Source organism: Thermanaerovibrio velox DSM 12556 (assembly GCF_000237825.1).
Classification (GTDB): Bacteria; Synergistota; Synergistia; order Synergistales; family Synergistaceae; genus Thermanaerovibrio; species Thermanaerovibrio velox.
In genome coordinates, this window is the sequence record NZ_CM001377.1 from 459,503 (window position 1) to 515,421 (window position 55,919).

The 55,919-nt window shown below is 60.9% G+C and carries 61 protein-coding genes, 3 tRNA genes and 2 pseudogenes (2 of these 66 running past the window's edge); all 66 read left to right on the top strand.

All coding sequences use genetic code 11. The annotated features are described in order from the left end of the window. Window positions 1-1,608: the 3' portion of a type I DNA topoisomerase gene (gene topA, locus THEVEDRAFT_RS02085; protein ID WP_006583074.1), read on the top strand. It extends 519 nt beyond the left edge of the window; only the last 1,608 of its 2,127 coding nucleotides appear in the window; the start codon falls outside the window, past its left edge; its stop codon occupies window positions 1,606-1,608. Further along, on the top strand, window positions 1,598-2,926 hold the full coding sequence (trmFO, locus tag THEVEDRAFT_RS02090) for a methylenetetrahydrofolate--tRNA-(uracil(54)-C(5))-methyltransferase (FADH(2)-oxidizing) TrmFO (RefSeq protein ID WP_006583075.1): 1,329 nt from the start codon (window positions 1,598-1,600) through the stop codon (window positions 2,924-2,926). The genes topA and trmFO overlap by 11 nt, the downstream gene beginning before the upstream one ends. A gap of 54 nt (window positions 2,927-2,980) precedes the next feature. Continuing rightward, window positions 2,981-3,872: pseudogene (locus THEVEDRAFT_RS02095) on the top strand (tyrosine recombinase XerC). Next, window positions 3,865-4,395: an ATP-dependent protease subunit HslV gene (gene hslV / locus THEVEDRAFT_RS02100; protein WP_006583077.1), complete on the top strand. Its 531-nt coding sequence runs from the start codon at window positions 3,865-3,867 to the stop codon at window positions 4,393-4,395. The pseudogene THEVEDRAFT_RS02095 and the gene hslV overlap by 8 nt, the downstream one beginning before the upstream one ends. Beyond that, window positions 4,395-5,630, top strand: a pseudogene (gene hslU / locus THEVEDRAFT_RS02105) (ATP-dependent protease ATPase subunit HslU); the annotation flags it as partial. The gene hslV and the pseudogene hslU, both read left to right, overlap by 1 nt. 201 nt (window positions 5,631-5,831) lie before the next feature. Beyond that, on the top strand, window positions 5,832-6,662 hold the full coding sequence (gene codY, locus THEVEDRAFT_RS02110) for a GTP-sensing pleiotropic transcriptional regulator CodY (RefSeq protein ID WP_040825130.1): 831 nt from the start codon (window positions 5,832-5,834) through the stop codon (window positions 6,660-6,662). A gap of 145 nt (window positions 6,663-6,807) precedes the next feature. After that, window positions 6,808-7,212 carry a flagellar basal body rod protein FlgB gene (gene flgB / locus THEVEDRAFT_RS02115; protein WP_006583079.1) on the top strand — a complete coding sequence of 135 codons (405 nt, stop codon included), beginning with the start codon at window positions 6,808-6,810 and terminating at the stop codon, window positions 7,210-7,212. After that, window positions 7,212-7,631: a flagellar basal body rod protein FlgC gene (flgC, locus tag THEVEDRAFT_RS02120; RefSeq protein ID WP_006583080.1), complete on the top strand. Its 420-nt coding sequence runs from the start codon at window positions 7,212-7,214 to the stop codon at window positions 7,629-7,631. The genes flgB and flgC overlap by 1 nt, the downstream gene beginning before the upstream one ends. 166 nt (window positions 7,632-7,797) lie before the next feature. Next, window positions 7,798-8,106: a flagellar hook-basal body complex protein FliE gene (gene fliE / locus THEVEDRAFT_RS02125; protein ID WP_006583081.1), complete on the top strand. Its 309-nt coding sequence runs from the start codon at window positions 7,798-7,800 to the stop codon at window positions 8,104-8,106. A 6-nt stretch (window positions 8,107-8,112) separates the two neighbouring features. Next, a complete protein-coding gene (gene fliF, locus THEVEDRAFT_RS02130; protein ID WP_006583082.1) occupies window positions 8,113-9,687 on the top strand; it encodes a flagellar basal-body MS-ring/collar protein FliF in 1,575 nt (524 codons plus the stop codon). 15 nt (window positions 9,688-9,702) lie between these two features. Beyond that, a complete protein-coding gene (fliG, locus tag THEVEDRAFT_RS02135; RefSeq protein ID WP_006583083.1) occupies window positions 9,703-10,713 on the top strand; it encodes a flagellar motor switch protein FliG in 1,011 nt (336 codons plus the stop codon). Beyond that, a complete protein-coding gene (locus tag THEVEDRAFT_RS09125) occupies window positions 10,706-11,566 on the top strand; it encodes a FliH/SctL family protein (RefSeq protein ID WP_006583084.1) in 861 nt (286 codons plus the stop codon). The genes fliG and THEVEDRAFT_RS09125 overlap by 8 nt, the downstream gene beginning before the upstream one ends. Then, complete coding sequence (gene fliI / locus THEVEDRAFT_RS02145; protein WP_006583085.1) at window positions 11,553-12,872, top strand: flagellar protein export ATPase FliI; 1,320 nt, start codon at window positions 11,553-11,555, stop codon at window positions 12,870-12,872. Before THEVEDRAFT_RS09125 ends, fliI begins: the two co-directional genes overlap by 14 nt. A gap of 23 nt (window positions 12,873-12,895) precedes the next feature. Further along, entirely contained in the window at window positions 12,896-13,342 is a 447-nt protein-coding gene (locus THEVEDRAFT_RS02150) for a flagellar FliJ family protein (protein WP_006583086.1), read from the top strand. Continuing rightward, window positions 13,339-13,926, top strand: coding sequence for a lytic transglycosylase domain-containing protein (locus THEVEDRAFT_RS02155; RefSeq protein ID WP_006583087.1), 588 nt, complete (start codon window positions 13,339-13,341; stop codon window positions 13,924-13,926). Before THEVEDRAFT_RS02150 ends, THEVEDRAFT_RS02155 begins: the two co-directional genes overlap by 4 nt. Next, window positions 13,926-14,051 carry a hypothetical protein gene (locus THEVEDRAFT_RS10080; RefSeq protein ID WP_006583088.1) on the top strand — a complete coding sequence of 42 codons (126 nt, stop codon included), beginning with the start codon at window positions 13,926-13,928 and terminating at the stop codon, window positions 14,049-14,051. The genes THEVEDRAFT_RS02155 and THEVEDRAFT_RS10080 overlap by 1 nt, the downstream gene beginning before the upstream one ends. After that, window positions 14,048-14,614: a MotE family protein gene (locus THEVEDRAFT_RS02160; RefSeq protein ID WP_006583089.1), complete on the top strand. Its 567-nt coding sequence runs from the start codon at window positions 14,048-14,050 to the stop codon at window positions 14,612-14,614. Before THEVEDRAFT_RS10080 ends, THEVEDRAFT_RS02160 begins: the two co-directional genes overlap by 4 nt. 16 nt (window positions 14,615-14,630) lie before the next feature. Further along, entirely contained in the window at window positions 14,631-16,151 is a 1,521-nt protein-coding gene (locus THEVEDRAFT_RS02165; protein WP_006583090.1) for a flagellar hook-length control protein FliK, read from the top strand. Between the two features lie 12 nt (window positions 16,152-16,163). Beyond that, window positions 16,164-16,574, top strand: a complete 411-nt coding sequence (gene flgD, locus THEVEDRAFT_RS02170; RefSeq protein ID WP_006583091.1) for a flagellar hook assembly protein FlgD — start codon at window positions 16,164-16,166, stop codon at window positions 16,572-16,574. Between the two features lie 106 nt (window positions 16,575-16,680). Beyond that, complete coding sequence (locus THEVEDRAFT_RS02175; RefSeq protein ID WP_006583092.1) at window positions 16,681-18,591, top strand: flagellar hook protein FlgE; 1,911 nt, start codon at window positions 16,681-16,683, stop codon at window positions 18,589-18,591. A 12-nt stretch (window positions 18,592-18,603) separates the two neighbouring features. Then, entirely contained in the window at window positions 18,604-18,798 is a 195-nt protein-coding gene (locus THEVEDRAFT_RS02180; protein WP_006583093.1) for a flagellar FlbD family protein, read from the top strand. Between the two features lie 65 nt (window positions 18,799-18,863). Then, window positions 18,864-19,652 (top strand): motility protein A, encoded by a 789-nt coding sequence (locus THEVEDRAFT_RS02185; protein ID WP_006583094.1) that lies wholly within the window; start codon window positions 18,864-18,866, stop codon window positions 19,650-19,652. A 6-nt stretch (window positions 19,653-19,658) separates the two neighbouring features. After that, the gene (locus tag THEVEDRAFT_RS02190) at window positions 19,659-20,384 is read left to right on the top strand and encodes an OmpA/MotB family protein (protein ID WP_006583095.1); all 726 of its coding nucleotides are present in this window, start codon (window positions 19,659-19,661) and stop codon (window positions 20,382-20,384) included. A gap of 16 nt (window positions 20,385-20,400) precedes the next feature. Next, window positions 20,401-20,850: a flagellar basal body-associated FliL family protein gene (locus tag THEVEDRAFT_RS02195; protein WP_006583096.1), complete on the top strand. Its 450-nt coding sequence runs from the start codon at window positions 20,401-20,403 to the stop codon at window positions 20,848-20,850. Between the two features lie 23 nt (window positions 20,851-20,873). Continuing rightward, the gene (locus THEVEDRAFT_RS09780; protein WP_040825136.1) at window positions 20,874-21,368 is read left to right on the top strand and encodes a flagellar motor switch protein FliM; all 495 of its coding nucleotides are present in this window, start codon (window positions 20,874-20,876) and stop codon (window positions 21,366-21,368) included. Beyond that, entirely contained in the window at window positions 21,268-21,879 is a 612-nt protein-coding gene (locus THEVEDRAFT_RS10085; RefSeq protein ID WP_040825137.1) for a flagellar motor switch protein FliM, read from the top strand. The genes THEVEDRAFT_RS09780 and THEVEDRAFT_RS10085 overlap by 101 nt, the downstream gene beginning before the upstream one ends. A gap of 3 nt (window positions 21,880-21,882) precedes the next feature. Further along, window positions 21,883-23,001, top strand: coding sequence for a flagellar motor switch protein FliN (gene fliN, locus THEVEDRAFT_RS10090; RefSeq protein WP_006583098.1), 1,119 nt, complete (start codon window positions 21,883-21,885; stop codon window positions 22,999-23,001). Window positions 23,002-23,036: 35 nt separating this feature from the next. Continuing rightward, on the top strand, window positions 23,037-23,399 hold the full coding sequence (locus THEVEDRAFT_RS02215; protein ID WP_006583099.1) for a response regulator: 363 nt from the start codon (window positions 23,037-23,039) through the stop codon (window positions 23,397-23,399). A 97-nt stretch (window positions 23,400-23,496) separates the two neighbouring features. Then, a complete protein-coding gene (locus THEVEDRAFT_RS02220) occupies window positions 23,497-23,808 on the top strand; it encodes a hypothetical protein (protein ID WP_040825139.1) in 312 nt (103 codons plus the stop codon). Further along, entirely contained in the window at window positions 23,792-24,562 is a 771-nt protein-coding gene (gene fliP, locus THEVEDRAFT_RS02225; protein ID WP_006583101.1) for a flagellar type III secretion system pore protein FliP, read from the top strand. Before THEVEDRAFT_RS02220 ends, fliP begins: the two co-directional genes overlap by 17 nt. Window positions 24,563-24,572: 10 nt before the next feature. Then, the gene (fliQ, locus tag THEVEDRAFT_RS02230; RefSeq protein WP_006583102.1) at window positions 24,573-24,842 is read left to right on the top strand and encodes a flagellar biosynthesis protein FliQ; all 270 of its coding nucleotides are present in this window, start codon (window positions 24,573-24,575) and stop codon (window positions 24,840-24,842) included. Beyond that, the gene (fliR, locus tag THEVEDRAFT_RS02235) at window positions 24,839-25,618 is read left to right on the top strand and encodes a flagellar biosynthetic protein FliR (RefSeq protein ID WP_006583103.1); all 780 of its coding nucleotides are present in this window, start codon (window positions 24,839-24,841) and stop codon (window positions 25,616-25,618) included. The genes fliQ and fliR overlap by 4 nt, the downstream gene beginning before the upstream one ends. Next, complete coding sequence (flhB, locus tag THEVEDRAFT_RS02240; RefSeq protein WP_006583104.1) at window positions 25,609-26,745, top strand: flagellar biosynthesis protein FlhB; 1,137 nt, start codon at window positions 25,609-25,611, stop codon at window positions 26,743-26,745. Before fliR ends, flhB begins: the two co-directional genes overlap by 10 nt. An 82-nt stretch (window positions 26,746-26,827) precedes the next feature. Beyond that, a complete protein-coding gene (flhA, locus tag THEVEDRAFT_RS02245) occupies window positions 26,828-28,924 on the top strand; it encodes a flagellar biosynthesis protein FlhA (RefSeq protein WP_006583105.1) in 2,097 nt (698 codons plus the stop codon). A 1-nt stretch (window position 28,925) separates the two neighbouring features. Then, the gene (gene flhF / locus THEVEDRAFT_RS02250) at window positions 28,926-30,167 is read left to right on the top strand and encodes a flagellar biosynthesis GTPase FlhF (protein WP_006583106.1); all 1,242 of its coding nucleotides are present in this window, start codon (window positions 28,926-28,928) and stop codon (window positions 30,165-30,167) included. After that, a complete protein-coding gene (locus THEVEDRAFT_RS02255; protein WP_050802092.1) occupies window positions 30,154-31,065 on the top strand; it encodes a MinD/ParA family protein in 912 nt (303 codons plus the stop codon). Before flhF ends, THEVEDRAFT_RS02255 begins: the two co-directional genes overlap by 14 nt. Continuing rightward, complete coding sequence (locus THEVEDRAFT_RS02260; RefSeq protein ID WP_006583108.1) at window positions 31,062-31,745, top strand: flagellar brake protein; 684 nt, start codon at window positions 31,062-31,064, stop codon at window positions 31,743-31,745. The genes THEVEDRAFT_RS02255 and THEVEDRAFT_RS02260 overlap by 4 nt, the downstream gene beginning before the upstream one ends. Further along, complete coding sequence (locus THEVEDRAFT_RS02265) at window positions 31,742-32,827, top strand: protein-glutamate methylesterase/protein-glutamine glutaminase (RefSeq protein WP_006583109.1); 1,086 nt, start codon at window positions 31,742-31,744, stop codon at window positions 32,825-32,827. The genes THEVEDRAFT_RS02260 and THEVEDRAFT_RS02265 overlap by 4 nt, the downstream gene beginning before the upstream one ends. 43 nt (window positions 32,828-32,870) lie before the next feature. Further along, window positions 32,871-34,925, top strand: coding sequence for a chemotaxis protein CheA (locus tag THEVEDRAFT_RS02270; protein ID WP_006583110.1), 2,055 nt, complete (start codon window positions 32,871-32,873; stop codon window positions 34,923-34,925). A gap of 36 nt (window positions 34,926-34,961) precedes the next feature. Beyond that, window positions 34,962-35,591: a chemotaxis protein CheC gene (locus THEVEDRAFT_RS02275; RefSeq protein ID WP_006583111.1), complete on the top strand. Its 630-nt coding sequence runs from the start codon at window positions 34,962-34,964 to the stop codon at window positions 35,589-35,591. Window positions 35,592-35,594: 3 nt separating this feature from the next. After that, window positions 35,595-36,086, top strand: coding sequence for a chemotaxis protein CheD (locus THEVEDRAFT_RS02280; RefSeq protein WP_006583112.1), 492 nt, complete (start codon window positions 35,595-35,597; stop codon window positions 36,084-36,086). A gap of 15 nt (window positions 36,087-36,101) precedes the next feature. After that, entirely contained in the window at window positions 36,102-37,163 is a 1,062-nt protein-coding gene (locus THEVEDRAFT_RS02285) for a hypothetical protein (RefSeq protein ID WP_245522701.1), read from the top strand. 11 nt (window positions 37,164-37,174) lie between these two features. After that, window positions 37,175-37,912 (top strand): sigma-70 family RNA polymerase sigma factor, encoded by a 738-nt coding sequence (locus THEVEDRAFT_RS02290; RefSeq protein WP_006583114.1) that lies wholly within the window; start codon window positions 37,175-37,177, stop codon window positions 37,910-37,912. Between the two features lie 36 nt (window positions 37,913-37,948). Next, window positions 37,949-39,541 (top strand): flagellar assembly protein A, encoded by a 1,593-nt coding sequence (locus THEVEDRAFT_RS02295; RefSeq protein ID WP_006583115.1) that lies wholly within the window; start codon window positions 37,949-37,951, stop codon window positions 39,539-39,541. Window positions 39,542-39,557: 16 nt separating this feature from the next. Further along, complete coding sequence (locus tag THEVEDRAFT_RS02300) at window positions 39,558-39,866, top strand: hypothetical protein (protein ID WP_040825143.1); 309 nt, start codon at window positions 39,558-39,560, stop codon at window positions 39,864-39,866. A 122-nt stretch (window positions 39,867-39,988) separates the two neighbouring features. Then, window positions 39,989-40,534 (top strand): hypothetical protein, encoded by a 546-nt coding sequence (locus THEVEDRAFT_RS02305; protein ID WP_006583117.1) that lies wholly within the window; start codon window positions 39,989-39,991, stop codon window positions 40,532-40,534. Next, window positions 40,534-41,103, top strand: coding sequence for a hypothetical protein (locus tag THEVEDRAFT_RS02310; protein WP_006583118.1), 570 nt, complete (start codon window positions 40,534-40,536; stop codon window positions 41,101-41,103). Before THEVEDRAFT_RS02305 ends, THEVEDRAFT_RS02310 begins: the two co-directional genes overlap by 1 nt. Window positions 41,104-41,152: 49 nt before the next feature. Further along, a complete protein-coding gene (locus THEVEDRAFT_RS02315) occupies window positions 41,153-41,575 on the top strand; it encodes a S1 RNA-binding domain-containing protein (protein WP_006583119.1) in 423 nt (140 codons plus the stop codon). Beyond that, entirely contained in the window at window positions 41,572-42,168 is a 597-nt protein-coding gene (locus THEVEDRAFT_RS02320; protein WP_006583120.1) for a DUF501 domain-containing protein, read from the top strand. The genes THEVEDRAFT_RS02315 and THEVEDRAFT_RS02320 overlap by 4 nt, the downstream gene beginning before the upstream one ends. A gap of 5 nt (window positions 42,169-42,173) precedes the next feature. Continuing rightward, window positions 42,174-43,571, top strand: a complete 1,398-nt coding sequence (argH, locus tag THEVEDRAFT_RS02325; protein ID WP_040825630.1) for an argininosuccinate lyase — start codon at window positions 42,174-42,176, stop codon at window positions 43,569-43,571. A 33-nt stretch (window positions 43,572-43,604) separates the two neighbouring features. Next, window positions 43,605-43,680: transfer RNA gene (locus THEVEDRAFT_RS02330), tRNA-Lys, on the top strand. 69 nt (window positions 43,681-43,749) lie between these two features. After that, a tRNA-Glu gene (locus tag THEVEDRAFT_RS02335) sits at window positions 43,750-43,825 on the top strand. Between the two features lie 21 nt (window positions 43,826-43,846). Beyond that, window positions 43,847-43,922: transfer RNA gene (locus THEVEDRAFT_RS02340), tRNA-Thr, on the top strand. A gap of 80 nt (window positions 43,923-44,002) precedes the next feature. Further along, on the top strand, window positions 44,003-44,638 hold the full coding sequence (locus tag THEVEDRAFT_RS02345) for a histidine phosphatase family protein (protein WP_006583122.1): 636 nt from the start codon (window positions 44,003-44,005) through the stop codon (window positions 44,636-44,638). Between the two features lie 76 nt (window positions 44,639-44,714). Beyond that, window positions 44,715-45,290 carry a sigma-70 family RNA polymerase sigma factor gene (locus THEVEDRAFT_RS02350; RefSeq protein ID WP_006583123.1) on the top strand — a complete coding sequence of 192 codons (576 nt, stop codon included), beginning with the start codon at window positions 44,715-44,717 and terminating at the stop codon, window positions 45,288-45,290. Window positions 45,291-45,350: 60 nt separating this feature from the next. Beyond that, window positions 45,351-45,971: a hypothetical protein gene (locus THEVEDRAFT_RS02355; RefSeq protein ID WP_006583124.1), complete on the top strand. Its 621-nt coding sequence runs from the start codon at window positions 45,351-45,353 to the stop codon at window positions 45,969-45,971. A gap of 126 nt (window positions 45,972-46,097) precedes the next feature. Beyond that, window positions 46,098-47,834, top strand: coding sequence for a BamA/OMP85 family outer membrane protein (locus tag THEVEDRAFT_RS02360; RefSeq protein ID WP_006583125.1), 1,737 nt, complete (start codon window positions 46,098-46,100; stop codon window positions 47,832-47,834). Then, a complete protein-coding gene (locus tag THEVEDRAFT_RS02365; RefSeq protein ID WP_006583126.1) occupies window positions 47,818-49,083 on the top strand; it encodes a hypothetical protein in 1,266 nt (421 codons plus the stop codon). The genes THEVEDRAFT_RS02360 and THEVEDRAFT_RS02365 overlap by 17 nt, the downstream gene beginning before the upstream one ends. Window positions 49,084-49,132: 49 nt before the next feature. Further along, window positions 49,133-50,173, top strand: a complete 1,041-nt coding sequence (lpxD, locus tag THEVEDRAFT_RS02370; protein ID WP_040825146.1) for a UDP-3-O-(3-hydroxymyristoyl)glucosamine N-acyltransferase — start codon at window positions 49,133-49,135, stop codon at window positions 50,171-50,173. After that, window positions 50,173-51,027 (top strand): UDP-3-O-acyl-N-acetylglucosamine deacetylase, encoded by an 855-nt coding sequence (locus THEVEDRAFT_RS02375; RefSeq protein WP_006583128.1) that lies wholly within the window; start codon window positions 50,173-50,175, stop codon window positions 51,025-51,027. The genes lpxD and THEVEDRAFT_RS02375 overlap by 1 nt, the downstream gene beginning before the upstream one ends. A gap of 83 nt (window positions 51,028-51,110) precedes the next feature. Beyond that, complete coding sequence (gene fabZ, locus THEVEDRAFT_RS02380) at window positions 51,111-51,551, top strand: 3-hydroxyacyl-ACP dehydratase FabZ (protein WP_006583129.1); 441 nt, start codon at window positions 51,111-51,113, stop codon at window positions 51,549-51,551. 2 nt (window positions 51,552-51,553) lie between these two features. Further along, window positions 51,554-52,360, top strand: coding sequence for an acyl-ACP--UDP-N-acetylglucosamine O-acyltransferase (lpxA, locus tag THEVEDRAFT_RS02385; protein ID WP_006583130.1), 807 nt, complete (start codon window positions 51,554-51,556; stop codon window positions 52,358-52,360). 7 nt (window positions 52,361-52,367) lie between these two features. Next, entirely contained in the window at window positions 52,368-52,862 is a 495-nt protein-coding gene (locus THEVEDRAFT_RS02390) for a KdsC family phosphatase (protein WP_006583131.1), read from the top strand. Between the two features lie 22 nt (window positions 52,863-52,884). Further along, window positions 52,885-53,952 carry an LptF/LptG family permease gene (locus THEVEDRAFT_RS02395; RefSeq protein WP_245522702.1) on the top strand — a complete coding sequence of 356 codons (1,068 nt, stop codon included), beginning with the start codon at window positions 52,885-52,887 and terminating at the stop codon, window positions 53,950-53,952. Window positions 53,953-54,023: 71 nt separating this feature from the next. Beyond that, entirely contained in the window at window positions 54,024-54,833 is an 810-nt protein-coding gene (locus tag THEVEDRAFT_RS02400; RefSeq protein ID WP_006583133.1) for an LpxI family protein, read from the top strand. Beyond that, on the top strand, window positions 54,818-55,919 hold the 5' portion of the coding sequence (lpxB, locus tag THEVEDRAFT_RS02405) for a lipid-A-disaccharide synthase (protein ID WP_006583134.1). It continues 2 nt past the right edge of the window; only the first 1,102 of its 1,104 coding nucleotides appear in the window; it begins with the start codon at window positions 54,818-54,820; the stop codon is cut by the window's right edge — 1 of its three bases falls inside, at window position 55,919. Before THEVEDRAFT_RS02400 ends, lpxB begins: the two co-directional genes overlap by 16 nt.

Sequence of the window (55,919 nt, forward strand, 5' to 3'; positions counted from 1 at the left end):
TTCGCCCAGCAGGCCCGCAGGGTTTTGGACCGACTGGTGGGCTACAAGCTTAGCCCCCTTCTTTGGTCCAAGCTTCAGAGGGGCCTTAGCGCCGGCCGGGTTCAGTCGGTGGCCCTGCGGTTGGTGTGCGAGAGGCAGGATGAGATAGACGCCTTCGTGCCCGAGGAGTACTGGCAGGTGGAGGTGGAGGCCCTTTCGGACGACGGGAGGAGCTACACCTTGAAGCTGGAGCGAGAGGACGGCAGGCCCGTGAGGCTCAAGAACCGGGATGAGGCGGAGCGGGTCCGGGGCATCATATACCGAAACCCGCTGGTGGTCTCCTCGTTCAAAAGCCGTGAGGGATTAAGGCGTCCCATGCCCCCCTTTAAGACCAGCACCCTGCAGCAGGAGGCCTCAAGGAGGCTTGGTTACGGACCGAGGAGGACCATGAGGATAGCCCAGTCCCTGTTCGAGGGGGTAGAGATACCCGGCAGGGGGCCTGTGGGGCTTATAACCTACATGAGGACCGACAGCCTGAGGCTGTCGGACGAGGCGGTAGGGGCGTTCAGGGCCTACGTGGCGGGCCGTTTCGGGGATGGGTACCTCTCTAAGGAGCCTAACCAGTTCTCCCAGAAAGGTCGAAGCCAGGATGCCCACGAGGCCATACGTCCCACCGATGTGTTTCTGGAGCCCGAGGCCCTGAGGGAGCATCTGACGCCGGAGCAGTACAGGCTTTACGATCTGATATGGAGGCGTGCGGTGGCCAGTCAGATGGCGGATGCCAAGGTTAGGACGAACACCCTGGAGGTTCAGTGCGGCACCCTGGGGCTCAAGTGTTCCGGGGTGGAGGTGCTGTTCGAGGGCTGGGGGGGTCTCTGGCCCCTTGGGGTGAAGGATAGGTCCGTGCCCTCCGCCCGCTTGGGGGAGGAGCTGAAGGCTGGGGAAGTGAGGCTTGAACAGCGCTTCACCCAGCCGCCGGGCCGGTACACCGAGGCGGGGCTGATAAAGGAGCTGGAGGAGAAGGGCATAGGAAGGCCATCCACGTACGCCACCATAATCGAGACCCTGTCCGACCGGGGTTACGTGGATCGGGACGAGGAGAAGCGGCTTGCCCCTACGACCCTTGGGAGGTACGTTAACGCCTTCCTGGTGAGGCACTTCCCGGAGGTGGTGCAGGTGGACTTCACCGCCCGGATGGAAGACCAGCTTGACCGCATAGAGGCGGGAGAGCTCGAGTGGAGGCGTCCCATAGAGGAGTTTTACGGGCCCTTTGAGGTGAAGCTTGAGGAGGTGCAGAGGACCGCGGATAGGATGTCGGTTCCGCCGGAACAGACCGGTGAGTCCTGTCCCGAGTGTGGGAAGCCCCTGGTGATCAAGCGGGGCCGGTTCGGCGAGTTCGTGGGGTGCAGCGGGTATCCGGAGTGTCGGTTCACCAAGCGCAAGGAGACCTCCACGGGGGTTAAGTGTCCCAAGTGCGGGGAAGGGGTTTTGGTGATGAGGAAGGCCTCCAAGGGCAAGGGTAAGGGCCGGAGTTTCTACGGTTGTTCCCGGTATCCTGAATGCGACTATGCCTCCTGGAAGAAGCCCTCTAAGGGCGGGGATGTTACGGAGGTGTCCGATGAGGTTTGATGTTTCCGTGATCGGCGGCGGTCTTGCGGGCAGCGAGGCCGCCTTCAGGCTTGCGAGGATGGGTTTTAACGTGGCCCTCTACGAGATGAGGCCCGTGAAGCAGGGGCCTGCGCACAAGACCGGTCTTTTGGGTGAGCTGGTGTGCAGCAACTCCCTTGGGGCGGATCAGCCGAGTGCCCCCGCGGGGATACTGAAGGCGGAGATGAGGCGCCTTGGCAGCGTGATGATGGGCTGTGCGGACCGCAACCGGGTGCCCGCCGGGAGGGCCCTGGCGGTGGACCGGGAGGGTTTTGCCAGGGACGTCACGGAGGTCCTGTCCTCCCTTCCGAACCTCCGGGTTATAAGGGAGGAGGTATCGGAGATCCCCGATGGGCCCTGCATCATAGCCACCGGGCCTTTGACGTCCTCGGAGATGGCGGGTTCCCTGAAGGAGCTTGTGGGGGAGGAGTTCCTGTACTTCTATGACGCCGCTTCCCCCATAGTTACAATCGAGAGCGTGGACATGAGCCGCTGTTATCTGGGGAGCCGCTACGGGGAGGGGGAGGACTACATAAACTGTCCCCTCACGGAGGAGGAGTACCTGGCCTTTTGGGAGGCCCTGGTGTCCGCGGAGCAGGTTAAGCGCCACGAGTTCGAGGACAGCCGTTTCTTCGAGGGTTGCCTTCCCGTGGAGGAGATAGCCCGAAGGGGGAGGGACACCCTGCGGTTCGGCCCCATGAGGCCGGTGGGGCTCCCCGGCCCGGACGGCCGGGAGCCCTATGCGGTGGTCCAGCTCCGGCAGGACAACCGGGAGGGCACCTTGTACAACCTGGTGGGTTTCCAGACCAACCTCCTGTGGGGTGAGCAGGACAGGGTTTTCCGCATGATACCCGCTTTGAGGGATGCGGAGTTCGTCCGCAAGGGGGTCATGCACAGGAACCTGTACGTGTGTGCCCCGAGGGTTCTGGACGGGTACCTTAGGCCCAGGGGAGCCGGCAGAGAGGACGTTTTCCTCGCGGGACAGATAACCGGCGTGGAGGGGTACGTGGAGAGTGCCGCCATGGGGGTTTGCGCCGCCATCTTCATGGGCCGGGTCTTGAGGGGAGGGTCGCTTCCGGAGTTTCCGGAGGAGACCGCCGTGGGATCGCTGCTCAAGTACCTGAGGGAGGCCCGGCCGGAGGGCTTCCAGCCCATGAACGTGAACCTGGGAATCTTCCCTCCCCTTAGGGAGCGGATAAGGGACCGCCGGGAGAGGTGTTACCGGTACTTTGACAGGGCCGCGGCGGCCCTGGAGAGGTTCCTGGAGGATAACCCGGACCTTCTGCCAAGGTGGGCTTGAACTTTAAAAATTCGGAATATTGTGCTAGGCTGAACATGGGGTAAAATAGTCGGCATGGCCGGCGGAATTTACCCCTTGATAGATTCTTTTCTGGAATATTTAAGAAGTCTTAACCGCTCCGATCACACGGTGATAAATTACGGGGTTGATCTTGGGCAGTTCGCCGAGTATCTGGAGGGGGCTGGGGTCGAGGAGGCTTCTCAGGTGTCTCGGGATCACGTAAGGGGTTATCTGAGGAGCCTGTTGGGCTATGGGTTTGCCAAGACGTCGGCGTTGAGGAAGCTCTCGTCCATAAGGGGTTTCACCGGTTATCTGAAGGAGATGGGTATCATTGGGGAGGACCCCTGTGCGGGTGTGCGGGGGCCCAAGTCTCCCCAGGGACTGCCCCGGGCCATATCCTACGAGGACGTTAAGCGTCTCATAGAGGAGGGGCCGGAGGGCAGGGACTCCTTTAGGGACCGGCTGGTGCTTGAGGTGCTGTATGGGTCGGGTCTTCGGGTGTCCGAGCTCTGTGCCCTTGATTGGGACGACTTGGATCTGGAGGAACGTTGGATAAGGGTGACCGGCAAGGGCAGCAAGGGGCGCATGGTGCCCTTTGGTTTTCCGGTGCAGGGGCTGCTTTTCTCCTGGCGGGAGATGACCGGTGGGAGGGGGCCTCTTTTCCCCGGGAAGCGTGGGGCCTTGAGGATGACTTCCCGGACGGTCCACCGGATAGTCACGTCCTGCGCCAAGAGGGTAGGCCTTTGGGGGGTGGAGCCCTCACACGTTGAGGCACAGCTTCGCCACCCACATGCTGGAGGGGGGTGCGTCCCTCCGGGTGGTTCAGGAGCTGATGGGGCATGAGAGCCTGGTGACCACCCAGAGGTATTTGGACATAACCGCCGAGAGGATGAAGGAGAGCTATCAGCTCTCCCACCCCAGGGCTGGAGGGGATGGAGTTGTTTAAGGGTACTACCGTGGTGTGTGTGAGGAGGGATTCCAGGGTTGCCATGGCGGGGGACGGTCAGGTAACATTGGGGTCTCAGATTGTGAAAACAAGAGCTAGGAAGGTCCGTCCTTTGAAGTGGAACGTGTTGGCGGGGTTTGCGGGTTCCACCGCGGATGCCATGACCCTTTTCGAGAGGTTTGAGAGGAGTTTGGACGCCAACAAGGGGGATCTTCTCAAGGCCTCGGTGGAGCTGGTTAAGGAGTGGCGAACCGACCGGGCTTTAAGGCGCCTTGAGGCCATGATGTTGGTGGCGGACCTCGATAGGACGCTTCTCCTGTCCGGTTCGGGGGACGTTTTGGAGATGGAGGAGCAGTGTGCTTCCATCGGGTCCGGCTCTGGCTACGCCTTGGCGGCGGCGAGGGCCTTTTTGGAGGGTACCGACTGGGATGCCGGGTCTATAGCCAAGAGGTCTTTGGAGATAGCGTCGGAGATATGCATATACACCAATTCCCACGTCACGTTGGAGGAAATAGCGAGATGATGGACCTTACTCCCCGGAAGATAGTTCAGTACCTTGACAGGTACATAGTGGGGCAGGATAAGGCCAAGCGGGCGGTGGCGGTGGCGCTGAGGAACCGTATGAGGCGCCGCAGGCTTCCTGAGGAGCTGGCCCGGGAGGTTTATCCCAAGAACATCTTGATGGTGGGGCCCACCGGGGTGGGCAAGACCGAGATAGCCCGGAGGCTTGCCAAGCTGGTGGGAGCTCCGTTCGTGAAGGTGGAGGCCACCAAGTTCACCGAGGTTGGTTATGTGGGCCGGGACGTGGAGTCCATGATAAGGGACCTGGTGGAGGTGGCCCATCAGATGGTGAAGGCGAGGCGGCTTGAGGACGTGAAGCCCGAGGCGGATCGTCTGGCGGAGGAGAGGCTTTTGGACGCCCTCCTTCCGTCCCCTCGACCCAGGGGGCCTGAGAGGGGATTTCTTAGGCTTCTGGGTCTTTCGGAGGAGCAGTCTTCGGAGGAGGACGGGGGGCAGGAGGCGGAGGAGAGAAGGTCCGCCACCAGGGAGAAGCTCCGGGAGCTGCTTCGGTCGGGTAAGCTGGACGACCGGGTGGTGGAGGTGGAGATCTCGGAGTCGCCTTCCCTGGGCATGGCGGTCATGGGGCCCATGGGGATGGAGGGGCTGGACCTTGGGGAGATGTTGGGAGGTCTTTTCCCCAAGAGGACCAAGAGGAAATCCATGACGGTTGCCAAGGCCAGGGAAGCCTTGGCCATTGAGGAGGCGGAGAAGCTCCTCGACCGGGAGGCTTTAAGCCGGGAGGCGGTGAGCCTTGCCCAGGAGGAGGGCATAGTGTTCATAGATGAGATAGACAAGATAGCCTCCGTGGGGGGGTCCCACGGGCCTGACGTGAGCCGGGAGGGGGTTCAGAGGGACCTGCTGCCCCTGATAGAGGGTTCCGTGGTGAACACGAAACACGGGGCGGTGAGCACCGAGCACGTGCTGTTCATAGCCGCCGGTGCGTTCCACAAGGCCAAGCCATCGGACCTGGCGCCGGAGCTTCAGGGTCGGCTTCCCATAAGGGTGGAGCTGGAGCCCCTTGGGGAGGAGGAGCTTTACAGGATACTCAAGGAGCCGGCGGGGAGCCTCACGGACCAGTATCGGGCCCTGCTGGAGGTGGATCAGGTGAGCTTGGTTTTCGATGACTCGGGGCTTCGAGAGGTGGCCCGTTTGGCCTTCGAGATGAACCGTCAGATGGAGGACATAGGGGCCCGGCGGCTTCACACGTTGATGGAGCTGCTTCTGGAGGAGGTAAGCTTCGATGCCCCCCGACGGCGTGAGCGGCCAGGTGCTGGTGGATGGGGACTATGTGAGACGGCGTTTGGGCGGTCTTTTGGAGGAGAGAGATCCGAGAAGGTATCTTCTCTAGGTTCTAAGATAAAAGATAAATTTCAAGGAGAAAGATCAGGAGGAATGAGTATGAACACCCCTAGCGACTTGGTGGAATCAAGGCCTAAGATATTGGATCCGTCGGCCATGCAGGATCTTTTGGAGAAGACCCGTCTTGTGGCCCGGGCCCTTCAGAACCGGAAGGACCGGGGTGCTCCGGACTATGCGAAGCTCTCAAGGCTTCTTTGCGACCTCTCGGCGGCCAACGTGTACATAGTGAGCCGGGATGGCCGGATACTGGGTTACGCTTGGATAAGCTCCTACGACTGTCCGATAATGGTGGATATATTGTCCTCCAACACCCTTCCCTCAAGCTACATGGACAGGCTCAACCAGTATCATGAGTCGGTGCTGAACCACACGGACAACGGCATGTGCGCCTATACGGACCAGCCTTGCACTTACTCTAACAAGCACGTGCTGTACGTGCCCATAAACGGCGGCGGGGATAGGCTTGGCACTCTGATCCTGGCCCGGTTTGGCTGTCCTTTCGACACCAGGGATCTTGTGTTGGCGGAGTACTTGGCCACCGTGGTGGGGCTTGAGATACTTCACGACCGTTCCCGGTCCATAGAGGAGCGGGGCAGGGAGAGGCTGGTGGTTCAGATGGCCATGAGGGCCCTGTCCTACTCGGAGGTGGAGTCCGTGAGGCACATAATCCAGGACCTCGGGGGTTCCGAGGGGGTCGTGGTGGCCAGCAAGGTGGCGGACCGGGTAGGGGTCACCAGGAGCGTGATCGTGAACGCCTTGAGAAAGCTCAGCAGCGCGGGGATAATAGAGAGCCGGAGCCTGGGCATGAAGGGCACTTATATAAAGGTGATAAGCTCCCTGTTCCTGGAGGAGCTTGGCATAGAGGAGTAGCCCGCCGGGGGGATGCCCCCCGGGGCCTTTTTTTGTAGCTAATAAACGGTAAAATAAACGTTGCAACTTTAAGTGGATCCTTCGTCCTTGCGGGGTTGAAGGTTATAATGTGGGCGTATCTCATGTCTTGGGGGGTGTTGCGGGTATGAGAGGGGACTTGACCTGGGACGTCATCCAGACGGATCTTAACGGGCTTTCTCGAAGGATGGGGGCGGTGGCTCAGAACCTGGCCAACGCCAACACCCCTCGATATGCCCGTAGGGAGGTAACCTTTGAGGACCAGCTCAAGGCGGTGATAGACCAGCCTTCAAGGCTCCCCATGACGGTGAGCCATGAGAGGCACATGGCCAACGTCCCCCTTGGGGTGGACCAGGTTCGGCCGGTGGAGTCCAGGGTTCAGGACGAGATATACCGATATGACGGCAACAACGTGGACCCGGAGGTGGAGATGGCCAAGCTGGCGGAGACCAGGATGCTCTATCAGGCCATGACCAGGGTTTTAAGCCGCAAGATAGCCATGTACAGGACTGCCATAGGGGGTAGCCGCTGATGAGGGTTTTCAGGAGCGTTGACGTGGCGGGTAGCGCCCTCACCGCCCATCGGGTGTGGATGGATGCCATATCCTCTAACTTGGCCAACGCCAACACCACCAGGACCCCCGAGGGGGGCCCTTACGTGAGGCGCGTCCCGGTCTTTCAGGAGAGGCTCATGGAGGCGTTGAAGGACGGCTCTACTGCCTCGGGGGTGAAGGTGGTGTCCCTGGAGAAGGATCCGCTGCCGCCCCGGATGGTGTATCAGCCGGATCATCCGGACGCTAACCAGGAGGGTTACGTGGCCTACCCCAACGTCAACGTGGTGAGGGAGATGGCGGACATGATGGTGGCCAGCCGGGCCTACGAGGCCAACCTCACGGTGGTGGAGACCGGTAAGGCCATGTGGAACAGCGCCCTGGAGATAATGAGGGGTTAGCAGCGCTTCTAAAATGAGCCTATGGGCCCATGAAGAGGGTATTAGGGTCTTGCGGAATTGTGACTTAGGGCACTTTATGGCTTTTCGGGTGAGCCTTAAGCTTTCTTTAGGTGGAACGACAAGATAAAGCCGCCCTTTTGGGCGTCCTTTGAGGAGGTTTGCTTTCATGGACGTTGTCCGATTAGATCTTTCCCGGTATGGGGTCTTGGGTTCTCGGCCCATAGGGTCCCATGCGCAGGCTCCGTCGTCTCCGGTCACTCCCTTTGAGGAGGTCCTCAAGTCCAGCATGAAGCAGGTTAACTCCCTTCAGATGGGGGCGGATGAGATGGTGCGGCGTTTGTCCTTGGGGGAGGTTGAGGACGTTTCCCAGGTGTCCGTGGCGGTGGAGAAGGCGGAGCTGGCCCTTAGGACGTTGGTGGAGATCCGCAACAAGCTGGTGGACGCTTACCAGCAGATATCGAGGATGCCGGTGTAGTCCCTGATGGACCGTTTTAAGGAGCAGCTGGAGCGCCTCAAGGTTTTCTTCGGGGGGCTTCAGCGATGGCAGAGGTACTCCATAGTTGGGGCCGGGGCGTTGGTCTTGGCCTCTCTTGTGCTTTTGGCAGCCATGTCTGGGAAGACCAGCTACGATCCGCTTTTCTCCGGGCTCAGCATGGAGGACCAGGGGGCGGTGGTGGAGTACCTTAAGGAGCAGAAGATACCCTTCAAGGTGGATCCCTCCGCCAACGCCATACTGGTGCCAAGGAAGAACGTTTATGAGGCCCGGATAGCCCTGGCGCAGATGGGGATCCCCCGGGGAGGGGTGGTGGGTTTTGAGATATTCGACCAGCCCAAGATGGGGATGAACGACTTTCAGCAGCGGGTGGCCTATTCCAGGGCCCTTGAGGGGGAGCTGTCGAGGACCATATCCAAGATAGACGCGGTGGAGGAGGCCAAGGTTAACATAGTCATACCGGAGCAGAGGCTTTTCCTGGAGGAGCAGAAGCCCTCCACCGCTTCGGTTTTGGTTCGTCTTAAGCCTGGGAGGGAGATAGGGCAGGAGCAGGTGAGGGGTATAGTCAACCTGGTTGCCCGGAGCGTAGAGGGGTTGAACCCCGAGGACGTCACTGTGGTGGACACCTCTGGCAAGGTCCTGTCGGACCTGATCCAGGACGATTCCCTGATCTACACCTCCGGCTCCGACGGCAGAGCGGTGTCGTCGGTGCAGCGGGAGTTGGAGCGGCAGCAGGAGCAGGAGATGGAGCGCAAGGTCCGGGTTATGCTGGAGAAGGTCTTCGGCCCCGGCAAGGCGGTGGTCCGGGTGCGGGTTGAGTTGGACTTCGACAAGAAGAGCAGCACCCGCAGGGAGTTCATCCCTGGTCCGGACGGCAAGGGGGTTGTGAGGAGCCAGCAGAACACCGAGGAGAGCTATGTGGGGCCCGGCACACCTCCGGGTGGAGCGCCGGGGACCACCACCAACATACCGGGCTACGTGGTTAACCAGAACCAGACCGGCAACGTGGAGTACAACAAGACCGACACGGTCACCAACTACGACATAACCACCCAGGAGTCCCAGACGGTGGCCACCCCGGGTTCCGTCAAGCGGCTTTCCGCGTCGGTGATAGTTGACGGGGAGCTGGATGATGCAAAGGCCCAGGGGCTCAGGCAGACCGTGGCGGCGGCGATAGGTTTGGACGAGTCTAGGGGGGACAGGCTGGTGATCCAGGCCATGAAGTTCGACACCACCCTGGCAGATCAGATGATGGCCCAGCTGGAGGCGGAGCGCCGCCAGAGGCTCATAGGGGCTGCTCTCGTGGGGCTTTTGGTGCTGGCGGTGGCCGCAGGGGCGGGGTTCCTCTGGTACAAGCGGAGGCGCCTTGCGGCGCTGGCCAGGCTGGTCCCCCAGGAGGGTGGAGAAAGGGCTCCGTCCCTCAAGGAGCTGCTGGAGAACCCGGAGCTCATGACCGCCCAGGGGGAATTGGCTATACTGGAAGAGCAGCTTAGACTTTACGCCTCCAACAACCCGGAGGAAGTGGCCAACCTGATAAAGAACTGGTTGGCGGAGGACATCTAGGAAGGGCGGTTTGAGATGGCCAAGGCCAAGGACCTGAGGGGCAGGGAGAAGGCTGCCATATTCCTGGTGGCCATAGGGCCGGAGGTGTCCGCCCAGGTTTACCGTCACCTGGACGACGCCACCATAGAGCTTCTTACCCTTGAGATAGCCAACATGAGGAAGATAACCCCGGAGACCAAGCTCGAGGTCCTCAAGGAGGCCCAGGAGATAATAATGGCCCGGGAGTTCATGACCCAGGGGGGCGTGGACTACGCCAGGAAGCTTCTGGAGCAGGCCTTGGGTCCCGAGAGGGCCCAGGACATCCTGCGGCGGATCACCGCCAGCCTGCAGGTGCGCCCCTTCGACTTCGTGCGCCATGCGGACCCGTCGCAGCTCATATCCTTCATCCAGGGGGAGCATCCCCAGACCATCGCGCTCATACTGTCTTACCTTTCGCCGGAGCAGGCGGGGCAGGTTTTGGGCGGGCTTCCCCCGTCGTCTCAGTGGGACGTGGCCCGGCGCATAGCCCGGATGGACCGGATAACCCCGGAGGTGCTTCGGGAGGTGGAGCGGGTGTTGGAGAGGAAGCTCTCCACCGTCATGGGACAGGACTTCACCATGGCGGGAGGTGTGGACGCGGTGGTGGCCATAATAAACCGGGTGGATCGTGGCACCGAGCGGAACATCATAGAGGCCCTGGAGGAGCAGGATCCGGAGCTGGCGGAGGAGATAAAGAAGCGGCTCTTCGTGTTCGAGGACATCATGGGCATGGACGACCGGTCCCTGCAGCGGGTGCTGCGTGAGGTGGACATGAAGGACCTCGCCCTGGCGCTGAAGGGTGCCACGGAGGAGCTGAAGGTGAAGTTCTTCCGCAACATGTCCAAGCGGGCGGCGGACATGCTGAAGGAGGACATGGACTTCATGGGGCCCGTCCGGGTGAGGATGGTGGAGGAGGCCCAGCAGAAGATCGTGAACATAGTGCGGTCCCTGGAGGAAGCGGGAGAGATCGTCATAGCCAGGGGTGGAGAGGAGGAGCTGGTTGTCTAGCTCCCGTCACAGGCTGTTGAAGGCGGTCCGGGTTCTGCCCGAGGCGGTCCGGATAGGTGCAAAGGCCAGGCCTTCGGAGGATCCCTTGAAGGGGTGTCCGGAGTCCCCGGAGCATCAAAGCTCTGCTCCGTCGGAAGAGGATCTTTTAAGGGAGCGGATAGCCCTTCTGGAGGAGGAGCTCAGGAGGGCTTCGGATAGGGCGGCAGCCCTGGAGGGGGAGCTTGTGTCCTTGAAGCTCCGCCAGGAGGAGGAGCGGGAGGCGTTCCTTAGGGAGGCGGCCCTTAAGATCCAGGAGGCCCGTTCCCGTGCGGAGGCGGAGGCCCGGGAGGAGGGCTTTAGGCAAGGACGGGAGGAGGGCCTTAAGTCCGCCAGGGAGGAGATGGAGCGGCTTTACCTGCTTAAGTTCCAGGAGGCGCTGGAGATGGCGGAGCGCTTCCACAAGTCCCTGGAGGAGGAGCGGGAGGCGCTGCTCGGGCTTTTAGTGCCCCAGATGGTGAGGCTGTGGGAGAAGACCCTTTCCAGGATGCTCCTTGACAGGGTGCGGATGGACGAGGGGGCGGCCTTGCGGGTCCTCAAGGGGGTTCTCGCCAAGATAAGCGACCGGGAGAGGCTTCTCATATACCTCAACCCCGATGACCATAGGAGCGTAGAGGGGGCGCTTGGGGAGCTGGGGGATCTGCTGAGGGGCAACCGGCATCTGGAGGTGGTACCGGATCCCGACGTGGACAAGGGCAGCTGCATAGTGGAGACTAACCTTGGGGTGTACGACGCCCGATGGAGGACCCAGCTGGAGCAGGTGGGGCTTCAGGTGTCGTCCCTCCTCTTCGGGGGGGACGAAGTTGAAGGGGATTGAGATTTTCAAGGCTCTTGAGGGCCGGCTTGACAGGACGGAGCTCATAAGGCTCAACGGCCGGGTGGTCCAGGTGGTGGGGCTTGTTATAGAGTCCCAGGGGCCGGACGTGCAGGTGGGGGATCTGTGTGAGATATCGTTCCGGAACCGCAGGAACCCCCTTAAGGCCGAGGTGGTGGGTTTCCGGGATGACCGGGTGCTTCTCATGCCCCTCGGGGATCTTAACGACATAGGTCCCGGGTGCGACGTGGCGGCTTTGGGCCCCACCTTGGGGGTGCACGTGGGGGAGGACCTCCTGGGTAGGATCTTGGACGGCCTTGGGAACCCCATAGACGACTTGGGCCCCGTGGGGGCCAGCGAGTTCTACCCCCTTTACGCTTCCCCGCCGCACCCGCTGAGGCGTCAGATGATAGATCGTCCCCTTTCGGTGGGGGTTAGGGTGATAGACGGCCTTTTGACGTTGGGTCAGGGGCAGAGGGTTGGCATATTCGCCGGCTCAGGGGTTGGCAAGAGCGTGTTGCTGGGCATGATGGCCCGAAACACCGAGGCGGACGTTAACGTCATAGCCTTGGTGGGTGAGCGGGGCAGGGAGGTCCGGGAGTTCGTGGATCGGGACCTTGGGGCCGAGGGGCTTAAGAGGTCCGTGGTGGTGGTGGCCACGTCGGATCAGCCGCCCCTGGTAAGGCTCAAGGCGTCGCTCACCGCCACAGCGGTGGCGGAGTACTTCCGGGACCAGGGGGCCAACGTGCTGCTCATGATGGACTCGGTCACCCGTGTGGCCATGGCCCAGAGGGATGTGGGGCTTGCCATAGGGGAGCCCCCCGCCACCAAGGGTTACACCCCGTCGGTGTTCGCGTTTCTCCCCCGGCTTCTTGAGCGCTCCGGGGCCGGAGAGCGGGGGAGCATAACCGCCATATACACCGTTCTGGTGGAGGGGGACGACATGAACGAGCCAGTGGCGGACACGGTGCGAGGCATCCTGGACGGTCACATAGTCCTGAGCCGTTCCCTGGCGGCTAGGAACCACTACCCTTCGGTGGAGGTGGGACGCAGCGTGAGCCGTGTGATGCCGAGCATAGTTTCGGAGGAGCACCTGAGGGCGGCGGGGAGGGTCCGGGAGCTCCTGGCGGTTTACGAGGAGGCCCAGGACCTCATAAACATAGGGGCCTATAAGGCGGGGAGCAATCCCAGGATAGATTGGGCTTTGGAACACCTGGAGGAGGTCCGAAACTTCTTAAGGCAGGGGATGCATGAGAGAAGCGGCTTCGATGAGACCGTGTCAAGGCTTTTGGAGCTCGCGCCCTTTTGAGATGACGGGGGTGGTGTCCCTTGATGAGGCAGCGGATAGCCAGGTTTGAGAGGATTTACAGGACCTATGAGGCGGAGTTGGACCAGCGGCGGTCCGAGCTCGCCAGGCGCCGGGAGGAGGAGGAGGCCTTTCGCCGGCGGATACGCCAGCTGGAGGAGGATCGCTCCAGGGCGGAGGAGGACTTTAGGTCCCTGTGCGGCACCGTGAGCGCCAGGGACCTTTGGATGATGAGGAGCTCCATCGACTCCGCGGAGGACCGGGTTCGTTCCGCCAGTGAGGACCTTGAGAGGTGCCTTTGCGAGATAGAGCGGACCGTGGAGGCCATACGGGAGAGCCATAGGGGGCTTAAGGTGCTGGAGAACTACATGGGGCGTCTTAGGTCCCGTTTGTCGGCGGAGGAGTCTGCGGCGGAGCAGGCCCTTCTTGATGAGATCGCGCTTCGCAGGAACGGGGTTGGAGGTGCCGCATGAGACCCGAGGGGTGCATTGAGGGGGTCCTTGGAAGGATAAGGGAGATAGAGTCCCGGTTTGGGATAGAGAGGAGGCCCGCGGGGGAGGCCGTGTCCTTTGAGGAGGTGCTCTCCAAGGCCCAGGGGGACCTTGGGGATCCGTCCCTCCCGGAGGGGGATGTCGATGTGCCTTCCAGCGTGGCGGAGCGGCTTGAGAGGTGGGAGCCGGAGCTGAGGCGCCTGTGCGATCGGTACGGTGTGGACCCGGACCTTGCAAGGGCGGTGATGAGGCATGAGTCCGGAGGTCGGGAGGACGCGGTGTCCAGCGCGGGGGCCATAGGGCTCATGCAGCTCATGCCCGGTACCGCCAGGGCCTTGGGGGTGGATCCGAGGGACCCGGTGAGGAACCTGGAGGGGGGTATAAAGTACCTGGCCCAGCTCCTTGAGCGCTACGGCGGGGATGTGGAGAGGGCCCTGGCGGCTTACAACGCAGGGGCCGGGAGGGTGGACGCCCACGGGGGGGTGCCTCCGATACCGGAGACCCAGAGGTATGTGAGGAACGTGTTGGCCCTGTACAGGAAGTACGACCGGGGAGGTAGCATGTGATGCCCCAGGAAATGGAGATGGAGCCCCGGGAGGTCCTGGAGGATAAGCCCAAGGATCAACCGAAAAGGGAGGATAAGAAGAAACCCAAGGGTCCGTCTAGGTTGAAGCGCCTGGCGTTTTTTTGATCTTGTTCGTTGGTGCCGCCTTGGGGCTTCATTTCTCCGGTGCCTTGGACCTTAGGGGGGTCCTTTTCAGCGCCATATACCGGATACCCAAGGTGGGGGCGCCGCTGGGTGCCGCTTTGGGCATCCCTTCCACCTACGCCATGTCCGCCCAGGACCGCCGCATGATGGAGATCCGGCTCATGGAGGAGAACCTGGCTAAGATGAAGGCGGAGCTGGACCGGGAGAAGACGGCGGTGGAAGTGGTTTCCGATGACCTAAACCGCAGGTCCCTTCAGGTGGCGAAGCTCCAGGAGGAGCTTCAGGCGAGGCTAAAGGAGCTGGCCTTGAGCGACGATACAAAACCGCAGGCTCGTCTGGAATCGCTGGAGGAGGTCTTGAAGACCTACAGGGACATGTCCCCCAGGAACGCGGCTCAGATAATAGGGAAGATGGACGAGGACCTGGCGGTGGAGATACTCTCCAGGCTGCCTAACGATCAGGCGGCCAAGATACTGGGACGCATGGACGCGGACCGGGCGGCGAGGCTGACGGAACGGCTTGCCATGATGAAGAAGAAGCCTTGACGTGGAGGTGGCGTTCATGGGTGACCTTTCGGTTTTCCCGTTGGACCAGGGGATGATGAACCTCGGGGAATCCGCGCGACCCTTCGGGGGTAAGCCTTCCTTGGAGGGCGGCGGGGGTTCGTCCGGTGGGGATGAGAACCCTTTCGTAAGCGCCTTGGGGGAGGCCCTTGCCGAGGGCGGTGCAGGCGGGTCCGATGGGGTGCTTGGACCCTTTGCTTTTGATGGCCATCTGCAGGGCGCCCAGCCCCAGGTTGTTGAGTCCCCTCCTCAGTTGCGCAAGGGTTTGGCGGTGGGGGGGCTCGGCTTTAAAGGTCCTCTTAGGCAGTTCTTCTTTAACCCCGTAATCGACGTAAAGGGTGAGGAGCTCCCGGACGGGGGTCCCGAGGGGGGTGAGGGAGAGCTTACCTCCCCCTCGGGGGGGGAGGTAAGCTCTCCGGAGCGGGACATCCCCGCTTGTTTCGTCAAAGCCGGTGATGTGCCAGGTGAAGCGGCGGAGGGTTTAAAGGGGGGGGATGGCTTGCCCCTTTTTGCCCGTGGTGCGGATGCGCCGACCCGGGGAGATGGAGTTAAGTTGGTTGATGCCGAGAATGACAAGGAGGAGGGCGATCCCGTGGGGGCCAGGCTCTCCCTCTTTATACGTGCCCTGGAGGAGATGGAGAGGGCCAAGGTGTTACCCGCGGCGGGGCCGGATCGGTCCTTTGGGGTGAGCGGGGCCCTTTCGGAGCCGATGGTGGGTGTTCCTGGTTCTGCCGAGGGGCACGGGGGCTTAGGAGATCTCTCGGCGGGACCCTCTGGGGGATCGGTTGCCGATGGGGCCTTGGCCTCATGGGGCTCCGGGGCTTACGGGGGAACAGACGTTGATCTACCGGTCGCCCATGAGGGGTTATCGGAGTCCAGGGGGTTGGCCGCTGGTTTGAAGGATTTTCCCCCTAGGGGCCTCAGCAAGAGGGGATCGGGGGAGGACTCGGCGGGGCTTCAAGGCCTTTCGGAGCCCTCTCGCGCTTCGAGGAAGGACAGGCCCGTGCCTCATGGGGAAGCATCTCTGCCATTTCATCCCCAGCAGTCGGGGCTTAATGGGGCGATAAACCCCGCATCTAGCCCGGGGGCTTGGCCGGTGCGGCTTGGTTATACCGGTGAAGCCGCATTGGGAGAGGGATTGGTTAGGGTTTTCCGGGAGGTTGCGTCCGGGGCTAACAGGGCGACGGTGGTCGTGGAACCCCCCTCCTTGGGCCGGGTTGAGGTTCAGCTCCTGTTGGACGGAGGTGAGCTTTCCGCCCGGATAAGGGTTGAGAACCGGGAGCTTTTGGGGCTGGTGCAGGCCCAATCCCAGAGGCTGAAGGAGTCGTTGGAGGCCCAGGGGCTTCAGGTATCAGGCCTTTCAGTGGACTTGAGGAACGATGAACGTCGTCCCAAGGAGGGCCCCTTGGAGGGCAGGAAGAGATCCTCCTTGGGGATCCGCGGGGATGGAGAGGAAGCAGAGGATGTCCCGGTCTTCAGGGTTGACCTTAGGAACGGGCTTTTGCACTGGCTTGCATGAGGAGGCATGGGGATGGCTGACGGGGTTAACGGGGTAAGCGGAAGCGCTTGGGATGTCGGGGCGGATAAGCAGCGGACCACCAAGACGGAGCTGGGGAAGGACGATTTCTTGAAGCTTCTGGTTGCGCAGCTCACCCATCAGGATCCTTTGGATCCGCTTAAGGACAAGGACTTCATCGCCCAGATGGCCCAGTTCTCCGCGTTGGAGCAGCAGGTGAACATAGCTAAGGGCATAGAGAACCTGGCTAAGATGTCCATGGCCTCTGCGGTTAACTACGTGGGGCGCACCGTGGGCTACGCGGGGGATGACGGCTCTGAGGCCGCAGGGGTGGTGCAGTTCGTGGAGATGAAGGACGGGGCTGTGACGCTTCACCTTAAGGATGGGAAGTCCGTCCCCCTTGAGAAGGTGCAGTACGTGGGATGAGGTTGCTTTTGAGCTGGTTTGGATGGTTTGCCCCCCAGGGACGGAGGGCTTTGGGATCTAGGGAAGGGTTGTCCTTTGTCGCTTTACAGTAAGGAGGAAGCTTGAGATGTTAAGGTCCCTATATTCTGGAGTCACCGGTGTCAAGGGGCATCAAACCTATCTGGACGTGGTGGGAAACAACATAGCCAACGTGAACACCACGGGTTTTAAGAAGTCCAACGTCTTGTTCCAGGACCTTCTGTATCAGAACGTGAGGGGTGCCATGTCCCCCGATGCTGGCCAGGGTCGGGGCGGCATAAACCCCATGCAGATAGGGTTGGGCAGCCTGGTTGGGGCGGTGGAGACCATCCACACCCAGGGTACCATGCAGTACACCGGCAACCGCAACGACTTTGCGGTGTCCGGTGACGGTTACTTCGTGGTCAAGAACGGGGCGGACACCCTCTACACCAGGGCGGGATCGGCGACGTTGGACTCGGGGGGCAACCTGGTGATGGCGGGATCCGGGTACATGTATCAGGGGTACAAGATGGAGAAGGACCCAACGGATCCCACCAAGTACATAGAAGGTCCCCTGGGGGGTATAAACATACCGGTGGGTCAGAAGTTGGAGGCCCGGAAGACCCAGCTTGGGGGGTACCGCTGCAACCTGGACAGCCGTGTAAAGTCGCACCTTCCCATGGGTATAACCGGCAACGATTCTTCGGTGAAGATAATCCTTGGGGCCAACACCTACACGCTCAACAACATAGCGGAGGGGGGTACGGTGGGGAACTTCCTGACCCTCACGGACGGGACCAACTCGGTGCAGCTTGGGTTCCCCGCCGGGGGGCCCACTGTGGATCCCACGTCGCTGCTCCCCAACCTAACCCAGGTTTCCGTGGCGGGGGCTTTTACCGGCGCCTCTTACGATCCCTCCACGGGGAAGCTCACGGTCACGGACGGCACCAATACCAGCACGGTGGACCTTGCTTCCATGATGGACTTTGAGGTTCTGATCGTGAGGGATTCCTCAAACAACGTTTACAGGTATCTGACGGAGTTCAACGACGTGGCCGCCAACGGCTATAAGGAGCTGGTTCTGTGGGGGCCTGATGCCTCATCGGGCAACGCATCCACCAGGTTTTCCCTGACGGTGCCCACTAAAAACGATGGTACCTTTGACCTCAGCGCCGCTCAGAACATACTTGCCGCCGCCCAATCTCCAAGCGGCAACGCGTTGACGGTTCAGGCCACCACTGACGGGCTGGGCCTTGTGGTGAAGGACGGGGCCACCACCGTGGCCACCTTGAACAACCGGTTGAGCAGCATTCACACCAGCAAGATGGACATATATGACAGCCTTGGGAATCCCCATACGTTGGAGGTCTCCTGGGAGAAGGTAGACAACAACCAGTGGAGGTGGAGGGCTTTTCTGCCCGACGAAACGGGGATAACGCTTACCAACAACACCGGGGTTATTAACTTTGACTCCCAGGGGAAGATAGAGGGGGTTTCGGAGTTTGACGTCACCATAAACTTCGCCGCCTTGGGCGCCGAGGACTCCACGGTGAGGCTGGATTTCAGCGGTAAGTCCTTTGGGAAGGAGGCCATAGAGGGGGTTACTCAGTACGGGTCCGCCTTCACCACCAAGGCCTACTATCAGGACGGTTATCCCATGGGGGTGTTGCAGGACTATGCGGTGAGCTCCGACGGCACGGTTCAGGGGGTTTACAGCAACGGTCAGCGTCAGCCCCTTTACAAGATGGCTTTGGCGCTGTTTGCAAACCCCCAGGGGCTTACCAAGGAGGGTTCCACGGTGTTCGCCGAGTCCGCCAACTCCGGCATAGCCCAGATAGTGAAGCCCATGGAGGGAGGCGCGGGGCGCATCATGGGGAGCAACCTGGAGATGTCCAACGTGGACCTGTCCCAGGAGTTCGTGAACCTGATAGTGGCCCAGAGGGGGTTCCAGGCCAACGCCAGGGTGATAACCACTTCGGACCAGGTGTTGGAGGAGCTCATCAACCTCAAGAGGTAGGTGGCTTAGGCCTTGATAGAGCTTACTCGTTTTGGAGGAGGCCGGTTTGTGCTGAACAGCGACCTTATAGAGGCGGTTGAGGCGAATCCTGACACGGTGGTCACCATGGTGAACGGCCATAGGTACGTGGTTAAGGAGACTCCGGGGGATATAATAGAGAAGGTTGTGGAGTTCAAGCGAAGGGTTTTCGAGGTCATCCCTAGGTGAGCTTTGTGGTATCTTTGGGCTGGGTGGGGTTTTAACATCATGGGAATCGTCGAGGTGAGGCTCCGGTGGATCTTGGAACTTTAATAGGTTTTCTTCTGGCCCTTATACTGGTCATAGGGGGGATACTGGCGGGGGGCGACCCCGGGGCGTTCATAGACGCCCCATCGCTGCTCATAACCGGGGGTGGTACCCTTGGGGCGGCGATAATGGCCAACCCTCTTGAGAGGACCAAGGCGCTTCCTAAGATCCTGAGGAAGGCGTTCTTCAACGATCCCATAGATCTTCCCGGCCTCATCCAGACCCTGGTGAGTTTTGCCGAGAAAGCCAGGAGGGAGGGGCTTTTGGCCCTGGAGGAGGACGCGGCGCAGCTGGACGATCCCTTCCTTAAGAAGTCCATCCAGTTGGTGGTGGACGGAACGGATCCGGAGTTGGTGAAGTCCATCTTGGACACCGAGATAGGGTTGTTGGAGGAGCGTCACGGGGCCGGCAAGGCCATGTTCGACATAATGGCGGAGCTTGCCCCTGCCTTTGGCATGTTGGGGACCCTGATAGGCCTTATAGTCATGTTGGGTCACCTGGACGATCCGGACGCGTTGGGGCCCGGCATGGCCACGGCGCTCATAACCACCTTCTACGGTTCTTTCATAGCCAACGTCATATGTATTCCCACGTCGAAGAAGCTGGCCTATAGATCCAGTCAGGAGATACTGTCCCGGGAGTTGATGGTGGAGGGGATACTGGCCATCCAGGCGGGGGAGAACCCCCGCATAGTGGAGGAGAAGCTCAAGGTATTCCTGCCCCCGGATCTTAGGGCCAAGATGGAGGCGGAGAAGGAGCAGGAGCAGGGGGGGTGATGACCTTTGGCCCGTAAGAAGAAGCAGCCCGAGGGTTCCGCAGGGGCCCCTCTTTTCATGGCCACCTATGGGGACATGGTCACGTTGCTTTTGACGTTCTTCGTGTTCCTGTACTCCTTTTCCTCCATAGACGTGCAGAAGTTTCAGAAGATGATGTTCTCCTTCCAGGGGGCCCTGGGGGTGCTGCCGGGGGGCAAGACTATACAGGAGGGTGCAGGGGTCTACGCCGGCCGGGTTGGGCAGGATGCGGGGGATGCTCCCAAGAGGACCCAGGAGTTCAAGGAGGGCATAGCGAAGCAGCTTCAGGCGCTGGCCAAGGAGCAAGGGCTTCAGGACCAGATGATAGTTCAGATAAACCAAAGGGGTGTTACGGTCTCTCTTTCGGAGCAGTTCCTGTTTGCCCCTGGGAGTGCGGAGCTGAGCCCTTTGGCCAGGAGGCTTCTTTTCAAGGTGGGACAGGTTTTGGTAGGGGTTCGGTACCCCATATCCTTTGAGGGGCACACGGACAACACCCCCTTGGAGGGCGGGCCTTACGGGGACAACTGGGGGCTTTCCGCCGCCAGGGCTGCTTCGGTGGCGTCGTACATGGTTAACCGGGTGGGGCTTTCGGACAGGAACGTCCAGGCGGTGGGTTACGGGTCTTCAAAGCCCTTGGTGCCCAACGACACCCCGGAGCACCGGGCTCTTAACCGGAGGGTGGATCTGGTCATCCTTACGGACAACTCTCTTTGATCGAGGAGGAGGGGCCATGGCTAAGAAGGCGGTTATTTTCGTGGTGGTTGGGGTGGTGGTCCTGCTCCTCGGCATAGGCGGAGGGGTTATGGTGGGGCTTAAGTTCTTCGGATCCGACAAGCCCAAGGAGAAGCTCTTGCCCCCGGGGCCTACCGTGTCGGTGGGCAACTTCACCATAAACCTGGCGGATCCGGAGCCTCATCTGATACAGCTTGGGGTCACCCTGGAGATGGAGGACCCGGATTCGGCGGCCCTTTTGTCCGACTCGGGGTGGATCTCCAGGGTTAAGAACGAGATAATCTTGACCGTGAAGGATCGGCGTTACGACGAGCTCAAGAGCTCCGAAGGGGCACAGATACTGGCACAGGACCTTAGGGGGCGGCTCAACTCGCTGTTGCCCAGGACGAAGAAGGGCGACAAGGTGCCGGTAAGACAGGTTCTCTTCGATCAGTTCATGTTGCAGTAGGTTTGCGGCGGGGAGGTGGTTAAGTGGTACCGGAGGTTCTTTCCCAGAACGAGATAGACTCCCTTCTGCAGGCCCTTTCCAGCGGGAGCGTGGACCTGGCGTCCATAGAGAAGCAGGACGACAGGAAGATAAAGATTTATGATTTTAGAAGGCCCGACAAGTTCAGCAAGGACCAGCTTAGGGCCATCCAGATGATCCACGACTCCTTTGCCCGGCAGCTGACCACGTCGCTGTCTACTTTGGTCAGGTCCATGGTCTCCGCGGAGGTGGTGTCCGTGGACCAGCTGGCGTACGACGAGTTCATAAGGTCCCTTGTGCAGCCCACGGTGATGGGGGTGCTTGAGATGTACCCCTTGAGCGGCAACGCGGTGTTGGAGATGAACCCTCATCTGGTGTTCTCCATAATAGACAGGATGCTTGGGGGCAAGGGGGGAGCCCATAAGGAAGCCCAGGGATCTCACGGACATAGAGCGCACGGTGGTAGAGCGGGTGATGCTGAAGATACTGGAGCATCTTGAGGAGAGCTGGAGCACCGTGGTGGACATAAGGTTTCGGTTTGAGAGCATGGAGAGCAATCCCTTCTTCGTGCAGATATGTCCCGGTACCGACATGGTCCTCTTGGTCACGTTGAAGATCCAGGTGGGGGAGACGGAGGGCATAATGAACCTTTGTATTCCCTACTTTGTGATGGAACCCATGATAGACAAGCTGTCGTCCCAGCACTGGTTTGCCTCTACGGGTAGGAAGAACCTGGAGGGGGCCAGGGAGGCCATAGAGGCGAGGCTTCATCAGGTTTCGGTGCCCATGGCTTTGGAGCTGGGTCACACGGTGCTCACCATTGGGGACGTGCTTCAGCTTCGGGAGGGGGACGTCATCCGGCTTGACGGTAAGACCTCTGATCCCTTGGGACTCCGGGTTGGCAACATGATCAAGTTCCTGTGTGAGGCGGGAACCTTTGAAAAGCACTATGCGGCGAGGATCCTCGAGGTACTGAGCGACGAGGGGCTCGCCCATCACGGGGAGGATTAATAAATGGGCGAGGATTTCCTTAGCCAGGACGAGATAGATGCCCTTCTGAGCGGAGGCAAGCCTTCTTCAGGGGGTGGTGGGGGCGGGGGAATAACCCTGGACGAGATGGAGGTGCTCAAGGAGGTGGCCTCCACCGCCGCGTCCTCCGTGGGTGGAGTGATGGGCATGTTGGCCGGGAGGTCCGTATCCGTTTCGGTGGGGCTGTGCGAGTCCGCTCCCCAGAACTCGGTGGTGGAGAAGGTGGGGGCCATGTCCATCTTCGCCTTCTCCATGGTCTGGGACGGCCTTGACGACGCTCCTGCCAGGCTTGTGACCACCGACCGAGGGGCGTTGACCCTGGCGGACCTGATGATGGGGGGGGACGCCAAGGAGCTGCCGGAGGAGCCGAACGACCTTTACCTATCCGCTGCCCAGGAGGGGTTCAGCCAGTTGATAGGCTCTGCCCTCACCAGCATAAGCGGGATGTTGAAGGGGGCCCGGCTTGCTCCGAAGAACACATCCGGTGGGCTTTCGGACTTTTCTTGGGTGCCCTTCGACTCCCTGCCGGTGACGGAGGAGGCTTGGGTATCCCGGCTGGACGTGGAGGTCGAAGGGGTGGAGCCCTTCTCGATCTTCCTCGTGTTGCCCGCGGGCAGCGCCAAGGAGCTGGCGAACCGCATAAGGGAGGCTTCTGCCCACCAGGAGAAGCCCCAGGAGGCGCCTCGGCCTGCCCATTCGCCTCAGCCGAGTCCCTCCAGGGCTCCCCAGACGGTTCCGGAGGCGTCGTTCGCTCCTAGAAGCGCTTCGATCTCCACTGCTCCGGTGGATGTGCGTCCTGCGGAGTTCGCCCCCCTGGGTGGCCAAGAGGTGGCGGTTTCATCCAGCGCTATTGACCTAATAGCGGATATTCCTGTTAGAATAACGGTTGAGCTCGGCAGGGCCAGAAAGACCATCGCGGACATATTGAACATGAGCCCCGGCTCCGTGGTAGAATTGAACCGGATGGCCGGTGAACCGGTTGACGTGTTGGTCAACGGGAAGCTCATAGCCAGGGGCGAGGTCGTGGTCATAGACGAGAGCTTCGGGGTGAGGATAACCGAGATCGTAAGCCGGGTGGAGCGGATCCGCTCCATGGGCGTCTAAGGCAGGCCATTTTCTTCCAGGAAGGAGAGGGCAGAATGGGAACCAGGGTTCTTATAGTAGATGACGCAGCCTTCATGAGGATGATGTTGAAGGACATCCTTACCAAGAATGGCTTCGAGGTGGTGGGGGAGGCCGAGAACGGTAAGGTGGCGGTTCAGATGTACACGGAGCTCAAGCCCGACGTGGTAACCATGGACATAACCATGCCGGAGATGGATGGCCTGGCGGCGGTGAAGGAGATAAAGCAGCAGGACCCCAACGCCAAGGTGGTGATGGTGAGCGCCATGGGCCAGCAGGCCATGGTCATAGAGGCCATAAGGGCTGGGGCTGCGGACTTCATAGTCAAACCCTTCCAGCCAGATCGGGTGCTGGAGGCCCTGAGCAAGGCCCTCTCCTGAGGAGGAGTCTTCCCTAAGGGGGTGGCGGGGAGTGTCCCCCGGCACTCCTTTTATTTTTTTATTTCATTAATATTAATTTATTGTGTGAGGTGTGCCGGTGGGAGAAGTGAGCCTTTGGAGCTACCTTATCAAGGTCTTAGCCGGTCTTTTGGTTTTGGGTGCCCTGGGTTTTGGCGTGGTTCGTTGGGTCCCCAGTTTTGGCCGGTTTAGGGGGTCCCGTGCGGTGAAGGTGTTATCGGTCACCCCGGTTGGGCGGGATCTTTTGTACTTGGTGGAGATGGGTCCCACGGTGGTGGCGGTGATCTCGTCCCCCAAGGGGGGGTTTGAGGTGCTTCACCGGTGGGATTCTGCGGAGTTCAAGGGGTACCAGGTGGCATCGGAGGCTGGGGGTGATGGGGTTGAACCTTAATCGTGGGGTCTTTTTGGGGGTGCTCGTTGGGCTTTTATGGGCCGGTTGTGCGCTTGCCCAGCCGACCCCTCCTGCCCTGCCAATACCGGCCTTGAGGATCGGGGTGGAGGCGGCGCGGAATCAGCAGGACGTGGCCTTGACGCTGCAGATAGTGGCGTTGATGACCGTTTTGAGCATGGCCCCCGCCATAGTGCTCATGCTGACCAGCTTCACCAGGATACTGGTGGTCCTGGGGTTCGTCAGGAACGCCATGGGGCTCCAGCAGATGCCGCCGAACCAGGTGATAGCATCCCTGGCGCTGTTCCTCACCTTTTTCACCATGGCTCCCGTGTGGGACCAGGTTTACAAGGGGGCTTTGGTGCCCTACATGAGGGGGCAGATATCCGCGGAGCGGGCCTTCCAAGGGGCGGAGGGGCCGGTAAGGTCGTTCATGCTCCGTCAGACCAGGGAACGGGAGCTGTCCCTCATGGTGAGGCTTGCTAAGATGAAGCAGCCCAAGAACCAGGAGGAGGTCCCCACAAGGGTGCTCATCCCGGCCTTCATCCTGAGCGAGCTAAAGACCGCCTTTCAGATGGGGGTGGTGATATTCATACCGTTCATCGTGGTGGACATGATAGTCTCCAGCGTGCTCATGAGCATGGGCATGATAATGCTGCCCCCCATGATGATATCCCTGCCCTTCAAGGTGCTGCTCTTCGTCATGGCGGACGGATGGGACCTGGTTATAGCCAGCCTCGTAACCAGCTTTAAGTGAGGTGGTGTGAGTGGGGACCCTGAGCGTGGCGGACGCCTTCAGGCAAGCCTTGTGGGTGTCCATGGTAAGCAGCATGCCCATACTGGTGATCGCCATGCTGGTGGGGCTGGTGATAGGGATAGTCCAGACCGCCACCTCCATCCAGGAGCAGACCTTGGCGTTCATCCCCAAGATCCTGGCGGTCTTCCTGGGGTTGCTCCTTCTGGGCCCATGGATGGGTAGGACCGTGCTTGACATGACCCGTTTCCTGTTCGAGTCCCTCTACAGGTTTGTGTCATGAACTACGAGGAAATAGTCAACCTCATCCTCGTGTACCTCCTGTGTTCCCTCCGGTTAACCGGGCTCATATTCGCGAATCCCCTTTTCTCCCTGCCCTCCTGGCCCATGCCGGTTAAACTTTGGCTTGCCCTGATGTTGGCGTTGGTCATGGTGCCCTCTGCGAACCCGCAGGTACCGGTGGCGTTGCTCTCCACATGGACGGGGGTGACGTTCTTCGCCGTAAGGGAGTTCCTCATAGGGGCTTCGGTGGGGTTCCTGGCCGCCCTTCCCCTGTACGCCCTTCAGCTCTCCGGCTACATGGAGGGGAGCCAGATGGGGCTTGCCATGGCCACCCTGTTCGATCCCGCCCAGGAGGGGAGCGTGGCGCTGGTGGGGCAGATGAAGTATCTGCTTGGGATATGGTTCCTCTTCCACTGGAACGGGCATCTGCTGCTGGTGGAGGCCCTTGACAGGAGCTTTGCCCTGGTGCCCCTGGGTAAGGGGTTCACGGGCATCCCCGCGTCCCAGCCCCTGGGGAGGTGGCTGACGGAGCTGTTCCTGTTGGGCATACGGCTGTCTCTTCCCATCATGGGGGCCCTCCTTTTAGCGGACATAGGCCTTGGGTTCGTGGCCCGCACGGTGCCCCAGATGAACGTGTTCATCCTGGGCATACCGCTCAAGATAGGTCTTGGCCTCATCCTGCTGATGGTGGTGATGCCCTTAACGGTGGACCTCTTCTACGGCTACGTGAGCAGGGCGCTGGTGTGGGCCCTGGAGGGGACCGTCCTTTGGCGTTGAGGTGTACTCGGGTCTTTGCCTTGGATGGGCTGGATAAGACCCTGCTGTTCCCCATCGATGTACAGTTCTTCGCGGAGGAGAAGTCCGAGCCCGCCACCCCCAGGAAGAGGCAGAAGGCCCGGGAGGAGGGGCAGGTCACCAAAAGCCAGGACCTAACCGCGGCGGTGGTCATAGCCTCGGGTCTTATAGGGGTTCTGGTTTTCGGGGGTTTCTTCATGGGGAACCTGACGAGGCTCTTTGAGGTGACCATGGGGTATCTCAAGGAGCCCTCCATGGGGACCCAGCGTTGGCTTCTTCTCCCCTCGGTGAGGGCTTTGTACTCTTACTTCCTGGTCTGGCTGCCCTTGGGCCTTATATGTGCCCTGTCGGCCCTGGGGCTTTTAGCCTACCAGGTGGGCTTTCTTTTCACCTCCAAACCCCTGGTCCCGAACCTCAACAGGCTGAACCCCGTGAGCGGGATGAAGAAGATGTTCTCCGGCCGGTCCTTTGTGGAGATGCTGAAGGGGGTCGTAAAGGCGGGGATACTGATCATGATGCTCTACGGGGCGCTGAAGCATGACCTGGTGACCCTGGTGGGGGCGGTGGGGCAGCCCTTTGTGGAGGGGCTTGGGACGGTCATGTGGCGGGTCTGGGTGTTGAGCATGAAGATGACCCTGATGCTCTTGGTGCTTGGGCTCTTCGATTACGCTTATCAGAGGTGGGAGTTTGAAAGGTCCATAAGGATGTCGAAACAGGAGATAAAGGAAGAGTACAAGCAGATGGAGGGAGATCCCCTCATAAAGCGTCGCATAAGGCAGAGGCAGAGGGAACTGGCCCAGCGGAGGATGATGTCCGACGTTCCCAAGGCGGACGTGGTCATAACCAACCCGGTCCACGTGGCGGTGGCGCTGAACTACGACAGGAAGGTTTCGGACGCTCCGGTGCTGCTCGCCAAGGGGCAGGGCCTTATAGCTGAGCGGATCAGGGAGCTGGCCAGGGAGAACCGGGTGCCGGTGGTTCAGAACCCCCCGCTTGCCAGGGCCATATACTCCCAGGTGGAGATAGGGGAGGAGATCCCCGAGGGGCTGTACAAGGCGGTTGCGGAAGTGCTGGCCTTCGTGTACCGTTTGAGGGGGCGCAGGGGATGATGCCTTTGCGCTTTCCCTTGGGTGCCGTTGCGGCTTTGCGTGACGTGGTTTTTAGAATTTCTTAGCTCATCGGGAGGCAGATATGGGAGGTTCCGCTTCGGTTTCCAGCAAGGTGATGAGGTACGCGGACGTGGGAATGGCGGTGCTGTTGGTGTTGATCGTGGGGATGATGATAATCCCCCTTCCCACGTGGCTTTTGGATGTGCTTTTGGCGCTCAACATAACCTTTGGGGTTGTGATACTGTTGAGCACCTTTTACGTTAAGCAGGCCCTGGAGATATCCGCGTTTCCCACGATACTTCTTATGGCCACGCTGTTCCGGCTGGCCCTCAACGTTTCCACCACCAGGCTGGTGCTGCTAAACGGTTATGCGGGGGAGATAATCAACGCCTTTGGGAACTTCGTGGTTGGTGGCAACTACGTGGTGGGAGGCGTGGTGTTCCTCATCTTGGTGATCATCCAGTTCCTGGTGATAACCAAGGGGGCCGAGCGGGTGGCGGAGGTGGCGGCTCGTTTCACCTTGGACGCCATGCCGGGCAAGCAGATGGCCATAGACGCGGACCTGAACGCGGGGATGATAGACGAGCAGGAGGCCCGCCGCAGGAGGGCGAACGTGCAGCGGGAGGCGGACTTTTACGGTGCCATGGACGGTGCCTCGAAGTTCGTAAAGGGGGATGCCATAGCGGGGCTCATCATAACCACCATAAACATACTGGGTGGTCTTGCCATAGGGGTCCTTCAGAGGGGTATGGAGCTCAAGCAGGCCCTTGGGACCTACAGCCTTTTGACCGTTGGAGACGGCTTGGTGGCCCAGATACCGGCCCTTTTGCTTTCCACCGCCACGGGCATCATCGTTACCAGGGCGGCGGGGGAGAGCGACCTTGGCAAGGAGATGGTGTCGTCGCTCACCAGGAACCACCGTCCCCTTTACATAGGTTCCGGTCTCCTCTTCGCCCTTGCGGCGGTTCCTGGCCTTCCTACGATACCCTTCGGGCTTCTTGGGGCCGGCATGGCCGCCATGGCCTACGGGGTTCAGCGGGAGGCGGCGTCCTCCGAAGTGGTCCCCGACTCAGGCAGGCAGCCCTCCGCCGGGGGCAAGCCCGGGGCGGCCGCCCCGCCGCCCCCTTCCGCCCCTTCGTCGGGGCCCGAGAACGTGCTGCCCCTTCTCACCGTGGACCCCATGGAGGTGGAGATAGGTTATGCCCTGATACCCCTGGTTGATCCGTCCCAGGGGGGAGACATGTTGGAGAGGATAGGCACCATAAGGCGCCAGATGGCCATGGACCTTGGCCTTGTGGTGCCCCCCATAAGGATAAGGGACAACATCCAGCTCAAGCCCACCGAGTACCTTATAAGGGTGAAGGGTGCGGAGGTGGGCAGGGGGGAGCTGCTGCCGGATCACTACCTTGCCATGAGCACCGGAGGGGAGGACCTGCTGGTGGGGATCCCCACCAAGGAGCCTGCCTTCGGGCTTCCGGCGGTTTGGATATCCCCGGAGATAAGAGACCAGGCGGAGGGGCTGGGCTACACGGTGGTGGACTGTCCGTCGGTGCTGGCCACGCACCTGTCGGAGGTCATAAAGCGATACGGGGCGGACCTTATCACCCGCCAGGAGGTTCAGAAGCTGGTGGATCTGGTGGGGGAGTCCAACCCCGCCATAACCAAGGACCTTCTGGAGGTGCTGAGCCTTGGGGACGTGCAGAAGGTCTTGCAGGGGCTCATAAGGGAGCAGGTGTCCATAAGGGACCTGGTCACCATATTCGAGACCTTGGCGGACCACGGCCGTTACACCAAGAGCACCGATTATCTCTTGGAGAGGACCCGGGAGGCCCTTTCCAGGGTCATAACGCTTCGGCTTCAGGATCAGGAGGGGGTGCTTGGTGTGTACACCTTGTCCCCCCGCTGGGAGCAGCGCATTAAGGAGTCCATGAAGGGTGATCTGATGCAGGGTTGGCAGCTTAACATGCCGCCCAAGGAGATGCAGGATCTCATGCAGGCCATAGCCTCTGCGGCGGAGGCCATGGCCATGGGTGGAATAACGCCGGTGCTGCTCGCCCACCCGGACGTTCGTTTGGTGGTTCGACGCATAGTGGAGGGGAGCTTGCCTCAGCTCTTCGTGGTAAGCTATAACGAGATAGCCCCTTCAACTCAGCTGAGATCCTTGGGAGTGGTGGAGTAGGATGAGGGTTCTTAAACAGATAGAGTTCGAGGCCCGGGATGATGCGGAAGCCATGAGGATAGCCTCCAAGAGGCTTGGCAGGGATGCGGTGATATTGAGCTCCCGGCCGGTCAAGAAGGGGGGCATACTGGGCCTTTTCGGCAAGCGGGTTCTGATCGTTACCGCTGGCATCCTGGAGGACGACGCCCCGGCGATCGACCAGGAGTCCCGGCAGCGGTTGTTCTCGTTCCAACAGCTCTTGGACATGCGGAAGGAGGTTCAGCGGGCGGTCATGGGATCAGAGGAGGATCAGCCGCTTCCCATGAGGGTTGAGACGGCGTCGGTGCTCCCCTTAAACCCCGTGACGGTGTCCCAGGCGGAGAGGGCCTACGGGGCATCCGGCATCTCCGCCCCGGTGGGTGGAAAGCCCAACCTGGAGGATCAGGTGGAGGATCTGCGGCGGAGATTGGACCAGGTTCTGCAGCGGGTTGGTTCCGGCGGCGGCTATTGTGGGGACGATCCCTTGGTCAGGCGTCTTGTGGAGGCGGATGTGGACCCCGAGGTGGCCTCCAGGATCCTTGCGGGGCACAGGGGTGGGGACGATTCCCTGGTGGGTCTTTTGAGCTCCCGCATCAAGGTGGTGGGGGATGACCCGGTGTCCGCCATGGGGGGGCGGCGGGTGATGTTCGTGGGGCCCACCGGTGTGGGGAAGACCACCACCATAGCCAAGCTGGCGGCGGTCCATTCCTTGTGGGAGGGCCGGAGGGTGGCGCTGGCCACCGCGGACACCTACCGGATAGCGGCGGTGGAGCAGCTCAGGACCTATGCAAAGATATTGGGCATCCCCATGGAGGTTGCTTTCGAGCCCAAGGACTTCGAGGGGATACTGTCCAAGCACGGTGCCTGTGACCTCTTGCTGCTCGACACCGCGGGCAGGAGCGCCAAGGACTCCAAGAAGATGGAGGAGCTGAAGGTCCTGTACGAGGCCTTCATGCCCGATGCGGTCCACCTGGTATTGGCGGCGAACCTGAAGTACAAGGACATGTTGAAGGTGATAGATCGGATGGGGGTGGTGCCCATAAGGTCCGTGATATTCACGAAGCTTGACGAGACCTATTCCTTCGGCCCCCTGTTGAGCGTTTTGGAGGACTTCAAGTTCCCGGTTTCCTTCTTCACGGTGGGTCAGAACGTGCCCAACGACATAGAGGTTGCGAGGCCTGAAAGGCTTGCGAGGCTGATCCTGGAGGGGGATGGCCTTGGATAGGCAGATGTCTGGCAGGGATCAGGCTTCTGCCCTTCGGGAGATGGTGCTCTCCTCTGGGGGCGGGAGGTCCAAGTTCCAGGGCCTGAGGTCCATTGCGGTGGTGAGCGGGAAGGGGGGGGTCGGAAAGAGCAACCTTTCCGTTAACCTGGCGCTTGCCATGGGGCAGATGGGCGTTCGGGTCATGTTGATGGACGCGGACATGGGGCTTGCCAACGCGGATCTCCTCTTGGGTGTGGTGCCCAAGCACCACCTGGGACACGTGATCGGTGGCCAAATGGGGCTTGAGGACATCCTGCTTTCGGTGGATCAGGGGGTCAGTCTGATCCCCGGGGGGGCTGGTTTCTCGGACCTTGCGGACCTGGACGAGCAGAGCCAGGCGATGTTGATAGAGAAGTTCTCGGCCCTTGAGGGGCGAGCGGAGGTGTTGTTGGTGGACACCGGGGCGGGGATACACAGGAACGTGATATCCTTCGCTGCCGCTGCCGACGAGGTGCTCCTCCTGACCACCACGGAGCCCACCGCCATCAGGGATGCCTACGGGGTTTTGAAGTCCCTGGTGGTGGGTTTATCTTGGAAGCCCAAGGTGTCCTTGGTGGTCAACATGGCGATGAGCGACGACGAGGCCTTCTCCGTGGCGGATCGGATAAGGCTGGCGGCGGGGCAGTTCCTGGACCTCAACGTGAACTACCTAGGTTACGTCCTTTGGGACCAACGGGTGATGGACTCGGTGAGGCGTCGCAGACCCTTTGTGCTGCAGAGCCCCGATTCTCCCGCGTCGTCCTGTGTGAAGGTGATAGCTCGTCGGCTGCTTAAGGTTGACCAGGAGGATGTGCCGGGTGGCAGGGGGCTCAAGGCCTTCATGCTGAGGCTCGGCAAGAGGATGAGGCTTAAGGGGTGATCTCTTTGGGCCGGGATGGGGAGAGGGTAGGGCTTCCCCTGGGGGTCAAGGGGGAGTTTAAGGTGGAGGACGGGCTTTTCAAGGGCACGTACCCCACCAGGTTGGAGGACCAGAGGGAGGACCTGCTTGGGTTGGCGCATCCGATGTTCAAGGGGGCGCTTCTCCCGGTGTATAGGGACATGGAGTGTGAGCTCCTGGCGGAGGACGGCAGGTCCCCTTTGAGGGTGTCCTGCGTGGTGGTGAGGAGCGACATCTCCGGCACGGTGCCAATGCTTTGGGTCAAGACGCTAGGTCCCGTGGAGAGGATACAGCGGAGGCGCTACTTAAGGGTGCCCTGTCTTAAGGAGTTCCGGGTGTTTCCCCTTGAGGCGGAGGCTCGGTCGCCCCTGTCCGGCAGGTGGCTGAAGGGTGTGGCGGTGGACATGAGCCTTGGGGGAGTGAGGTTTAGGATAGACTATCCTTACAGGCTGTCCCAGGGGGACAGGTTTTTGTGCATGCTCCCCCTGGGTGATAGGCCTTTTCCTGGGTTGCTCAAGCTAATGAGGGCGGAGAGGACCTCCGAGGGCCTATGGGACTGCGGGGGGGCCTTTGAGGCGGTACCTAGATGGGCTGAAAAGTATATAATAGAGTTCATAAGGACCCAGGAACTTAATTCCCGCCAGGGGAGAGATGTGCCATGACGCGCAAAGTGAGGGTTATGGTGGTTGATGACTCCGCCTTCATGCGAAAGGTTATAGGTGACATGCTTGCCTCGGACCAGAGGTTTGATGTGGTAGCCCGAGTTAGGGATGGGGAGGAAGCGCTTCAGAAGCTCTCCGAGGCGGATCCGGATGTGATAACCATGGACGTTGAGATGCCTCGCAAGAACGGGCTGGAGGCTTTAAAGGAGATAATGGAGCGTCGTCCCACGCCGGTGGTGATGGTTTCGAGCCTCACCAAGGAGGGGGCGGAGGTGACGCTTCAGGCCCTCTCGCTTGGGGCGGTGGACTTTGTGACGAAGCCTTCGGGGACCATATCGCTGGACATGCACAAGGTGGAGGAGGAGCTGCGGCAGAAGGTCTGGGTGGCCAGCACGGTTGACCGTTCCAGGCTTAAGCCCGGGGCGGTGCCGAGGCGCAAGCCCGTGGAGGCCCCGAAGACTTCAGGGGCGGGTTTGCCGGGGGCCTCTCAAAGGCGCAAGCTTCAGCGGGTGGACCTGGTGTTGATAGCGTCGTCCACCGGAGGTCCCAGGGCGCTTCAGGAGGTGATCCCCAATCTCAGGGGGGATTTTCCGTGTCCCATCTTGGTGGTGCAGCACATGCCGAAGGGTTTTACCGCCTCCTTTGCCCAGAGGCTCGATGACGTGAGCCCCCTGAAGGTGGTGGAGGGATACGACGGTTTGAAACCGCAGAAGGGTATGGCTATCATAGCCCCTGGAGGTTATCATATGGTTGTGGAGAGGTCTGGGCCGGACCTGGTCTGTCGTTTATCCGACGCACCTCCTGTGAGGTCCGTTAAGCCCGCGGCGGACATGCTTTTCATGAGCGTGGCGGATGTGGTGGGCGGATCTGTGGTGGCGGCGGTGTTGACCGGCATGGGCAGGGACGGGGCTGATGGGGCGCTTGCTCTTCACAGCAAGGGAGGCGTTATCCTGGCGGAGAGTCCGGATACCTGTGTGGTCTACGGAATGCCGAGGGCTGTAGTCGAGGCGGGCATAGCGGAGGAGGTAGTTTCCCTGTACGATATGCCCGAGGCTTTGCATCGATGGGCCGCATGCCCTTAGGTTCGAGAAAACAAAATCCCCTGAACCTGGAGGCCGATAACCGATGACTAACATGGATATGAGTCAGTACTTGGGTGCGTTCTTGGATGAGGCTACGGATCAGCTGAAGAACCTCAACGAGCTTCTTCTGGCGGCGGAGCAGAACCAGTCGGACATGGGAATAATAAATGAGATATTCCGGGTGGCCCACACCTTCAAGGGCATGTCTGCCACCATGGGTTTTGAAGGCATGGCGGGTTTGACCCATGCCATGGAGGACCTGTTGGGCCTTGCGAGGAGCGGGGAGCACGTGCTCAACTCCGAGGACGTGGACCTGCTTTTCAAGTGTCTTGACGCCATAACCGCCATGGTGGATTCCATCCGTGGTGGTGGGAGCGACAAGGACGTGGACGTCAAGGGTTTGGTTGATCAGCTGCACCGGTTGGTGAAGAAGGCTCACGATGCCCCTTCGGCGGCTCCTTCCGGGGCCTCCAGGGGCAGCAAGAAGGTGGAGTTGACGGAGCAGGAGAAGGGCTGGGTGAAGGAGGCCCGCAACCAGGGCATGTCGGTGTACGAGCTCAGGGTTGCCTTGAGCCCCAGCTGCATGTTGAAGGCCGCCAGGGCTTACATGGTGGTGACCCGCCTTGGGGAGATGGGGGAGCTCATAAAGACCCAGCCTGGGGTGGAGGATCTGGAGAGGGAGGCCTTCGACACCGAGTTTTGGGTGTACGTGGCCACCCATGAGAGCGGGGATTCCCTTTCTAAGGTTGCTTCCTCCATAAGCGAGGTGGCATCGGTGGAGGTTACGCCGTTGAACTTCGATGAAGATGGTGGGCTGTCCATCGGGGACCTGGAGGAAGAGGACGAAGGGGAGGAGGCCGTGGCCTCGGCTTCTCCATCTTCGAGGGCTCCCGAGGGGGCTGCCCAGACTGGGGTGGTTCAGGCGGCGCAGCCTCAGGGGGTCAAGAAGGGCAGCCGCACCGTAAGGGTGGACATCGGCAGGCTGGACAAGCTCATGAACCTGGTGGGGGAGTTGGTCATAGGTCGTGCCAGGATAGAGCGTCTGGCCCAGGAGACCAAGATGAAGGCCTTTGATGAGCCCTTGTCTCAGCTGGGTCGTATATCCGGTGAGATCCAGGAGCTGGTCACCAAGCTCAGAATGGTGCCGGTGTCCATGGTGTTTGACCGGTTGCCCCGGTTGGTCCGGGACCTTTCCCGTCAGATGGGCAAGGAGGTCCGGCTGGTGGTGGAGGGCCGGGAGACCGAGCTGGATCGGACGGTCATAGACGAGATTGGGGATCCCATGGTTCACCTTTTGAGGAACTCCCTGGACCATGGCTTGGAGAGTCCGGAGGAGCGGGTTAAGAACGGGAAGCCCCGGGAGGGCACCATAACCGTTGCGGCCTACCAGGAGGGCAACGGGGTCATAATAGAGGTTCAGGACGACGGCAGGGGCATAGACACCAACAAGGTGAGGCGCAAGGCGGTGGAGCGCGGCATAGTCACCGCCGAGCAGGCCCAGCTCATGACCGACGAGGAGGCCATAAGGCTCATACTGCTTCCTGGGTTCAGCACCGCCGACGTGGTTACGGATCTATCGGGCCGCGGTGTCGGAATGGACGCGGTGAAGAGCAAGGTGGAGTCCCTTGGTGGCCAGTTCCAGGTGTTCTCCAAGCTGGGGCAGGGTACTCGGGTGGTCATAAGGCTGCCCTTGACGCTGGCCATAGTGCTTGCGCTGCTCATAAGGGTGGGGGACGAGATCTACGCCATATCGCTGGAGAACGTGGAGGAGACCCTGCTGGTGCCCAAGAGCGAGATAAAGTACGTGCACGGCACCCCTGTCACCACCGTGAGGGGTGAGATATTGACCTTATCGGACCTCGCGGGGATTTTGTCCACGGAGGTTAACCGGGAGGGTGTGGAGGAGCATCCGGTGGTGGTGGTCCGGGTTGGCCGGGATCGGAACCGCATAGGTTTTGTGGTGGATGACTTCGTGGGACAGCAGGAGATAGTGATAAAGCCCTTGGGCAAGCTGCTTCAGAAGGTCCGGGGCGTGGCGGGGGCTACAATCCTAGGGGACGGCAACGTGGCGCTGATCCTGGACGCCGCATCCCTGTAGGGGATCCTTTGAACGGAAGAGGGTTTTGTTGAGGCCATGTCGGTTGACTTCGATTCTTTCAACAGCATTCAGCTGGATGCCATAAGGGAGGTAGGGAACATCGGGGCCGGCAACGCCGCCACGGCGCTCTCCAAGCTTTTGGGCAGGACCGTGGACATGGACGTGCCGGTGGCGGAGCTCGTGTCGGTGTATGAGGTAGCCCAGCACTACGGTTCTCCCGAGGATCTCGCCTGCGGGGTCCTCATAAGGGCGGACGGGGAGTTCTCCTGCAACCTGATATTCCTAATGTACGAGGAGGAGGCCTCTGCTCTGGCGGATCTTCTCATATCCATGGATTTGAGCTCCATGGAGGAGGAGGTCAGGCTGCAGATCAGGGACAGTGCGTTGGCTGAGGTGGGGAACATAATCCTTGGGGCTTTCTTGAACGCCCTTTCCAGCATGACCGGCTGGGCCCTCCCGGTGTCGGTGCCTGCGGTGGCCCATGACATGCTGGGATCCATAATGGACGTGGTGGCCGCCATGTTTGGCATAATGGGGGACACCGCCTTGTTGGTGAAGACCACCCTCAAGATAATAGATTCCGACACGGAGGCGAAGGGGATGGTCATCATGGTGCCGGATCCCGGTTCCCTGGAGCTTCTGCTTCAGAGATTGGGGGTGCTCTAGCCCATGTCGTCCTCCGCTATACACGTAGGGATGGCGGATCTGGTGGCGGTTAGGCACCCGGCCACCCTTATAACCTTGGGGCTTGGTTCGTGCATAGGTTTGGTGATATACGACCAGTCCTCCAAGGTTGCCGCTATGGCTCACATAATGCTGCCGGACAGCAGGGATGCCAAGGAGGTCCTGAAGCCCGGGAAGTTTGCTGACACGGCGGTGCCTCTCATGATGGACAAGCTGAGGGATCTTGGGGTCAACAAGTCCCAGCTGAAGGCCAAGATGGCGGGGGGAGCTCAGATGTTCAACATCCCCGGCAAGGAGAGTTCGCTGCTTGCGGTGGGGCAGAGGAACGTGGAGGCCACCACCGCCATGCTTGCGAAGTTCGGGGTTCCCCTTGTGGCCTCCGACGTGGGGGGGAACAAGGGGAGGAGCGTGGAGTTCTCCACCGATACTTGGGTGCTGTTGGTGAAGACCCTTGGCACCGGTGTCAAGGAGCTGTAGGTAAGTTTAACCGTCATGATGGAGGACAGGATCGAAGCGAGCCCTGGAGGCGACATGAAGGGGTCGGTTCCGGAGAGCCTGGTTAACCTGATCCCCTCGGACGTGGTGGAGGACCTAGCCAACCTCCTTGGTTGTTCCAGGGAGAGCGTGTTGAAGGCCATATCCGCCTCCGGGGTGGATCAGGAGAGGGCGGTGGCCATGCTCATGGCCGCAGCTCCCACTTACGTGGCCGTTAAGGGCCGTTTTGAGACCCGCCGCAGGGGGGACCTGCAGGGGGTCTTTTGTTACGTGGCCAACGGGGTTACCGGTGATGTGTTGGACCTCAGTTTCTGGGTGGGTTCGGGTGGTGTGCCGGACTCCTTTGACGTGTCCGCCGGATGGGAGGCGGTGAGGTCCGCCATAAGGTCCCTGCCCCCATCCCCGGACAGGGGGGCCTACAGGCAGTTGGAGGGGATCCTTGAGCGCATGTTCCCCCCCACCGCGCTGAACACCCTTTTCAAGGACCCGTCCACCGCGGGCGCAAAGACTCAGGCGTTTAAGGAGGCCTTGTCTCAGGCCTTTAAGTTGGACATGCTGTGTTCCATTGAGGTTGAGAGGTTCCACCGGATCCGTTTGGAGATGTCCCCCCTAGGCAAGCCCAAGGAGCCGCAGCCGGAGGAGCCGAAGGCTGGGGGTGAGAGGCCAAAGATCACGGAGATAACCCTCCACTGCAAGCCTCAGCTGGATCCCGTTAGGGGGAAGAGCGTGGGGGATTTGAAGGTAGGGGATCTCATCCCGGTGGACTTGGACGATGTCAGTCCCGTGGGACGCCTTATAAGTCGTTTTGTGGCCCGAGCGGGCAGGAGGGTGGAGTTCCCGGTGGAGGCGATTGAGCCGGCCAAGGGGGGCGACGCGGTGGTTAAGCTTGCGGTGTCCGAGGGGATAACCGCGGTCTTCAAGATGTCCAAGGACATGAAGATAAGGGTTGCCCAGGAGCCCGTGGTGGCCCCCAAGGGGGGGCCTGGGCTTCCTCTGGTGGTCCTGGCGGCGGCGATTGGGCTTTTCGTCCTGGTCCTGATGCTGGTTCTCAGGGGGTGAGAGGGTTGTCGATGGAGTCCCCTGATCGTGATTTATGGGAGGATTACATGAAAAGCCCCTCTCCGGAGAACCGGGAGAGGCTTGTGAAGCGGTACCTTCCGCTCGTCAAGTACGTGGCCTTGCGGATGGCGGTTACCCCGCCTCCGGGGTTGGATTACGATGACATCTTGAGTTTTGGAGCCATGGGACTTCTAGAGGCCCTGGACAGGTTTGACCCATCCAGGGGTTTTTGTTTCCAGACCTTTGCGGTTCCACGGATCAGGGGGGCCATACTGGACGAGTTGAGGCGTTACGATTGGATATCTAGGAACGGAAGGGAGAAGCTTCAGCGCCTTGAGAGGGCCATGGAGGAGCTGTGCGCCATGGGGGTTCCCCAGGAGGATGGGGCCCTAATGGAGAGGCTTGGGATGGACGAAAAGAGTTACAGGGAGCTGCTGGAGATAGCCGGAAGATGTTATCTGGTTTCATTGGACGAGGTCCTCTCCCTTGAGGAGGGGGAGGTCAAGAGGGACGGTCTTTTGGAGGATCCATCTCCTTCCCCCGCCGAGGAGGTGGAGCGCAGGGAGGAGATTGAGAGGGTTCGAAGGGCCCTTGAGGAGCTGCCGGAGCGGGAGAGGATGCTTCTTTCCCTTTACTACGAGGAAGGGCTTACGCTCAAGGAGATAGGTGCGGTGTTGGGGGTTACCGAGTCCAGGGCCTCCCAGCTGCACGGCAAGGCCATAGGTATGCTTCGCTCCAGGCTGTTGTAGCGTCGCGGTCAAGTTTTGGCAGGGGGGTGTGGCGGGTTGGAAGGGGCGTTCAGGCTTAAGGTCACTGATGAGGGCATATTCCTGGCGGTTGCGCCGGAGGGGGATGTGACCCTCTCTGACGTGGTGGCCCTCCTGAAGGAGCGCCGGATAGAGGACTATGACGGCCAGGTGGTGGCCAAGGCGGTTCAAGATCGGACCGGCGAGATGGTTAAGATCGCGGACCGTAAGCCGGAGCTTGATAGGCCTGCGGAGGTGGAGATCAAGATCTCCGAGGACGCCATGAGCTGCTCAATCCGGGTGATACCCCCGTTGGGTCCGCTACCCCTGCCGAGCGTGGAGGATTTGGAGAGGTTTCTTAAAGAGCACGGGGTGGTGGAGGGCGTAAAGCGCCAGGTTCTTGAAGGGCTCTCCCAGGGGATGCACCTCCGGCAGTGGGTGGAGGTGGCGAGGGGCCGTGAGGTGGTCCACGGCAAGGATGCGGTCATAAACTACAAGATAGATCTTCAGCGCCTTAAGCCCAAGGAGACCGGTGAGGGCAGCCGGGTGGACATGAAGGACCTTGGCACGGTGATAAACGTCCTCAAGGGACAGGAGCTGGCGGAGAAACTCCCGCCGGTCCAGGGCACCGACGGCATTACGGTCATGGGGAAGCCGGTGAAGGCCCAGGTGGGGAAGGACAAGAACCTTCCCGCGGGGCCCGGTACGGAGCTTTCGGAGGATCGGATGCACCTTTATGCCGCCCAGGACGGACACGTGTCGGTGAAGGACGGCAAGCTCTGCGTGTCCCCGATCTTCGAGGTCAAGGGTGACGTGGACTACGGGGTTGGTAACATCCAGTTCGTAGGTCCCGTGGTGGTTCACGGTTCCGTCCGGGAGGGTTTCTCCGTCAAGGCCGGAGGCGACCTCTTTGTAGAAGGGGTTGTGGAGGGGGCGGTGCTTTCCTGCGAGGGGGCCATGAACCTCAAGGTTGGGGTTAGGGGGACCGGCAAGGCGGTTTTGGAGGCCAAGGGGGACATAAGGTGTCCTTACATAGATCAGGCCAAGGTGGTATCCGGAGGCGACGTTTACGTGTCCGAGGCCATAACCCACAGCCTGGTGTCCGCCAGGGGGACCGTGGTAGTCCAGGGTAGTAAGAAGGGTCAGATAGTTGGGGGCAGGGTTCAGGCGGGTGTCGAGGTGGTATGTGAGACCTTGGGCAGTGACATGGGCACCAGGACCGAGGTGGTCGTGGGGGTCCCTCCGGAGCTCATGGAGGAGAGGAAGAGGCTCACCGAGGCCCTTAAGGAGCTCAAGGGCAAGATGGCGGAGGTGGACACCAACCTGGGGTATCTTAAGAAGATGGAGGAGCGGAACCTCCTTGACGATCAGAAGCGGGCCCTCATGGTGAGGCTCACCAGGGCGAAGTTTCAGCTGCAAGGTCAGATCTCCATATCGGAGGGTCGGCTTAAGGCCATAGAGGAGGAGATGGAGCGGAGCAAGTCGGTGGGCAAGGTCCGGGTTAAGGGGGTCTGCCACAACGGGGTGGTGGTGTCCATAAGGGGCATGAACTACATAGTAAGGGATGACCAGCGCTTCGTGACCTTCCTGGTGGAGGAGGGGGAGATCCGGATAAAGCCCTTCGACTATTAGTTGGGGGGTGTTCGTGGTGTCCTTGCGGCCGGTGGATTGGCATCTTTCCATGTGGAACTTGGAGCAGAGGGCCCAGGAGGGGCCTAAGGACCCGGCCTCCATTGGGGCCCTTGCGGCCCGGCAGGTGGAGGTGGAGAAGCGTCGGGAGGAGGAGCGGAGGCGTCTTCAGGAGGCCTCTAGGGCGGCCTCCCAGCGGCCCCTAGAGGCCCCGGAGGAGAGGGAGTCCGGCGGACGCGGTGGGCGCAGCGGGACCCGCAAGGGGGGAAAGCCCCGGGAGGAGGAACCCAAGGGGTCCGGCGGCACGTCCTTTGAGGTCTACGGTTGATGTGTCCAGGCGGTCTTTGCCGTTGTGGTCCCTGGGGCTTTAGCGGCTTCGATCCCGGCTGGATGGGGGAGCGTAGATCTGTGATATATAGGAATATATAGTCAGAAGGGGCTGTTTGATTTATGTCTTCCGGTTTGACCGCCGGCTACATGGTGGTGGAGGAGCGGGATGGTCTGTACCTTGGGGCCGCGTTGGTGGTGGATTCCCGCGGTGTGCCCCTGGACTTTCGGTACACGGAGCCTCTGCGTCCCACCAAGATAGAGAGGATCCTTTACGGTGGGGCCTTGGAGGTGTACCTGAGGGAGGACGTGATAGTGAAGAGCCTGGCGGAGGCGGTGGAGGCCAAGCCCGCCATCTGGATAGTAAGGGATCCGGAGTTGTTGGCGGCGGTTCGCCGACACGGAAAGGTGTTGGCGGCGTCGTTGGAGGGGACCTCCAACGCGCCTCTGGATAGGGTGGGGCACGTGGAGATGCAGGGGGAGTTGGAGTTCCTGCTTCAGGTGGACCCCATAAGTTCTCCCTTGAGGGTGACGGTGACCAGGGATCAGGTGCAGCAGGTAAAGAAGTTGTCCGAGAGCCTGGTGTCCCTTGGGGAGACCATGGAGGTTTTAGAGCCCTTTGGTCGGATAGCCAGGGCTTTGGAGGCCCTGAGGGATGAGCCTATCTGATGGAATCCATCGAAGGGTTAGTAAGGGTTTTAAACCGACTCTTCCTCGGCAGGGTGAGGGTTAGGTCCTGGGGCGGGTCCCAGGGGTGTGAGGTTTTGAGCCTTAGGGCTGATCGGGGGGTCTTGGTTAAGTCCATGGGTTTGGTCCCCCGGGTGGTGGAGGCGTCCTTCGTCCGGTGGGGCAGGATGCGGGTAGGTACCCCTGGGCGTTGGCTTTTTGATCCCAAGGCGGTGGTGGTGGCTGGGGGGCTTGAGGGATACGATGCGGTTGTTAAGGCCGTTCCTTTTAGGTTGCGTGGCCGGGTGGAGAGGGGTTTGGAGAGGGTTATTGACCTTCCCCAGGAGCGGGCCAATAGGGTGAGGTATTTCCCCCTGGAGATCAAGGGGGCTAGCGTTATGGCTGTGTTCTACCCTATAATCAAGGGGCTTGTGAAGCGGAGCGTTTTGGACAAGAGATCTGGGAGGTTGCTCCTTTGGTATCGTGATGGGGTATCCTCGGAGAGGCCCGCTCGGCTCCTCATGGTGAGGGTCTTTGGGGCGGAGGATCCGGTGAGGTGGATATGGCTTTAGGTTTCCCCCTGGTGGGAGAAGACGATAAAACTGGAGGGTCGAGCGGCACATGGTGGAAGACAAGACGGTAATGGCTGCTGCTGGGGTGAACGTTGGAGACGTGGTTACTGGGACGGTGGAGCACATAGCTCCCTACGGGGCCTTTGTGAGGCTTGAGAACGGACAGAAGGCCATGGTGCACATATCGGAGCTTTCCCACGGCTACGTCAAGAAGGTGGAGGACGTTCTGGAGCTTCAGCAGAAGGTCACCGCCAAGGTGATCAAGATCGATGAGAGAGGGCGGATAGACCTTTCCATAAAGGCTTTGAAGCCCCGGGAGCCCAAGCCTCAGCAGCGAAGCGCCGGTGGTCAGGAGATGGACTTCGAGAAGAAGCTGTCCATGTTCTTGAAGGCCAGCGACGAGAAGATAGCCGACCTCAACAGCAAGATGAAGGACTCCCGAGGGGGGAAGAGGAAGACCGGAAAGCGATGACCTTGAGGGTTCTGGTGCCGGGGGGCGGCTGCCCCCCGGTTTTCTACGTTCCGAGGGATCATCTTCGGGTACCTTGGGATTACCCCGCCAGGATCAGGGATCGGTCGGTGGTGAGGGGGTTTTGTGCACTCTGCAGCTGGGGTTTCCCAAGGGTGTTATTGTGCGGCCCGGTTTCCAAGAGAGGGCCGTTCCCCACCACCTTTTGGTTGGTATGTCCTTACCTGATGGACCGTTGTTCCCATCTGGAGTCCTCCGGCGGGGTTGCCCGTTTGGAGGCCCGGATGGAGAGGGATATGGAGGCCATGAGGGACTATCACCGGATGCACCGGATGGTGCGGAGGGCCCTGCTCACTCCGGCGGAGTGGTCTATGATAAGGGCTAGGGCGGAGCTGGCATATCCCATATTGGGCAAGGGCATGGGGGGTACCGATTTCTCCGGGGTTTTTGGTGCCAAGTGCCTTCACCTTCAGGTGGGGTCGTTCCTTGGGTTGGGTTATCATCCCTTCGGATCGCACCTTTCGCTGGAGGTGGGGGACATGTGCTGTCCCGACGGGAGATGCGGCTTGTCCCGAGGGGCGATGGAGCGGGGGTGATGTTTTTGTGGAAGGGTCGTTTCAAGGCTGACACGGACCAGCGGGTTAGGGATTTTACCCAGTCTTTGGACCTTGACTGGTGTCTTGCGGAGGACGATATAAGGGGCAGTCTTGCCCACGCCAAGATGCTGTGTGAGGTGGGGATAATAACCCGGGAGGACCTGGTTTTAATAGAGAGGGGTCTTAACGAGATCTTGGAGGAGGTAAGGTCCGGACAGTTCGTGCCGGATCCAGGCCTGGAGGACGTGCACATGAACGTGGAGGCTCGTCTTACCGCCAAGGTGGGGCCCTCGGGGGCTAAGCTCCACTCCGGCAGGAGCCGGAACGACCAGGTGGCCACGGCGGTTCGGCTTTACCTGAGGCGCCGTCTTAAGGATCTGAAGCTGTCGTTGGGGGGGCTTTTGAAGAACCTGCTGGAGCTTTCGAGGAGGCATGAGGACGTGATAGTCCCGGGTTATACCCACCTGCAGCAGGCTCAGCCCATAAGCCTTGGGCACTACTGGATGTCCCATTTCTGGGCGTTCCTCAGGGATGGGGAGAGGCTGGACTTTGCCCTTAGGTCCCTGAGGCTTTGTCCATTGGGGGCTGGGGCCCTGGCGGGCTCCACGCTGCCGCTGGACCGGTTCATGACCGCCCGGGAGCTGGGTTTTGAGGGGCCCACGGAGAACAGCTTGGACACGGTGGCTCAGAGGGACGTGCTTTTGGACGTGCACTACTTCTGTCTGTCCTGTGCGCTTCACTGGAGCAGGTTGTGCGAGGATCTCATCATATACGCCTCTCGGGAATTCGGGTGGATGGACCTGCCGGACCAGTTCTGCACCGGCTCGAGCATGATGCCCCAGAAGAAGAACCCGGACGTGTTGGAGCTGTCCAGGGGTAAGGCCTCCGGGGTGTTGGGGAGGTTTGTGGATCTGGCTTGCATGGTTAAGGGGTTGCCATTAACTTATAACCGGGACCTTCAGGAGGACAAGCGGGGGCTTTTCGAGAACCTGAACGTTACCCAATCGGTGCTGTCGGTGCTGTCAGCCCTGCTGGAGGGGGTGCAGGTGGACCCGGATAGAGGGGTCAAGGCGTTTGAGGATGGTCTTGCCCTGGCCACCGATGTGGCGGAGTACCTGGTCATGAGGGGAGTGCCCTTCCGGGAGGCCCACGAGAAGGTGGGGAAGCTGGTCCGCTGGTGCGTGGACAACCAAAGGTCCCTGCGGACCCTCGGCATTGAGGAGATAAGCCGTTTCATCCCGGAGGCCGCGGAGGACCTGCTGCCCCTTTTGGACGTTAAGGCATCGGTGGACAGGCGGACCACCTACGGCGGCACCTCCCGGGAGCAGGTGAGGCGGCAGCGGGAGGAGGGGGAGCGCAGGCTCTCCGCCTGGCTTTCGGATTCGGAAGTCCCCCTTGACTAGTCGGTTTTTTTAGGTACAATCAACCGATGTGGCGAGCCGTTAGCTCAGTTGGTAGAGCACCGGACTTTTAATCCGGGTGTCGTGGGTTCGAATCCCACACGGCTCACCAGCTGGCAAGGGGCCCCGGGCCTGGGGTTTGGGGTTCCCGTGGGTCTACGTCGTTGGTTGGAGGTCATGAGGTCCCATCGTCTAGTGGTCTAGGACACCGCCCTTTCAAGGCGGCGGCACGGGTTCGAATCCCGTTGGGACCGCCACTTTCATCGTTTATCTGCGTCGCCGGTGTAGCTCAGCAGGTAGAGCAGCGCACTCGTAATGCGCAGGTCGGCGGTTCGAGTCCGCCCGCCGGCTCCAGGTTTCAACCCCCTTCCTGGTGAAGGGGGTTTGTTTTTTACCCGGGAAGCATTTTTACCTTGTTCTGTGGAGGTGATCTCTTGGTCTGCAGGATATTGTTGGTTCGTCACGGCAGGACCTCTTGGAACGTCCAGTACCGGTACCAGGGGCGCACGGACGTGCCCTGTGACGAGGAGGGTTTGAGGCAGACGGACCTTGCGGCCCGTAGGATCCTGGCCTGGTCTCCAACGGCGGTCTATTCAAGCCCCCTGGTGAGGGCCCGCTGCCTGGGGGAGGCCGTTTCTTCCCGGTCTGATCTGGAGCTTTTGGTGGACCCGAGGCTAACGGAGATGGACTTCGGCCGTTGGGAGGGTCTTACGGTGAGCCAGATAGAGGAGGCCTTCGGGGAGCAGTACAGGCTTTGGCGGTCCGATCCGTTTGGCAGGACCCCTCCCGGGGGGGAGGATGCGGATTCCATAAGGGGACGGCTGGAGGACTTCGTGGCTTCCTCGGGCATCCTGGAGGAGGAGCGGGCGGTGGTGGTCTCCCACGGCTACGCCCTGCGGGTCTTGCTGGGGGTGCTTTTGAGGGTGAGGGACCTCATGGTGTTCTGGCACTTTAGGATGGACAACTGTTCGTTCACCGGGGTTGACGTGTACGGGGAGTTCCGGATGCTCAATTTCGCTAACGACAGGCATCACCTGATGGGGAACCCCTTGGCTCCGATCGGAGAGTGAGGGGCCTTTGTGGTAGAATTTCCGTTGAGGTTTTCCCAAGTTTTAAGGGCCTGCGGCCCGGATGGGGGGTGGTCCCTTGTCTTCGGGGCCCTTGGTGGAAGGTGAATCTCCGGAGGTTGAGCGGGATCTCTGGGAGAGGGTGAGGTCCGGCGACGAGGATGCCCGGGAGGAGGCGATCCTATCCATGAGGCCCATGGTGTTCTGGCTGGCCAAGCGGATAGGTGCTCCTGGGGTTCTTCAGGATCTGGTTCAAGAGGGCATGGTGGGCCTCATAGAGGCGGTGGACAACTTCGATCCCTCCAGGGGGCTTAAGTTTTCCACCTATGCCTACTACCGGATAAGGGGGAGGATGATAAACTTCCTCACCCGGGTGGAGGCCCCCTCCCCGATCCCGGTGGAGGACTCGGTGCTGGAGGAGCGCACGGTTCCCCTTATGCCCGGTGTGGATTCGGTGGACTGGGCGGTGGATCTGGAGCTTGCCATGGGAATCCTTTCGGATAGGGAGAGCTCGGTGGTTCGCGCCCTGGTGCTGGAGGACAGGAGCGCCAAGGAGGTGGCGGAATCCAAGGGGTTGGACGTGAGCTATATCCACAAGATAAGGCGCAGGGCCCTGGCGAAGCTCCGGGAGGTTTTAGGTCACGGGGCCACTTAGGACCTTCGGTTCGGGATAACTTCAGGTGATAGGTATCCCGGGGGGGTTGGTGATGCTTCTGTGAGCTTAGAGCTGGAGGTTCGTTTAAAGAGGGTGAGGCGCTGGCTGGATCGTCTTACGAGGGCGGTTGAATCCTCCATGTGGGAGAGCGCCGCGGCGGAGAGCCAGTGTCTAGAGGCGGAGGTCCGGTCCTTGCGGGAGCACCTTTGGGGGTTAGCGGCTGGGGTGGTGCCCAGGAGATCTCCCTTGAGGCCCTTTGGACTGGGCATGGCGCTGGGTTTGTCGCTGATCCTGGCCACCGGGGACCCCGTATCGCTTAGTGATATGGGACCCTGGGGGCGCGGTTTTAGGACCTCCTTGGGGTCTTCGGAGAAGCTTGCGGCTAGGCCCTTGGGGGATCAGCCCCGCGAGGCTGTTCGGCGGGAGGTCCAGGTGGTGCCTCCGCCGGTGGTCCCCTTGAGGCCCGCGGAGGCGGTGGGGGCGGACCGGTCCCGGGGTGAGGGGGTGCCTCATAAGGGCAAAAGCCTTGCAGTGGACCCGGGGGGTAAGGCTTCGGGGCCTGGGAAGCGGTCCTCCGATGTTAAGGTCCCCGCGGCTTCCGGGGTGGGCGGTTCTACGGTTTCCCTTGAGGAGGCCATTATGCTTTTGAGGGCGGGGCAGAGGGCTTTGGAGGGCCAGTGATCCGGCCCTCGGGGGTTATGGGCGTCCCTTGAGGTTCGTGGTGTGCTTGTTTTGCTTCCCCGTTGCCGGCCTTTTCGTGGGTTAGGGGGGAGTGAAAAGACAAAACCGAGAGGATGTGGTTGACCCGTGAGGGTGTGGCGGAGTTTTTTATTCCTCTTTGTCTTTCTCGCGGCTTGTGCGATCCCCGCTTTCGGGGATGAGGGTGTCGCCATAGTGTCCCTTGACGTGGAGGGGTTGGATAAGACGGTTCCCTCTTACGTTTTGGGGGTGGTTTCCTCCAAGGTTGGGGAGGTGGTGAGCCCGGACAAGCTGGACAGGGACAGGGAAGCGGTGTATGACCTGGGGTTCTATGAGACCGTGGACTACCGGGTTGAGGACGTTCAGGGGGGTGCCCGGGTGGTATTCCAGGTGAAGGAGAACCCGGTGGTGCAGGCGTTGAAGTTCAAGGGCAACTCCGCTTACCGGGAGGAGGAGTTGAAGGTCCTCTGTTTCACCGCTCCGGGGAACATATTCAACCGGGTGTTCTTTAGGAACGACCTTCAACGCATCACCGACAAGTACCGCAAGGACGGTTACGTTATGATGCGGGTCCAGGACGTGGAGATAAAGGACGGGGTAGTGGAGGTGACCATACTGGAGCCCCGGGTGGGGGAAGTGGTCATCCAGGGCAACAAGAAGACCAAGGACTACGTCATCCGCCGGGAGATCAAGATCGCCAAGGGGGACCTCTTCAACGCCACGGTTTTAAGGCACTCCCTGAACCGTCTGCAGGCTAAGGGGTACTTCGAGGACGTGAGCGTTGGGTTTGAGCCCACGGAGGACCCGGGGGTGATGGATCTAATAGTTACCCTTGAGGAGGCCAAGACCGGGAAGCTTGGGCTTTCCATCGGGCATGGCAGCCAGAGCGGCTGGAGCGGGGGGTTGAGCTTCCAGGACAGCAACTGGCAGGGTTTGGGGACCAACCTTTCCGTGGGTTTTGAGCTGGGGGACAACGAGCAGTACTGGGGGTACTACTCCCAGCCCTACATGGATCAGGACACCTATTCGTGGAACCTGGGGGTCTACAAGAAGAAGTGGACCGATTACGACTACTACAAGAACAACGTTTGGAAGTTCACCTACGACCAGGAGAAGACCGGTGCTTACATCGGGGCGGGGAAGAAGTTCCGGGGCAACGATCAGCTGAGCTGGTTCGTAACCCTGGACTGGCACAAGGTGGATAACGTGATAACCTCCGGGGATGCCACCGATGAGGAGAAGCGGGAGCTGGAGGATGGGTCCAACGCGTCGGTGACCGTTAGCGTGACCAGGAACACATTGGATCCTTACCTGTCTTATCCCAAGGGTGATGTGGAGACCCTTAACTTCGAGAAGGGTTTTACCGGTCTTGGTGGGGATTGGGACTACACTAAGTACTGGCTTGAGGCTCGGTACTATGCCCCGCTGTTCAAGCTGATGGAGTACCTGGACTTTGGTTCCAAGGGGGAGGACAACCCCTTGCTGTTCGCCCTGCGGGCCCGGGCGGGTTGGGGTGAGGGGGACGTGCCATGGGGGGAGATGTACGTGGTCGGGGGAGCCAACTCCCTGAGGGGTTACAAGGACAACTACTTCCGGGGGGAGGAGATGTTCCTCCTCAACGCGGAGGTTCGGATCCCCATGGACGACAACATAAGCCTGGTGTTCTTCTACGATGCCGGCAAGGCCTGGAAGAAGGCGGACAACCAGGGCATGGACCTTTCGGATCTTTCCAGCTCCAAGGGGATAGGCATAAGGGTGAAGACCCCGTTGGGGAACATGCGGTTGGATTTCGCCCAGGGAGACGATGAATCCAGGACTCATTTCGGGTTTGGGGACATGTTCTAGCCTCTCATTTAGGGCTTGGGGGGTTAGTCTCCTGCGGGGGGCTGCGGCTCTTGCCGCGGCCCTTCTTTTGGCCCTTGGGGCTCCCTCCGCGGCCTTTTGTGCGGACGTCTTCGTCCATGGGGTTCCCGGCTGGCTCGCCGAGGGGGTATCCAGGACCGTTTCGGCGGTCTGGGACGAGATGGGGGAGCGCCGGTCCGTGGAGGAGCGGCTCAAGCTGTTGGACCTGGTGTGTTCCCGGCTGTTCGAGGGGTATGCCTTTTCGTCCGCCTACAGGGACGGTGGTTTGGAGGTCCGTTTGAGGCCTCTGGAGAGGGTTGTTTGGTCCGTGGACGTGAAGGCCGGCGAGTGGAGGGAGCCGGTTGACCGTTGGCTTAGGGAGGACCTGGGAGCCCTTAAGGAGCGTCTTCAGGGGGAGGTAGACGGGGTCCCCGGGGAGGCGTTTCTGTGGGGCAGGAGGTACCTGGAGGTCCTTCTGGCCTCGTTGGCCCGAGAGATGCTTCCCGGTTGGAGGCTGGAGGCGTCCCCCGGTAGGGGGGTGTTGGAGGTGAGGGCCTATCCTTCCCAGCCGCTGGTGTTGGCGGTGAACCCCCGGATGAGGTCCTCCACGCTGCCGGCGGTCCTCATGGACCGGGTGAAGGACGAGATATCCATGGGGGCTTCGGCCTTCGTGGGGCTTCCGGTGGAGTATCTTCGATGGAAGGCCGGTGAGGCCGCATCGTATGTAAGGGGGCTTGCGGAGTCCGGGGACAGGGAGGAGGCCCTATGCCTTGCTGCCAAGGTGGACCTGAAGCCCGCTCCCTTGGGGGAGATGGACGTAAGGGTTGACAGCAGGAGGTACGTCATATGGGCCTGGGTGGCGGCTCACGCCGGATCTGACCAGAGGTCCAGCGAGGGGGGGCTTCACCTTGGAAGGAGGGTCCAGATATTCCCGTCCTGGGACATGGAGGCCTACGGGGAGTGGGTGCTTGACGGGAGGGATCTGTCCCTGGAGAGCCGCTGGGGGCTCCGGTGGCAGGTGATGAGGTACCTTTGGGCTGGGGTGGAGCTGTCGTACCCGGGGGCGGAGCTGTTCTTCCGGGTTGACACGGAGCTTCTGGCGGACGACTTTTACTGGTACGCCGCGTGGGGGGATGGCGGTCGGCGCCGGGGGGGGTTGGGCCGTCGGGTGTCCGAGACCTTTTCGGTGGAGCTTTATTACGATTCCGGGGACGAGGATTCCCTGAGTTTGAAGTTCCTCAACAACCTGTGATCCGTTTCGGCGGGGCGGGTTGTGGAGAGGGCGAAAGTTTTCGTCGCATATGGGGGTGTGGTTCGCCTTGCTTCTTGGGGATTTAGCGGAGGCCATAGGGGGAAAGCCGGTGGGGGATCCTCTTCGGGAGGTGTCTGGGGTATGCGCTCCATCGGAGCCCGTGGAGGGGTGTGTGGTGTTCCTCAAGGATCCTGGCGTCAAGTTTGACCCTTCCGGGATGGACGTGGGGGTGGTGGGTTCCAGCGTTCCCCCTGGGGGCTGGGGGGTTGAGGTGGAGGACCTTGGGAGTGCCTGGATAAGGTGTCTTAGGTGTTTTGAGCCCCCCCTTGTGTTTGAGGGGGTGCATCCCACCGCGGTGATTCACCGGACTGCGCACATCGGGGAGGGGGTTCACGTGGGGCCCTACTGCGTGATAGGGGAGGGGGCCCGCATCGGGGACCGTTCGTGGCTGCAGGGTCACGTCTACGTGGGGCGTGGTGCCGTTCTGGGGGATGGGTGCGTGCTTTTCGCGTTCTCCGTGGTTCAGGACCGCTGCACCTTGGGTAATGGGTGCAGGGTGCACAGCGGGGCGGTGATAGGCTGCGATGGTTTTGGTTTTGTGGAGGGGCCTGGTGGGGAGAGGATAAAGGTTCCTCAGATAGGTACGGTTAGCCTGGGTGACCGGGTGGAGGTGGGGGCCTGTTCCACCGTGGACAGGGCCACCGTAGGGGTCACCAGGGTGATGGACGGGGTCAAGATGGATGACCACGTGCACGTGGCTCACAACTGTGTTGTGGGGGAGAACTCGGTCTTGGTGGCCTACGCGGGCCTTGGGGGAAGCTCGAGGCTTGGGAGGTCCGTGGTCATGGCGGCCCAGTCCGGGGTGGGGGATCACGTGGTCCTTGGGGACCGGTGCGTGGTTGCCGCCCGGGGCGGGGTGGTTAAAGATCTTCCCCCTGGGTCCTTCGTGTCCGGTTTTCCCGCCAGGGATCATCGGGAGGAGATGCGGGTGCACGGCGCCGTCAGGAGGTTGCCGGATCTCATGGAGAGGTTAAGACGTTTGGAGAGGGAGATGAGGGATCTCAAGGCCCTTTTGGGGGATGAGGGTTGATGAGCCCCTTGTCTTGCAGTTCCTACACCCTTGGGGAAGAGGTGTTGTTCCGCGGGGAAGGGCTTCACTCGGGGAATCCCTGCGAGGTGGTGCTCTTGCCCTTTGAGCGTCCGGGGATATGGTTCCATTCGGACCGAGGTCCGGTGCCCATATGGGAGGTGGGTTTCAGCGGGGGTTTCCGCCGCACCGTGGCGGTGGTTGGGGGTGTTTCGCTTCAGACCCTGGAGCATCTCACCGCGGCCCTGTGGTGTCTTGGGGTGGGGGGTGTGCTGGTAAGGGTTTTTGGGGGAGAGGTGCCCATAATGGACGGCAGTGCCCTGCCCTTTGCCCAGGGCATTTTAGGCTCCCGGGTGCCCTCTGATGGTTCATGCTTGGATCCTTTTGAGGTATACGCCCCCATATTGGAGGAAGATGCCGCCGCGGGGAGGCTCGCGGGGGTGTATCCCTTTGATGGGTTGAAGGTCCTGTGTCTTCTGGACTATCCCGGCACTCCCTTGGGGACCCTGTACCGGGAGGTGCTCGTGAATCAGGAGACCTTCCTTGAGCAGATAGCCCCATGCAGGACCTTCGGTTTCAGGGGTGAGGTGGAGGATCTTTTGTCCCGGGGGCTTATACGTGGAGGGGGTCTTCACAACGCCCTGGTTATAGACCGGGAGGGTCCCATTAACGGGGCTCAAGGCATTGACTTCCGGGAGGAGTGCGTGGGGCACAAGGTTTTGGATGTGCTGGGGGATCTGGCGTTTCTGGGGCGTCCGTTGAAGGGGGCGGTGGTATCCATGCGCAGCGGTCATGGTATACACCACCGGCTTGTGGCCCGGCTGAGGAGTCTTTGCCCTCTTCGCGGCGTGTTGTGATCGGCGCTGGGTCTTCCTCTTCCGCTGGATGCGGCGGCCATGTTGGTTGAGACGGATTTTTCCTTTTGCGGGGGGTTGATGGGATGGACATATTGAAGATAATGGAGTTTTTGCCCCACCGGTATCCGTTCCTTTTGGTGGATCGGATACTGGAGGTGGCAGAAGACCGGGTGGTGGGTTTGAAGAACGTCACGATAAACGAGCCTTTCTTCCAGGGGCACTTCCCTGGGGAGCCGGTGATGCCCGGTGTCCTGATACTTGAGGCCATGGGGCAGGTGGCGGCTTATTTGGTGTCCCGTCATCCCGGGCTGGAGGGGATGACGGCGTTTCTTACGTCGGTGGAGGATGCCAGGTTCCGGCGGCCCGTGAGGCCCGGGGACCAGCTGATAACGGAGGCTAGGATCCTCAAGATGAGGGGACGCATGGGGAAGGCCTCGGTGGTGTCCACCGTGGAGGGGGAGATGGCGGCTCAAGCGGTGCTTGGGTTTGCCCTGTCCAAGGCTTTGACGAAGGGGGAAGATTAGCCTTGTCGGTGCAGGTGCATCCAACGGCGGTGGTGAGCTCTGAGGCGGAGATAGGTGAAGGGGTAGTCATAGGTCCTTACTGCGTGATAGATGGTAAGGTCAGCATCGGGGACGGTACGGTGTTGGAGTCCTTCGTTAGGGTTTGCGACTACGTCAAGATAGGTCCCCGTTGTAGGATATACGACCACGTGACGCTGGGGAGGGATCCCCAGGACTTCGGCTTCAAGGGTGAGGAGAGCTGGGTTCGCATAGGGGCGGATGTGGTGATTAGGGAGAACGTGACGGTTCACCGGGCCTCTGGGGAGGGGAACGAGACGGTGGTGGGTGATGGCACCTACCTGATGGAGGGTTGTCACCTGGGGCACAACGTGAGGGTTGGGGCCCACTGTGTATTGGCCAACAAGGTGGGGCTTGCGGGGTACTCGACGGTGGGTGACCGGGTGACGATCGGCGGCATGGCGGGGGTTCATCAGTTCGTCAGCATCGGCAGGTCCTGCATGATAGGGGGTTTGTCGAAGGTGGTGAAGGACGTGCCGCCCTTTTGTCTGGCCGATGGTCGGCCTGCCCGGATCCACGGGTTGAACAAGGTGGGTCTTAGGCGTCAGGGTTTCTCCGCGGAGGATCGTTCCCGCATAAGGGGCATATACGATGAGCTGAGGACCGGTTCGTTGCCGTTGAGGGAGGCGCTTAGGAGCCTTGGGGAGCGGTTCCCGGATGACAGGTTTGTAATGGAGCTTTTGGAGTTCATGGGCAGGTGCAGGCGGGGATGGACCCCTTGGGCCCATCGGTGTGATTCTCCGGAGGAGTGAGCCTGGGGTGATACGGCTTTTTGTCATGGACGTGGACGGTACGCTGACGGACGGAGGGGTTTCATTTGACGTCTCCGGCACGGAGGCCAAGAGGTATCACATTCAGGACGGCATGGGGATAAAGCTCCTTCAGGCCAGGGGGGTGAGGGTGGCTTTTTTGAGTGGCCGCCACAGCGATTCCACTTCCGCTAGGGCCAGGGACCTTGGGGTGGATCTTTGTGTTCAGGGGGTTTCGAGCAAGCTCCCGGTTTTGGTATCTTGGGCGGAGGAGATGGGTATTTCGAGCCGCCAGGTGGCCTACATGGGGGATGACCTTCCGGACCTGGAGTGTCTTAGGTGGTGTGGCTTCGGGGTGGTCCCCTGCGACGGCCGGCCGGAGGCGTTGAGGGAGGCGGACTACGTTACTCCAAGCAGGGCTGGGTTTGGGGCTGTCAGGGACGCCTGTGACCGTATAATCCTTATGAACCTTAGGGAGGGGGAGGGTCGTCATCAGGGGCTTTAGGTTTGGCCACCTGGACCGGTTGGTGCTCCTTGAGCTGTTGGGTCCCTTTGCGTTTGGGGTTGGGGCTTTTACGGTGCTCATGGTGGCGGGGAGCCTGCTTTTTAAGATAGCGGATCTTGTGATTCAGCGGGGAGTATCCCTTGGGGTGGTGGTGAGGCTTTTCATATACTATCTTCCCGGTGTGGTGGTTACCACCATTCCCATGGGGAGTCTCTTGGGGGCCCTTATGGGTTTTGGGAAGCTGGCGGCCCACTCGGAGGTGGTGGCCCTTAAGGCCTGCGGGGTACCCTTTTCCCGGATGGTGAGGCCCGTGGTGTTGGCCGCGGTGTTGGCGTCGATTCTCACCTTTGTCCTCAACGAGACCGTGGTGCCATTGTCGGAGCGGGCGGCCAGGAACGTATTGGTCTACGAGGTCTTTAGGGAGCGGCCGCCGGAGTTCAAGGAGAGGATGTTCCTAAGGGAAGAGGGATCTCAGGGGCTTAAGCGGGTCATATACATGGACCGGATACGTCCCAAGGGTGGTCTGATGGAGGGGGTTTTGGTCCAGGAGTTCGACGCAGGTCGTCTTGCCCGTTTCGTGTCCGCCCCCAGGGCCCGGTGGGGAGGGGGCAAGTGGACCCTGGAGGACGGCAAGGTCTTTCAGGTGGGGCAGGACGGGGGTATAAAGTTCCTTTACTCCTTTAAGAGGGAGTCATTGCGGTTGGACGTGGAGCCCTCGAAGGTGGAGGCCCAATCCTCGGAGCCCAATCAGATGACGGTCTTTGAGATCGCGGAGCAGGTGGGCCTTATGGAGAAGCAGGGTGTTGATCCGGTGAAGCTTCGGGTGATGATGCATCTTAGGCTTGCGGTGCCCTGGGCCAGTTTGGTCCTGGCGGTGGTCGGGGCTTCCGCGGGGGTTCGTCCCCAGAGGTCCGGCAGTGCCGGGGTTGGTTTGGGGTTGAGCGTGGTCATAGTGTTCCTGTACTACGTGGTTCTCTCCTTCTGTCAGTCCTTGGGGGAGGCGTCGTACATGCCAGCGGTGGTCTCCGCCTGGGTGCCGAACCTGCTTTTCGGGGCCGCCGGGTTGTGGATGGTGCGCCGGGGGGACTGATCGGCGTTGTGGTGCGGTGGTCTTCGTTAAGGGTGTAAGAATAGGGTTCCGTTGAAGGGGGCTTGTGTGTCTTGGTGGTGGCGATTGTAGCCGGGGAGGGGGATCTTCCGGTTGAGATAGCCCGGCGGCTTACGGATCTTGGGGAGCCGCCGGTGATATATTCCTTCAGGGACTCTTTGGGGCCCCTGTCCAAGTATGCCCTGGAGGTGGTGCCCTTGCCCCGGCTTGATCTGGCGGGCACCCTTAGGGACATGGAGTCCCGGGGGGTTCAAAGGGTGTACCTGGCTGGGGTGGTTCCCAAGACGCTCCTTTATCAGCCCGCCATGTTGGATCACCGGGCCAAGGAGCTCGTGGAGGGTTTATCGGAGCGGGACGACCACAGCCTTCTAGGGGCGGTGGTAAGGGCCTTTGAGGAGGTCGGCATAGAGGTTGGTTCCTACAAGGAGCTGATAGGTGATCTTTTGGCCCCCTTGGGGCACATAGGTGGTCCAGAGCCTTTCCCGTGGCAGGTGGCGGACGTGGAGTACGGGGTCTTTGTGGCCAGCCGTCTGGTGGGGCTTTCGTTTGGTCAGACCGTGGTGGTTCACCGCCGGAGCGTGGTGGCGGTGGAGGCCATGGAGGGGACCGATGCGGCGCTTTTGAGGGCCGGGTCCCTCTGCAGGGGGGGGACGGTGGTTAAGATGATGAGGTTAGACCAGGACGAGCGGTACGACATTCCCACCGTGGGTCCTAACACCTTAAGGCGCATGGCCAGCGCCTCCCTCAAGTGTCTTGCGGTGGAGGCGGGGCGGACCATAATACTGGATCCCACGGTGTTCGTGGAGCTGGCCCGTCGGGAGGGCATATCTGTCCTGGGGGTGTCGGGTTGTCCGTCTTCGTGAGCTGTGGTGAGGCCTCTGGGGACATGTACCTTGGGGAGCTCACGGAGCGGCTTTTGGAGAGGGGTATTCGGGTCTTTGGCATGGGGGGTCCTAGGGTCTTGGGCGCCGGGGCCCAGGTCCTCTGGGACATGAGGGAGCTCCAGGTGGTGGGTTTTACCGAGGCCTTGGGGGCCCTGCCCAGGCTGATCAGGCTCAGGGATGCCTTGGTGCGGCATGTGATGGAGTCTCGGCCCCGGTGCGTTGTGCTCACGGACAGCCCGGACTTTCACCTTCCCCTTGCGCGGAAGCTTAGGAGCGTGGGTTACCGGGGCAGCATTGTGAGCCTGGTGCCCCCTGCGGTTTGGATCTGGAGGAGGGGGAGGGTGAGGGTTTTGAGGGAGCTTTTCGACCTTTGTCTTCCCCTGTTCCCCTTTGAGCACCGGTTTCTCCTGGAGAATGGGTGTAGGTCTTTCTTCGTCGGTCACCCCCTTTTGGAGACGGTGGAGGCGGTTGACATGCCGGACCTCTCGGGGGGGGTGGTGGCTTTTATGCCTGGCAGCAGGCCTGGGGAGTTGAGGCGGCATCTCATGCCCTTCGCGGAGGCGGCGGTGGGGCTTAGGGAGATGGGATACCGGCCGGTTTTCTCCGTTCCTGGGTCCATGCCCGAGGCCGATGCCGTTTGGGCGAGGGGTGTTTTGGAGGGCATGTCGCTCCCGTGGAGCTCCGAGAGGGGGGTGGACCTCATGGGGCGCAGCTGTTTCGTGGTGATGGCCAGCGGCACCGTGTCCCTGGAGGCCATGCTGGTGGGTCGTCCTGGGGTTGTGGCGTACAGGACCGGGTTTATCACCATGCTGCTGGCCAGGCTCTTGGTGAGGTCCCGGTGGTGTTCCCTTCCGAACATCCTCCTTGGCCGGGAGGTGTATCCGGAGCTGCTGCAGGGGGACGTGAGCGGGGAGGGGCTTTTGAGGGTCCTCCTGCCCCTTCTTAAGGGGCTTTTGGAGGGGGGCTGGAGTCGTTGGGCCCAGGCGTTCCTGGAGGGCCGCAAGGCCCTTGGGGAAAGGGGGGCCTTTGGGCTTTGGGCGGATCTTGTGGCGGAGAGGGCGGCTT

Bases quoted from the DNA above. Each gene is read 5' to 3' on its own strand.
- trmFO (WP_006583075.1), top strand. From the start codon at position 1,598: ATGAGGTTTGATGTTTCCGTGATCGGCGGCGGTCTTGCGGGCAGCGAG.
- codY (WP_040825130.1), top strand. From the start codon at position 5,832: ATGAACACCCCTAGCGACTTGGTGGAATCAAGGCCTAAGATATTGGAT.
- flgB (WP_006583079.1), top strand. From the start codon at position 6,808: ATGAGAGGGGACTTGACCTGGGACGTCATCCAGACGGATCTTAACGGG.
- flgC (WP_006583080.1), top strand. From the start codon at position 7,212: ATGAGGGTTTTCAGGAGCGTTGACGTGGCGGGTAGCGCCCTCACCGCC.
- fliE (WP_006583081.1), top strand. From the start codon at position 7,798: ATGGACGTTGTCCGATTAGATCTTTCCCGGTATGGGGTCTTGGGTTCT.
- fliF (WP_006583082.1), top strand. From the start codon at position 8,113: ATGGACCGTTTTAAGGAGCAGCTGGAGCGCCTCAAGGTTTTCTTCGGG.
- fliG (WP_006583083.1), top strand. From the start codon at position 9,703: ATGGCCAAGGCCAAGGACCTGAGGGGCAGGGAGAAGGCTGCCATATTC.
- THEVEDRAFT_RS02150 (WP_006583086.1), top strand. From the start codon at position 12,896: ATGAGGCAGCGGATAGCCAGGTTTGAGAGGATTTACAGGACCTATGAG.
- THEVEDRAFT_RS02155 (WP_006583087.1), top strand. From the start codon at position 13,339: ATGAGACCCGAGGGGTGCATTGAGGGGGTCCTTGGAAGGATAAGGGAG.
- THEVEDRAFT_RS10080 (WP_006583088.1), top strand. From the start codon at position 13,926: ATGCCCCAGGAAATGGAGATGGAGCCCCGGGAGGTCCTGGAGGATAAG.
- THEVEDRAFT_RS02165 (WP_006583090.1), top strand. From the start codon at position 14,631: ATGGGTGACCTTTCGGTTTTCCCGTTGGACCAGGGGATGATGAACCTC.
- flgD (WP_006583091.1), top strand. From the start codon at position 16,164: ATGGCTGACGGGGTTAACGGGGTAAGCGGAAGCGCTTGGGATGTCGGG.
- THEVEDRAFT_RS02175 (WP_006583092.1), top strand. From the start codon at position 16,681: ATGTTAAGGTCCCTATATTCTGGAGTCACCGGTGTCAAGGGGCATCAA.
- THEVEDRAFT_RS02195 (WP_006583096.1), top strand. From the start codon at position 20,401: ATGGCTAAGAAGGCGGTTATTTTCGTGGTGGTTGGGGTGGTGGTCCTG.
- fliN (WP_006583098.1), top strand. From the start codon at position 21,883: ATGGGCGAGGATTTCCTTAGCCAGGACGAGATAGATGCCCTTCTGAGC.
- THEVEDRAFT_RS02215 (WP_006583099.1), top strand. From the start codon at position 23,037: ATGGGAACCAGGGTTCTTATAGTAGATGACGCAGCCTTCATGAGGATG.
- fliP (WP_006583101.1), top strand. From the start codon at position 23,792: ATGGGGTTGAACCTTAATCGTGGGGTCTTTTTGGGGGTGCTCGTTGGG.
- fliR (WP_006583103.1), top strand. From the start codon at position 24,839: ATGAACTACGAGGAAATAGTCAACCTCATCCTCGTGTACCTCCTGTGT.
- flhA (WP_006583105.1), top strand. From the start codon at position 26,828: ATGGGAGGTTCCGCTTCGGTTTCCAGCAAGGTGATGAGGTACGCGGAC.
- flhF (WP_006583106.1), top strand. From the start codon at position 28,926: ATGAGGGTTCTTAAACAGATAGAGTTCGAGGCCCGGGATGATGCGGAA.
- THEVEDRAFT_RS02255 (WP_050802092.1), top strand. From the start codon at position 30,154: ATGGCCTTGGATAGGCAGATGTCTGGCAGGGATCAGGCTTCTGCCCTT.
- THEVEDRAFT_RS02265 (WP_006583109.1), top strand. From the start codon at position 31,742: ATGACGCGCAAAGTGAGGGTTATGGTGGTTGATGACTCCGCCTTCATG.
- THEVEDRAFT_RS02270 (WP_006583110.1), top strand. From the start codon at position 32,871: ATGACTAACATGGATATGAGTCAGTACTTGGGTGCGTTCTTGGATGAG.
- THEVEDRAFT_RS02275 (WP_006583111.1), top strand. From the start codon at position 34,962: ATGTCGGTTGACTTCGATTCTTTCAACAGCATTCAGCTGGATGCCATA.
- THEVEDRAFT_RS02280 (WP_006583112.1), top strand. From the start codon at position 35,595: ATGTCGTCCTCCGCTATACACGTAGGGATGGCGGATCTGGTGGCGGTT.
- THEVEDRAFT_RS02285 (WP_245522701.1), top strand. From the start codon at position 36,102: ATGATGGAGGACAGGATCGAAGCGAGCCCTGGAGGCGACATGAAGGGG.
- THEVEDRAFT_RS02290 (WP_006583114.1), top strand. From the start codon at position 37,175: ATGGAGTCCCCTGATCGTGATTTATGGGAGGATTACATGAAAAGCCCC.
- THEVEDRAFT_RS02305 (WP_006583117.1), top strand. From the start codon at position 39,989: ATGTCTTCCGGTTTGACCGCCGGCTACATGGTGGTGGAGGAGCGGGAT.
- THEVEDRAFT_RS02310 (WP_006583118.1), top strand. From the start codon at position 40,534: ATGGAATCCATCGAAGGGTTAGTAAGGGTTTTAAACCGACTCTTCCTC.
- THEVEDRAFT_RS02315 (WP_006583119.1), top strand. From the start codon at position 41,153: ATGGTGGAAGACAAGACGGTAATGGCTGCTGCTGGGGTGAACGTTGGA.
- THEVEDRAFT_RS02320 (WP_006583120.1), top strand. From the start codon at position 41,572: ATGACCTTGAGGGTTCTGGTGCCGGGGGGCGGCTGCCCCCCGGTTTTC.
- lpxD (WP_040825146.1), top strand. From the start codon at position 49,133: ATGGGGGTGTGGTTCGCCTTGCTTCTTGGGGATTTAGCGGAGGCCATA.
- THEVEDRAFT_RS02375 (WP_006583128.1), top strand. From the start codon at position 50,173: ATGAGCCCCTTGTCTTGCAGTTCCTACACCCTTGGGGAAGAGGTGTTG.
- fabZ (WP_006583129.1), top strand. From the start codon at position 51,111: ATGGACATATTGAAGATAATGGAGTTTTTGCCCCACCGGTATCCGTTC.